The sequence below is a fragment of the Pseudomonas sp. FG86 genome (genome assembly GCF_057808775.1).
On record NZ_JBMDIS010000048.1, the window covers coordinates 1 to 51,189 of the forward strand.

41 protein-coding genes, 1 tRNA gene, 3 pseudogenes and 1 riboswitch are annotated in these 51,189 nt (G+C 60.3%); of the genes and pseudogenes, 21 read left to right on the forward strand and 24 right to left on the reverse strand.

Going from position 1 to position 51,189, the window contains the following annotated elements; genetic code table 11:
• Positions 1-162: 162 nt before the first annotated feature.
• The 5 genes from ACODSV_RS24455 to ltaE form a co-directional block, all read right to left on the reverse strand.
• Positions 163-253 (reverse strand) — tRNA-Ser (locus ACODSV_RS24455).
• Positions 254-315: 62 nt separating this feature from the next.
• Complete coding sequence (gene csrA, locus ACODSV_RS24460) at positions 316-504, reverse strand: carbon storage regulator CsrA (protein WP_003175645.1); 189 nt, start codon at positions 502-504, stop codon at positions 316-318.
• 175 nt (positions 505-679) lie between these two features.
• Entirely contained in the window at positions 680-1,921 is a 1,242-nt protein-coding gene (locus ACODSV_RS24465; protein WP_024076998.1) for an aspartate kinase, read from the reverse strand.
• Between the two features lie 97 nt (positions 1,922-2,018).
• Positions 2,019-4,637, reverse strand: a complete 2,619-nt coding sequence (gene alaS / locus ACODSV_RS24470) for an alanine--tRNA ligase (RefSeq protein WP_069076862.1) — start codon at positions 4,635-4,637, stop codon at positions 2,019-2,021.
• A gap of 146 nt (positions 4,638-4,783) precedes the next feature.
• Positions 4,784-5,788 (reverse strand): low-specificity L-threonine aldolase, encoded by a 1,005-nt coding sequence (gene ltaE, locus ACODSV_RS24475; RefSeq protein WP_150054322.1) that lies wholly within the window; start codon positions 5,786-5,788, stop codon positions 4,784-4,786.
• A gap of 190 nt (positions 5,789-5,978) precedes the next feature.
• A riboswitch (FMN riboswitch) is annotated at positions 5,979-6,148 on the forward strand.
• Between the two features lie 113 nt (positions 6,149-6,261).
• Here ltaE and ACODSV_RS24480 point away from each other — a divergent pair.
• The gene (locus ACODSV_RS24480) at positions 6,262-6,771 is read left to right on the forward strand and encodes a 6,7-dimethyl-8-ribityllumazine synthase (protein ID WP_024077001.1); all 510 of its coding nucleotides are present in this window, start codon (positions 6,262-6,264) and stop codon (positions 6,769-6,771) included.
• Positions 6,772-6,857: 86 nt separating this feature from the next.
• Here the strand turns inward: ACODSV_RS24480 and astE are convergent, their stop codons facing one another.
• The 7 genes from astE to ACODSV_RS24515 form a co-directional block, all read right to left on the reverse strand.
• Positions 6,858-7,862 carry a succinylglutamate desuccinylase gene (astE, locus tag ACODSV_RS24485; RefSeq protein ID WP_024077002.1) on the reverse strand — a complete coding sequence of 335 codons (1,005 nt, stop codon included), beginning with the start codon at positions 7,860-7,862 and terminating at the stop codon, positions 6,858-6,860.
• A gap of 11 nt (positions 7,863-7,873) precedes the next feature.
• A complete protein-coding gene (locus ACODSV_RS24490) occupies positions 7,874-8,164 on the reverse strand; it encodes a hypothetical protein (protein ID WP_024077003.1) in 291 nt (96 codons plus the stop codon).
• A 23-nt stretch (positions 8,165-8,187) separates the two neighbouring features.
• Entirely contained in the window at positions 8,188-9,534 is a 1,347-nt protein-coding gene (gene astB, locus ACODSV_RS24495) for an N-succinylarginine dihydrolase (RefSeq protein WP_024077004.1), read from the reverse strand.
• 156 nt (positions 9,535-9,690) lie between these two features.
• Entirely contained in the window at positions 9,691-11,157 is a 1,467-nt protein-coding gene (gene astD, locus ACODSV_RS24500; RefSeq protein WP_024077005.1) for a succinylglutamate-semialdehyde dehydrogenase, read from the reverse strand.
• Positions 11,157-12,182 carry an arginine N-succinyltransferase gene (astA, locus tag ACODSV_RS24505; protein ID WP_024077006.1) on the reverse strand — a complete coding sequence of 342 codons (1,026 nt, stop codon included), beginning with the start codon at positions 12,180-12,182 and terminating at the stop codon, positions 11,157-11,159. Before astA ends, astD begins: the two co-directional genes overlap by 1 nt.
• Positions 12,183-12,229: 47 nt before the next feature.
• Entirely contained in the window at positions 12,230-13,249 is a 1,020-nt protein-coding gene (gene aruF, locus ACODSV_RS24510; protein ID WP_024077007.1) for an arginine/ornithine succinyltransferase subunit alpha, read from the reverse strand.
• A gap of 214 nt (positions 13,250-13,463) precedes the next feature.
• Entirely contained in the window at positions 13,464-14,684 is a 1,221-nt protein-coding gene (locus ACODSV_RS24515) for an aspartate aminotransferase family protein (protein WP_150055114.1), read from the reverse strand.
• 309 nt (positions 14,685-14,993) lie between these two features.
• Here ACODSV_RS24515 and ACODSV_RS24520 point away from each other — a divergent pair, with 309 nt between their 5' ends.
• Positions 14,994-20,912, forward strand: coding sequence for a leucine-rich repeat domain-containing protein (locus ACODSV_RS24520; RefSeq protein WP_150055113.1), 5,919 nt, complete (start codon positions 14,994-14,996; stop codon positions 20,910-20,912).
• A gap of 11 nt (positions 20,913-20,923) precedes the next feature.
• On the opposite strand, the gene ACODSV_RS24525 is transcribed toward ACODSV_RS24520, so the two are convergent.
• The 7 genes from ACODSV_RS24525 to acs form a co-directional block, all read right to left on the reverse strand.
• Positions 20,924-21,904 carry a GlxA family transcriptional regulator gene (locus ACODSV_RS24525; RefSeq protein ID WP_024077010.1) on the reverse strand — a complete coding sequence of 327 codons (981 nt, stop codon included), beginning with the start codon at positions 21,902-21,904 and terminating at the stop codon, positions 20,924-20,926.
• A 234-nt stretch (positions 21,905-22,138) separates the two neighbouring features.
• Positions 22,139-22,903 (reverse strand): ABC transporter ATP-binding protein, encoded by a 765-nt coding sequence (locus ACODSV_RS24530; protein ID WP_003214336.1) that lies wholly within the window; start codon positions 22,901-22,903, stop codon positions 22,139-22,141.
• 27 nt (positions 22,904-22,930) lie between these two features.
• Positions 22,931-24,043, reverse strand: coding sequence for a succinylglutamate desuccinylase/aspartoacylase family protein (locus ACODSV_RS24535; protein WP_150055560.1), 1,113 nt, complete (start codon positions 24,041-24,043; stop codon positions 22,931-22,933).
• 1 nt (position 24,044) lies between these two features.
• A complete protein-coding gene (locus tag ACODSV_RS24540; protein ID WP_024077012.1) occupies positions 24,045-24,743 on the reverse strand; it encodes an ABC transporter permease in 699 nt (232 codons plus the stop codon).
• Complete coding sequence (locus tag ACODSV_RS24545) at positions 24,740-25,429, reverse strand: ABC transporter permease (RefSeq protein WP_024077013.1); 690 nt, start codon at positions 25,427-25,429, stop codon at positions 24,740-24,742. The genes ACODSV_RS24540 and ACODSV_RS24545 overlap by 4 nt, the downstream gene beginning before the upstream one ends.
• A gap of 91 nt (positions 25,430-25,520) precedes the next feature.
• Entirely contained in the window at positions 25,521-26,306 is a 786-nt protein-coding gene (locus tag ACODSV_RS24550; protein WP_024077014.1) for an ABC transporter substrate-binding protein, read from the reverse strand.
• A 650-nt stretch (positions 26,307-26,956) separates the two neighbouring features.
• Entirely contained in the window at positions 26,957-28,912 is a 1,956-nt protein-coding gene (gene acs, locus ACODSV_RS24555; protein WP_024077015.1) for an acetate--CoA ligase, read from the reverse strand.
• Positions 28,913-29,307: 395 nt separating this feature from the next.
• On the opposite strand from acs, the gene ACODSV_RS24560 reads away from it, so the two are divergent.
• The 5 genes and pseudogenes from ACODSV_RS24560 (at position 29,308) to ACODSV_RS24580 (ending at position 32,996) form a co-directional block, all read left to right on the forward strand.
• Positions 29,308-29,577 (forward strand): DUF2790 domain-containing protein, encoded by a 270-nt coding sequence (locus ACODSV_RS24560; protein ID WP_069076866.1) that lies wholly within the window; start codon positions 29,308-29,310, stop codon positions 29,575-29,577.
• Positions 29,578-30,158: 581 nt separating this feature from the next.
• Entirely contained in the window at positions 30,159-31,409 is a 1,251-nt protein-coding gene (locus tag ACODSV_RS24565; protein WP_310169388.1) for a ribonucleotide-diphosphate reductase subunit beta, read from the forward strand.
• A 74-nt stretch (positions 31,410-31,483) separates the two neighbouring features.
• On the forward strand, positions 31,484-31,993 hold the full coding sequence (locus ACODSV_RS24570) for a hypothetical protein (protein WP_150055942.1): 510 nt from the start codon (positions 31,484-31,486) through the stop codon (positions 31,991-31,993).
• A gap of 108 nt (positions 31,994-32,101) precedes the next feature.
• A pseudogene (locus ACODSV_RS24575) lies at positions 32,102-32,275 on the forward strand (HNH endonuclease); the annotation flags it as partial.
• A gap of 73 nt (positions 32,276-32,348) precedes the next feature.
• Positions 32,349-32,996: an HAD-IB family hydrolase gene (locus ACODSV_RS24580; protein ID WP_150055941.1), complete on the forward strand. Its 648-nt coding sequence runs from the start codon at positions 32,349-32,351 to the stop codon at positions 32,994-32,996.
• Positions 32,997-33,112: 116 nt separating this feature from the next.
• On the opposite strand, the gene ACODSV_RS24585 is transcribed toward ACODSV_RS24580, so the two are convergent.
• The gene (locus tag ACODSV_RS24585; protein WP_150055940.1) at positions 33,113-34,072 is read right to left on the reverse strand and encodes a LysR family transcriptional regulator; all 960 of its coding nucleotides are present in this window, start codon (positions 34,070-34,072) and stop codon (positions 33,113-33,115) included.
• A 193-nt stretch (positions 34,073-34,265) separates the two neighbouring features.
• On the opposite strand from ACODSV_RS24585, the gene argH reads away from it, so the two are divergent.
• From argH to ACODSV_RS24620, 7 genes are all read left to right on the forward strand, one after another.
• On the forward strand, positions 34,266-35,693 hold the full coding sequence (gene argH / locus ACODSV_RS24590) for an argininosuccinate lyase (protein ID WP_069076869.1): 1,428 nt from the start codon (positions 34,266-34,268) through the stop codon (positions 35,691-35,693).
• A 146-nt stretch (positions 35,694-35,839) separates the two neighbouring features.
• Positions 35,840-36,718: an amino acid ABC transporter permease gene (locus tag ACODSV_RS24595; RefSeq protein ID WP_024077022.1), complete on the forward strand. Its 879-nt coding sequence runs from the start codon at positions 35,840-35,842 to the stop codon at positions 36,716-36,718.
• Positions 36,719-36,742: 24 nt separating this feature from the next.
• Complete coding sequence (locus ACODSV_RS24600; protein ID WP_024077023.1) at positions 36,743-37,507, forward strand: amino acid ABC transporter ATP-binding protein; 765 nt, start codon at positions 36,743-36,745, stop codon at positions 37,505-37,507.
• Positions 37,508-37,532: 25 nt separating this feature from the next.
• Complete coding sequence (locus ACODSV_RS24605) at positions 37,533-38,354, forward strand: ABC transporter substrate-binding protein (protein ID WP_024077024.1); 822 nt, start codon at positions 37,533-37,535, stop codon at positions 38,352-38,354.
• A 148-nt stretch (positions 38,355-38,502) separates the two neighbouring features.
• Positions 38,503-39,693: an MFS transporter gene (locus ACODSV_RS24610; protein WP_069076871.1), complete on the forward strand. Its 1,191-nt coding sequence runs from the start codon at positions 38,503-38,505 to the stop codon at positions 39,691-39,693.
• Between the two features lie 60 nt (positions 39,694-39,753).
• Positions 39,754-40,701 carry a hypothetical protein gene (locus ACODSV_RS24615; protein WP_150055280.1) on the forward strand — a complete coding sequence of 316 codons (948 nt, stop codon included), beginning with the start codon at positions 39,754-39,756 and terminating at the stop codon, positions 40,699-40,701.
• Between the two features lie 93 nt (positions 40,702-40,794).
• Positions 40,795-41,175, forward strand: a complete 381-nt coding sequence (locus ACODSV_RS24620) for a helix-turn-helix domain-containing protein (RefSeq protein ID WP_024077027.1) — start codon at positions 40,795-40,797, stop codon at positions 41,173-41,175.
• A gap of 174 nt (positions 41,176-41,349) precedes the next feature.
• On the opposite strand, the gene ACODSV_RS24625 is transcribed toward ACODSV_RS24620, so the two are convergent.
• The 3 genes from ACODSV_RS24625 to ACODSV_RS24635 all read right to left on the reverse strand — a co-directional run bounded on the left by ACODSV_RS24625 (position 41,350) and on the right by ACODSV_RS24635 (position 44,922).
• Positions 41,350-42,798: an amidase family protein gene (locus ACODSV_RS24625; RefSeq protein WP_150055281.1), complete on the reverse strand. Its 1,449-nt coding sequence runs from the start codon at positions 42,796-42,798 to the stop codon at positions 41,350-41,352.
• A 200-nt stretch (positions 42,799-42,998) separates the two neighbouring features.
• Positions 42,999-43,541 carry a hypothetical protein gene (locus ACODSV_RS24630; RefSeq protein WP_317845828.1) on the reverse strand — a complete coding sequence of 181 codons (543 nt, stop codon included), beginning with the start codon at positions 43,539-43,541 and terminating at the stop codon, positions 42,999-43,001.
• A 322-nt stretch (positions 43,542-43,863) separates the two neighbouring features.
• Positions 43,864-44,922 carry an MBL fold metallo-hydrolase gene (locus tag ACODSV_RS24635; RefSeq protein ID WP_024077030.1) on the reverse strand — a complete coding sequence of 353 codons (1,059 nt, stop codon included), beginning with the start codon at positions 44,920-44,922 and terminating at the stop codon, positions 43,864-43,866.
• A 123-nt stretch (positions 44,923-45,045) separates the two neighbouring features.
• Here ACODSV_RS24635 and ACODSV_RS24640 point away from each other — a divergent pair, with 123 nt between their 5' ends.
• The 5 genes and pseudogenes from ACODSV_RS24640 to ACODSV_RS24660 all read left to right on the forward strand — a co-directional run bounded on the left by ACODSV_RS24640 (position 45,046) and on the right by ACODSV_RS24660 (position 49,117).
• The gene (locus tag ACODSV_RS24640; RefSeq protein ID WP_024077031.1) at positions 45,046-45,666 is read left to right on the forward strand and encodes a TetR/AcrR family transcriptional regulator; all 621 of its coding nucleotides are present in this window, start codon (positions 45,046-45,048) and stop codon (positions 45,664-45,666) included.
• Positions 45,667-45,873: 207 nt separating this feature from the next.
• Positions 45,874-46,932 carry a diguanylate cyclase gene (locus tag ACODSV_RS24645; RefSeq protein ID WP_150095262.1) on the forward strand — a complete coding sequence of 353 codons (1,059 nt, stop codon included), beginning with the start codon at positions 45,874-45,876 and terminating at the stop codon, positions 46,930-46,932.
• 352 nt (positions 46,933-47,284) lie between these two features.
• Positions 47,285-47,914 (forward strand): annotated as a pseudogene (locus ACODSV_RS24650) (PAS domain-containing protein); the annotation flags it as partial.
• Positions 47,915-48,079: 165 nt separating this feature from the next.
• Positions 48,080-48,514 (forward strand): annotated as a pseudogene (locus ACODSV_RS24655) (methyl-accepting chemotaxis protein); the annotation flags it as partial.
• An 84-nt stretch (positions 48,515-48,598) separates the two neighbouring features.
• Positions 48,599-49,117, forward strand: a complete 519-nt coding sequence (locus ACODSV_RS24660; RefSeq protein WP_024077034.1) for a DUF1003 domain-containing protein — start codon at positions 48,599-48,601, stop codon at positions 49,115-49,117.
• Here the strand turns inward: ACODSV_RS24660 and ACODSV_RS24665 are convergent.
• The gene (locus tag ACODSV_RS24665) at positions 49,114-49,998 is read right to left on the reverse strand and encodes a LysR family transcriptional regulator (protein ID WP_024077035.1); all 885 of its coding nucleotides are present in this window, start codon (positions 49,996-49,998) and stop codon (positions 49,114-49,116) included. The genes ACODSV_RS24660 and ACODSV_RS24665 overlap by 4 nt on opposite strands.
• Before the next feature lie 80 nt (positions 49,999-50,078).
• Between ACODSV_RS24665 and ACODSV_RS24670 the strand changes: the two genes are divergently transcribed.
• Positions 50,079-50,786 carry a CTP synthase C-terminal region-related (seleno)protein gene (locus tag ACODSV_RS24670; RefSeq protein WP_069076878.1) on the forward strand — a complete coding sequence of 236 codons (708 nt, stop codon included), beginning with the start codon at positions 50,079-50,081 and terminating at the stop codon, positions 50,784-50,786.
• Positions 50,783-51,106 carry an antibiotic biosynthesis monooxygenase family protein gene (locus ACODSV_RS24675; protein ID WP_102624552.1) on the forward strand — a complete coding sequence of 108 codons (324 nt, stop codon included), beginning with the start codon at positions 50,783-50,785 and terminating at the stop codon, positions 51,104-51,106. The genes ACODSV_RS24670 and ACODSV_RS24675 overlap by 4 nt, the downstream gene beginning before the upstream one ends.
• The last annotated feature ends 83 nt before the right edge of the window (positions 51,107-51,189 follow it).

A 51,189-nucleotide genomic window follows, 5' to 3' on the forward strand; every position in this document is an offset into this window, starting at 1 on the left:
CCTGTGACCGCTCGGTTCGTAGCCGAGTACTCTATCCAGCTGAGCTACGAGTGCATTTGTTGCCGCGCATTATAGGCCGTTCAATCTCTATGTAAAGCGATTTTTTCGAGTAATTTCAACAACTTACCGATAAATCCAGATTGCAACGTACTAAGCAAATAATGGCGGAGAACGGGGGATTCGAACCCCCGACACCCTTTTGAGGTGTACTCCCTTAGCAGGGGAGCGCCTTCGGCCACTCGGCCAGCTCTCCGCAACACGGGGCGTATATTAACCACGTTCATCCCCGTTTGCAAACATAAAAAACGATAAAAATTAAAGGCTTGGTTCTTCGTCCTTCTCTTTCTTGATCCGCAGGTAGATTTCCTCGCGGTGGACCGCTACCTCTTTCGGAGCGTTAACCCCGATACGCACTTGATTGCCTTTGACGCCGAGCACGGTCACGGTGATTTCGCCATCACCAATAATCAGGCTTTCTGCGCAACGACGAGTCAGAATCAACATACCTTTCTCCTCACGCATTTCAGTTCAGGAACAACAGTCTGCAAAAAAAAGGCATTCGACCTACAACCAAAAGGCCGTAGCCCTACCTGCCTAAGTATTGTCGAGCACAGGTAAAAGAACATGGGCCCGACAAAAAAATGAAAGGCGCGGTAAACCGCGCCTTCCTGGCATTGCATCACTCGCCCTGTCGGGCCGGAGCGTCCAGCTCAAAAGCGGTATGCAGTGCGCGTACAGCCAGTTCCAGGTACTTCTCTTCAATCACCACCGAGACTTTGATTTCCGAGGTGGAGATCATCTGGATGTTGATGCTTTCCTTGGCCAGGGCCTCGAACATACGGCTGGCAACGCCGGCATGGGAACGCATGCCCACACCTACGATCGACACCTTGGCGATCTTGGTATCGCCGACCACTTCACGCGCGCCGATCTCGCTCGCGGTGTTCTGCAGGATACGTTCGGCCGCATCGTACTCGTTGCGGTGTACGGTGAAGGTGAAATCGGTGGTGTTATCGTGCGAAACGTTCTGCACGATCATATCGACTTCAATGTTCGCGCCGCTGATAGGCCCGAGGATCTTGAAAGCCACGCCCGGGGTGTCTGGCACGCCACGGATCGTCAGCTTGGCTTCATCGCGATTGAAGGCGATGCCGGAAATGATCGGCTGTTCCATGGATTCCTCTTCATCAATAGTAATAAGGGTGCCCGGACCCTCTTTGAAGCTGTGCAATACGCGCAGCGGAACGTTGTACTTGCCGGCGAATTCCACCGCGCGGATCTGCAACACCTTGGAACCGAGGCTGGCCATTTCCAGCATCTCTTCGAAGGTGATCTTGTCCAGGCGCTGGGCCACGGACACCACGCGCGGATCGGTGGTGTAGACGCCATCCACATCGGTGTAGATCTGGCATTCGTCAGCCTTCAGGGCTGCGGCCAGCGCTACGCCGGTGGTATCGGAACCGCCACGCCCGAGGGTGGTGATGTTGCCCTGCTCGTCAACGCCCTGGAAACCGGCGACAACCACGACACGCCCTTCCTTCAGATCAGCACGGATCTTCTGATCGTCGATCTGCAGGATACGCGCCTTGGTGTGCGCGCTGTCGGTGAGGATGCGCACCTGGCTACCAGTGTAGGACACCGCCGGCACGCCACGCTTGTTCAGCGCCATGGCCAGCAACGCAATGGTGACCTGCTCGCCGGTGGACACGATCACATCCAGCTCACGCGGCAGTGGTTGTTGATCGCCACTGATTGCCTTGGCCAGATCGATCAGGCGATTGGTCTCGCCGCTCATGGCGGACAGCACCACCACCAGGTCATCGCCGGCATCGCGGAATTTCTTAACCTTGTCGGCAACCTGCTCGATTCTTTCGACAGAACCGACCGAGGTACCTCCAAATTTCTGTACGATCAAAGCCATTTCTAAGCCGCCTCAGCCCGTAAAGGGGCGCCCAATAAACCAATCTTCCAGCAACCGAGTGAGCCCATGACTAGACCATGGGCCCGTTACCAGCGCCTTAAATACCTGCCTCGACAAACGGCACGGTCAGGGCCAGGGCCGCGTCCAGGGCACCAGCGTCTACACCACCGCCTTGCGCCATGTCCGGACGACCACCGCCCTTCCCGCCCACTGCCGCAGCGGCTTGCTTCATCAAATCACCGGCCTTGAGTTGGCCGGTCAGGTCCTTGGTTACACCGGCAACCAGAACGACCTTATCCTCATGGACACTGCCGAGCAGGATCACTGCGCGGCCGAGCTTGTTCTTCAACTGATCGACCAAGGCCAACAACGCCTTGCCATCCTGACCGTCCAGGCGCGCTGCCAGGACTTTCACACCCTTGACGTCCAGGGCGGAAGCAGACAAATCGTCACCTGCCGCGCTGGCAGCCTTGGCTTGCAACTGCTCCAGCTGTTTCTCCAGCACGCGGTTGCGCTCGAGCACGGCGGACAGCTTGTCGATCAGATTGTCGCGGCTGCCCTTGACGAGCGTAGCCGCTTCCTTGAGTTGTTCTTCAGCCGCATTGAGATAGGCCAGGGCCGCAGCACCGGTCACCGCTTCGATACGACGTACGCCCGATGCCACACCGCCTTCGCTGATGATTTTCAGCAGGCCGATGTCGCCCGTACGGTTGGCGTGGATACCGCCACACAGTTCCACCGAGAAGCTGCCGCCCATGCTCAGTACACGCACGTTGTCGCCGTACTTCTCGCCGAACAGCGCCATGGCCCCCTTGGCCTTGGCGGTCTCGATATCGGTCTCTTCGGTTTCCACCGGGGTGTTCTTGCGCACTTCGGCGTTGACGATGTCTTCCAGGGCCTTGATTTGCTCCGGCTTGATCGCTTCGAAGTGGCTGAAGTCGAAGCGCAGGCGCTGGCTGTCGACCAACGAGCCCTTCTGTTGGACGTGCTCGCCCAATACCTGGCGCAGTGCAGCATGCAGCAAGTGAGTGGCCGAGTGGTTCAGCGACGTGGCGTGACGCACATCGGCGTCTACCTGGGCGTCCACTGGCGAACCGACGATCAGGCTGCCCGACGCCAATACACCGTGGTGCAGGAAGGCGCCGCCGGTCTTGGTGGTATCGCGCACATCAAAACGACCGGAGGACGCCTTGAGGAAACCGCAGTCGCCAATCTGGCCACCGGACTCGGCGTAGAACGGCGTCCGGTCCAGGACCACCACGCCGTCGTCACCTTCGTTCAAGACGTCGACCGACTGGCCGTCCTTGTACAGCGCAACGACCTTGGCCGCACCGCTGGTGGCCTTGTAGCCGGTAAATTCGGTGGCCACGTCAACCTTGACCAGGCTGTTGTAGTCCATGCCGAACGAGCTGGCGGAACGCGCACGCACACGCTGGGCCTCCATCTCACGCTCGAAGCCTGCCTCGTCCAGGGTCAGGTTACGCTCACGGGCGATGTCGCCGGTCAGGTCCATCGGGAAGCCGTAGGTGTCATAGAGCTTGAACACCACGTCGCCCGGCACCACGCTGCCTTGCAGGCCGGCGAGGTCTTGCTCGAGGATTTTCAGGCCCTGCTCCAGGGTCTTGGCGAACTGCTCTTCTTCAGCCTTGAGCACGCGCTCGATGTGCGCCTGGTTCTGCTTGAGTTCCGGGAATGCATCGCCCATCTCGGCAACCAGGGCCGCGACGATCTGGTAGAAGAAGCTACCGCTGGCGCCCAACTTGTTGCCGTGACGGCAAGCGCGACGAATGATACGGCGCAGCACGTAGCCACGGCCTTCGTTGGACGGCAGCACGCCGTCGGCAATCAGGAAGCCGCAGGAACGGATGTGGTCAGCTACCACTTTCAACGACGCCTGGTCTTCATTGGCACAACCAATGGCCTTCGCAGCCGCGGCCAGCAGGCTCTGGAACAGGTCGATTTCGTAGTTGGAATGAACGTGCTGCATCACCGCACTGATCCGCTCCAGGCCCATGCCGGTATCTACCGACGGCGCTGGCAACGGATGCAACACACCATCGGCGGTGCGGTTGAACTGCATGAACACGTTGTTCCAGATTTCGATGTAACGGTCACCGTCTTCTTCCGGCGAACCCGGTGGGCCACCCCAGATATCGGCGCCGTGATCGTAGAAAATCTCGGTGCAAGGACCGCACGGGCCGGTATCGCCCATGGTCCAGAAGTTGTCGGAGGCGTAAGGCGCGCCTTTGTTGTCGCCGATACGCACCATGCGCTCAGGCGGCACCCCGACTTGCTTGGTCCAGATGTCGTAAGCCTCGTCATCGCTGGCGTAGACGGTGACCCAGAGCTTTTCCTTCGGCAGTTTCAGTACGCCGGTCAGGAAGGTCCAGGCGAAGTTGATCGCATCCTGCTTGAAATAATCGCCAAAGCTGAAGTTGCCGAGCATTTCGAAAAAAGTGTGGTGACGGGCGGTGTAGCCGACGTTTTCCAGGTCGTTGTGCTTACCACCGGCGCGCACGCACTTCTGGCTGCTGACGGCACGGGTGTAGGCGCGTTTTTCCTGGCCCAGGAAGCAGTCCTTGAACTGGTTCATCCCCGCGTTGGTGAACAGCAGGGTGGGGTCGTTGCCTGGGATCAAGGAGCTGGAGGCGACACGGGTGTGACCTTGCTCTTCGAAGAAGCGAAGGAAGGCTTCACGGATTTCTGCGCTTTTCATTAGGTTCTTCCACGGAGTCTGCGGCCAAAGGCCAGTGCGCAACATCATCAGACGGAGCGACGGCAAAGGGCCGCATTATATCGGCCCTTTGCCGGTGGTACAGCGTGTTTATGTGATAGAAACAGTCAATTAGACGGTCTGCACGCTCATTTGCGCGAAAACTCGACGAATGTTTGCACGACCTGCTCGATTTGCGCCCGGCTGACATCCAGATGCGTGACCATGCGCAGACGCGGCGCGGCGCTCAATTTGACCCCGCGTTCAGCGGCAAAGGCTTTCAAGGCTTCGGCCTGCTCACCGATCTGTACGTAGACCATATTGGTCTGCACCGGCTCCACGGTATAACCGGCCTTGCGCAACTCCTCCCCCAGCCATTGCGCATTGGCGTGATCGTCGGCCAGGCGCTGCACCTGGTGGTCCAGCGCATACAGCCCCGCCGCCGCCAGGGAGCCGGCCTGGCGCATGCCACCGCCGACCATCTTGCGCAGGCGCCGCGCCTTGGCGATCAGCGCCGTGGAACCACACAACACCGAGCCAATCGGCGCGCCGAGGCCCTTGGACAGGCACACCGACACCGAATCGAAGTGCCGCGTGATCTCCCGCGCATCCACCTCCAGCTTGACCGCTGCGTTGTAGAGGCGCGCGCCGTCCAGGTGCAGGGCCAGGCCATGTTCACGGGTAAAGGCCCGGGCTTTCGCCAGGTATTCCAGTGGCAGCACCTTGCCCTGCATCGTGTTTTCCAGGGCCAGCAGGCGGGTGCGGGCGAAGTGGAAATCGTCGGGCTTGATCGCGGCCAGCACCTGGTCCAGGTCCAGGGAGCCGTCCGCCTGGACTTCCAGCGGTTGCGGCTGGATCGAACCCAGCACCGCCGCGCCGCCGCCTTCGTATTTATAGGTGTGGGCCTGCTGGCCGACGATGTATTCCTCGCCGCGCTCACAGTGCGCCATCAACGCCAGCAGGTTGCTCATGGTGCCGGTCGGGACGAACAACGCCGCAGGGAACCCCAGGCGCTTGGCCAGTTCGGCCTCCAGGCGGTTGACGCTGGGGTCTTCACCGTAGACATCATCGCCACTGACGGCGCTGGCCATCACGTCGAGCATGCCGGGGGTGGGTTGGGTCACGGTGTCGCTGCGCAGGTCAATCACGGTCATGAAACAGGCCTCTGGCGGATTGGATAAGTCCCTTTGTGAGTGATTACTGCGGGCAAAGCCACGGAATATCAAGCCCCACTCGCATTCAATCGAATACCAACCAAACAAACCGATATAGGTTATCGATACAGCGATCGTGCAGTTTTTGAAAAACCATGTTAAAAACTCTCCGCCGCCAGGGTTCTGGTGGCAACGTTCTCAGGGCGGGGTGCAATTCCCCACCGGCGGTAATTGCGCGCAATGTGCATAGCCCGCGAGCGCTTGGCGCTTCGAACTGCTCACGCAGGACGGCGACAAGGTCAGCAGACCCGGTGTGATCCCGGGGCCGACGGTCATAGTCCGGATGAAGAGAGAACGGGATTGGCACCTAAGGGCCGCACGCTGACCGCATGCCTGCATGACTCAGCGGTTCGTACCCTTAAATCCCATTCGATTCATAACGCCCTGTTTTTTTCTTAAACAGGAGTCAGAACATGCAACCCACTGCAATCGACAGCAAAAGCAAAAACCACCACGGCGAGCGCGTCGCGTTTATCCAGGCCTGCTGGCACAAGGATATTGTCGACCAATCCCGTAAAGGCTTCCTCGCCGAAATGATCGCCCTGGGCTACCAGGAATCGGACATCGACTTCTTCGAAGTCGGCGGCGCCTTTGAAATGCCCCTGCACGCCAAACTGCTGGCCAAGACCGGCCGTTACGCCGGTATCGTCGCCGCCGCGCTGGTGGTGGATGGCGGCATCTACCGTCACGAATTCGTCGCCCAGTCGGTGGTCAGTGGCCTGATGCAGGTACAGCTGGAAACCGAAGTGCCAGTGTTCTCGGTGTCCCTGACCCCGCATCACTTCCATGCCGGCAGTGAGCACCACACGTTCTTCTACGAGCACTTCGTACACAAAGGCCAGGAAGCTGCGCGCACTTGCGCCGACACCCTGCACAAGGTGCGTGCGATCCGTCGCAGTGAGCCGCGGGCCCTAGCGGTCTAAGCAACACTGCAAAACAAAATGTGGGAGGGGCGGTGCGACGATTCGACTTGCCCCTCCCACATTTGGATCCGGATACGCCTTGAGACCTATGCCAGGCCCACGTCCGTGGTCGGCACGATCAATATCCCTGCCCGCAAGCCATTCTTCACCTTCGGGTTGGGGAAGATGATGCGTGCACCCTCCTCCTCGATCACCCAGCGGGTCTTGGCGACGTCTTCGGCCAGCAGATAACCCTTTTCCAGTTCCGAAAAGTTTTCCACGTCCGCCGGCAGGTGCAGCAGGAACGCATCGCTGTGCTTGATGACTTCCCGCGACACGGCGAACAGTTTCAAGCCGTCCAGGCTGTCAGTCTCAGGCTCGCTGCCTTCGATGATCTGCGTGAGGCGCAGCTCCAGGCGGGAAACATTGACGCCCTGGTTCTGCCCGAACGGCCGCGCCTTGCCCAGCTCCAGGGTGAAGGCTTCGGCACCGAGTTGTTCGTAGGTAAAGGCAGTGAAGGTGATCGAGGTCTTGTTCTGCAACAGCACCGCCTGCATGCCGGCAGCGCTCAAGCGGGCCAGTTCGCGCCGCGAGTGCTGGCGCCCGTCCTTCCATGGGTAAAGGGCGAACTGCTCGATCTTCGAGCCGCGAATCGCAGTGTGCAGGTCGTAATGCAGGCGCGAACGGCCAGGCACGCTGAAAAAGCTGCGGGCCAGTTGCTCCAGCTCGGCGGCACGCATGGCCTCGGGGCCGATGTTTTGTTCATGACGGCCGTTGAACAGCCGGTTGACGTCCAGTTCGAGGTAACGTTCACCGCGGCGCATGGCCTCAGGGTTGCCGAACAGGAACAGAATACGGGTGCGGGGCTTGATCTGCCCACGGGCAATGCCATGCAACAGGCGGTCGAGCAATTCGATCGGCGCGGTTTCGTTGCCATGGATACCGGACGACAGCAGCAGGTCGCCGCCGTTGTCACGGGCTTGCGGCGGGCGTACTTCGAGTGCGCCCTCGCTGAGCCAGCGCATCTGCACGCCGTCGACAGTCAGTTGAATTTTTTGCGCCGGTTCGCGACCGGCGAGGGTCAGTTCAAGCAGTTTGCCGAGGGCGAGCATACGCAGCTTCCTTAGTGGTTGCAGCCTGGGCCGTGGACGTGATCGTCATCATCACCTTCAACGTCGGCCGGTTCCATTTCCAGTTGCAGGCTCATCAGGTTGGTAGCCAGTGGGCGCATCAGCAGGTTGGCGTATTCGGAGTCGCCTTCTTCCACATCCACACCGATCAGCAGCTGGCCACGGCCGTCGTGCTGGATCCAGATTTCCTTACCCTGCCAGACCACGGCGACGCGGGTGCAGGAGGTTTCCAGCTGGGTGCCGTCGGTGTCTTCAAGGATCAGTTGCAGGGTGTCGGTGCTCATAAATAACTCTCAGCCGTACGGCGTTAATTGATCTGGAAAGGATAAACCGAGCCCAGTTTAAGGATTTGCGTCAGTTCATCCAGTGCCGTCCGGCACTCAAGCAGCAATTGCGGGTCAGCCAGGTCGGTTTCGCGCAGGCTGTCGCGGTAGTGCTTGTCGACCCATTGGGTCAGTGTGTCGTACAACGGCGCGGTCATGATAACCCCTGGGTTCACCGCTGCCAGCTCGGTTTCGTTCAACGCCACGCGCAAACGCAGGCACGCCGGCCCACCGCCATTCTGCATGCTTTGCTTGAGGTCGAAGACCTTGACTTCGCGAATCAACCCACCGGACGCCGTCAGGCCTTGCAAGTAGTGCCATACGCGCTCGTTGGCGCGGCATTCTTCGGGCACGATCAGCAACATCGAGCCATCGGCGCGGCTCAGCAGTTGGCTGTTGAACAGGTAGGAACGCACGGCGTCCTCGACACTGACCTGGGCGCGCGGCACGCAGATGGACTGGAAATTGCCGCCCAACCGGCCCAACTTGCCCTGCAACTCGGCAAGCATCTGCTCGGTATTGAGGAACGCATCCTCGTGGTAGAACAGCACTTCGCCGTTGCCCACCGCGATCACATCGTTGTGGAACACGCCGGCATCGATCACGGCCGGGTTCTGCTGGGCGTAGACCACGCCTTCATCTTTCAAACCGTGCAGCCGCGCAACGGCTTGCGACGCTTCCAGGGTTTGACGCGCCGGGTATTTCTGCGGGGCGGGGTAACGGCTGTCGAACGCGCTGCGGCCGTACACGAAAAACTCCACACCGGCCTGGCCATAGTCGCGGCAAAAACGCGTGTGGTTGGCTGCGCCTTCGTCACCGAACTGCGCCACCGCCGGCAGGGCCGCGTGGTGGGCAAAGTGTTTCTGGTCAGCAAACATCGCCCCCAGCACGCGGCTGGTCGTGGGGTGTTCGATGCTGCGGTGGTATTTGCAATTGAGGTTGGCGGCGGTGAAATGCACGCGGCCATCCGCGGTGTCGGCGCTAGGGCTGACGGTGGCGGCATTGGCCACCCACATGCTCGATGCCGAACAACTGGCCACCAGCAGCGGCATGGCGTGCTTGGCCGCCTGCTCGATCACTTGGGCGTCGCTGCCGCTGAAGCCGAGGTTGCGCAAGGCGGCCACGTCCGGGCGCTCCTGAGGCGCGAGCACCCCTTGCACGAAGCCCATGTCCATCAGCGCTTTCATCTTCTGCAAGCCCTGCAACGCGGCTTCCTTGGGGTTGGAAGACTGCTGGCTGTTGCTCTGGGACGCGACGTTGCCGTAGGACAAACCGCCGTAGTTATGGGTCGGCCCCACTAGACCGTCAAAATTGACTTCATAGGATTTCATCGGCGAGGCTCCACGAACATCTGTTTTTATAGGCTTCAAAAGTCTTCAACACACCACAAATCCAGTGTGGGAGGAGGCTTGCCTCCGATAGCTGACTGTCAGTTGATAAATCAGATGACAGACACACCGCCATCGGGGGCAAGCTCCCTCCCACAGTCAGATCAGTGTGATGCCGGGGGTTAGCGTGGCAGGCACCACCAGGCTCGGGGTCTCCAGCGACGCCACCGGGTACGCGCAATAATCCGCCGCATAATAGGCACTGGCGCGATGGTTGCCCGACGCCCCTACCCCACCAAATGGCGCGGTACTGGCGGCGCCGGTCAGCTGTTTGTTCCAGTTGACGATCCCGGCACGGCTTTCCAGCCAGAATTGCTGGTAACGCGCTTCGGAATCGGACAACAAGCCAGCGGCCAGGCCGTACTGGGTGTTGTTGGCTTCGGCAATCGCCGCGGCGAAATCAGCGTAGCGGATCACCTGCAACAGTGGGCCGAACAGCTCTTCATCTTCGCGCTCGGTCACCCCGGTGACGTCGATGATGCCCGGCGTCAACAAGGCGGCCTGCTCCTGGGGCTGGGTCATTTCCAGCAGGGCCACGGCACCATTGGCCAACATCAGTTCCTGGGCTTGCATCAAGGCTTTGGCCGCCGCCAGGGAAATCACCGAACCCATGAACGGCGCGGGTTGCTGGTCGAAGGCACCGACGCTGATCGATGCGCTGACCGCCACCAGGCGCGCCAGCAACGCATCGCCCCAGGCGCCTTCGGGCACCAGCAGGCGACGGGCACAGGTGCAGCGCTGGCCGGCGGAGATAAACGCCGACTGGATAATGGTGTAGACCGCCGCATCCACATCGGCCACTTCGTCCACCACCAAGGGGTTATTGCCGCCCATTTCCAGGGCCAGGATCTTGTCCGGACGCCCGGAGAACTGCTGGTGCAGATGGTTGCCGGTGCGGCTGGAGCCGGTGAAGAACAACCCATCGATGCCTGGGTTGGCCGCCAACGCAATGCCAGTTTCCCGCGCGCCTTGCAGCAGGTTGAGTACGCCCGCCGGCAAACCGGCGTCGATCCAGCATTGCACGGTCAGCTCGGCGACTTTGGGGGTCAGCTCGCTCGGTTTGAACAATACGGTGTTACCCGCCAGCAGAGCTGGGACGATATGCCCGTTGGGCAAGTGACCCGGGAAGTTGTAAGGGCCGAACACCGCGACCACGCCGTGGGGCTTGTGGCGCAATACGGCGGTGGCGTCGCCCAGCGGGCCGCTCTTCTCGCCGGTACGCTCGCGGTAGCTTTGTACCGAGATGGCGATCTTGTTGGCCATGCTGGTGACTTCGGTGGCCGACTCCCACAGCGGCTTGCCGGTTTCTTCGCCGATGCAGCGGGCGATTTCATCGGCGCGGCTTTTCAGGGTATTGGCGAAGGCCTCAAGCACACTGATGCGTTCCTCCAGCGGGCGCCGGGCCCAGCCCGGAAACGCCTGGCGCGCCGCCTGCACGGCGGACTCAACCTGTTCGACGCTGGCGCCATTGCCGGCCCACAGCACTTGCTGGGTCACCGGGTTGCGCGATTCGAACAGCTCACCCTGGCCTGCCAGCCAGCTACCTGCGATATACAGCGAATTCATTACTTCGACTCCCGAGCAGCGGACAACGGTACGGCACGCACTTGATCACCCACTACCAGTTGCAGGCGCTTGGCGGTCAACGGATCCACCACCAGGGTGCCCGCCGCCAGGCGCGCCGGTGCGGCGGTGATGCGGCAGTCTTCGCGCTTGCGGTTATGGATCAGGAACGGCGTGGCGTCGTCACCTGGCGTGCCAATGGCCAACACCAGGGACTGGCTGTCGCGCACCGCACGAATCTTGCTGGTTTCACACTCCACGGCCGGGCCGGCGTCGAAGATGTCGACATAGCCCTGGTAGCTGAAGCCTTCGCTCTTGAGCATGCTCAGGGCCGGCTCGGTGTCCGGGTGGACCTTGCCGATCACGTTGCGCGCGTCTTCGGAAAGGAAGCAGCTGTACAGCGGGAACTTGGGCATCAGCTCGGCGATAAAAGCCTTGTTGCCCACGCCAGTGAGGTAGTCGGCCTGGCTGAATTCCATCTTGAAGAAATGCCGGCCCAGGCTTTCCCAGAACGGCGAACGCCCGGCGTCGTTGGACACCCCGCGCATCTCGGCAATGATCTTGTTGCCAAACAGCTGCGGGAATTCAGCGATAAACAGCAGGCGCGCCTTGGCCAGCATGCGGCCATTGAGGCCAGTGCGGTAATCGGCATGCAGGAACAACGAGCACAGTTCGGAATTGCCGGTGAGGTCGTTGGCCAGGAACAGCGTCGGGATCTCACGGTAGATATTCAGTTCCTGGGAGGCGCTGACGGTCAGGCCTACACGGAAGTTGTACCAGGGCTCACGCAGGCCGACGGCGCCAGCGATGGCGGAAATCCCCACTACGCGGCCTTCGTCGTTTTCCAGCACGAACAGGTAGTCGGCATCGCCGCGCCCGGCTTCGCCACGAAAGGTTTTTTCCGCCCAGCCGACCCGGTGGGTCAGGCGCTCTTCGTTGGCCGGCAAGGTGGTCAGGCCGGTGCCGGTGCTGCGCGCCAGATCAATCAGGGCCGGTAAATCGCTGCTGCGTACGGGACGAACGATCATGCTATCTCCTCAAACGGGCCGCTTTGCAGCCACCCGCGAAACTCTATTTATACCGCTACCAGGCGCACACTCGCGCCGTCGCCGACACCCAGGGCTTCGGCCGCGGCCAAGTCCAGGGTCACCGGTTTGCCGGGGGCGTAATCCAGTTCCAGCATCACCGCGCGGTAGTCCTGCAACTGGCCGTTGCTCACCAGGTACTGGCGGCCGACGCCCTTGACCATTTCACCGATCTTCACCGGCACCACACGGCTCTGGGCGATCGAGCGAATCCCCGAGACCCGTGCGTGCAACGTCGGGCCACCGTCGAAGATGTCGATGTAATGGTCGGTCTCGAAGCCTTCGCGCATCAGGATGTCGAAGGTGATCTGCGCCCGCGGGTGCACCTGGCCCATGGCTTCCTGGGCTTCGTCCGGCAGCAGCGGTACATAGATCGGGTAATGCGGCATCAGCTCGGCGAGGAAGGTTCGGCTTTTCAGCCCGCACAGGCGCTCGGCGGCGGCATAGTTGAGGTCGAAGAAATTGCGCCCGATCGCATCCCAGAACGGCGAGTCACCGTTCTCATCGCTGTAGCCGACAATCTCGGTCACCACCGAGTCGGCAAAGCGCTCGGGGTGGCTGGCAACGAACAACAGGCGGCCACGGGAATTGAGTTCCGACCACGGCGAACCGACCAGCTCGGGCACCACGTAGAAGCTGGTGAGCAGGCTGTTGCCGGTGAGGTCGTGACACTGGGAAAGCACGTGGATCTTGTTGTGAATCTTCAGCTCACGGGAGGCGTGCACGAAGGTTTCGTTGCGAAAGCTGTAGAACGGCTCCGAGTAGCCGGCCGAAGCGACGATGGCCGAGCAGCCCGCCAGCTTGCCGGTCTCGGTGTCTTCCAACACAAAGAAATAGCTCTCTTCACCGTTGAAACTGACCTCGGCCGCGAAGGACGCTTCGCTGGCCGCGATCTTGTCACTCAGGCGTTCGACATCATCCGGCAAGGAAGTGACACCAATCGGGCTGTCCGCAGCCAGACGCTGTACCTCGCCCAGATCAGCCATTTGCGCGGGGCGCATCACCAGCATGGTGTCACTCCTTAACTCGAAAACTCATAGGGAAAAAATACCGGACAGGTCAGGAACACCACCTATCCTCTTGTGGGGCAAATTTCAATGTGGGAGGGGGGCTTGCCCCCGATAGCCGTCTTCCAGTTGTTGCATCAGTGACTGATACACCGCTATCGGGGGCAAGCCCCCTCCCACATTTTTGACCCGGTCCAGCCAGCAAAATGTGTCGCTATCAGGCTTGGGTCAGGGTTTTTACCGCACGTTCGAAGCGATCCAGGCCTTCGTTGATGTCCGCCTCGTCCACCACCAGGCTCGGCGCGAAACGCACCACGTCGGGGCCGGCTTGCAGGATCATCAGGTTTTCTTTCTCGGCCGCGTTGAACACGTCCTTGGCCTTGCCTTTCCAGGCGTCGCTCAACACGCAGCCCAGCAGCAGGCCGAGGCCGCGCACTTCGGTGAAGATGCCGTACTGCTTGCCGATCTGTTCCAGGCGCGCCTTGAACAGGTCGTGCTTGGCGTTGACGCCAGCCAGCACTTCAGGCGTGTTGATCACATCGATCACCGCCCCCGCCACCGCACACGCCAGCGGGTTGCCGCCGTAGGTGGTGCCGTGGGTGCCGACCACCAGGTGCTTGGCCAAGGCTTGCGTGGTGAGCATCGCGGCAATCGGGAAACCGCCGCCCAGGCTCTTGGCACTGGTGAGGATGTCCGGCACCACACCGTAGTGCTGGTAGGCGAACAGGTGGCCGCTGCGGCCCATGCCGGTCTGCACTTCGTCGAACACCAGCAGCGCGTCGTGGGCGTCGCACAGTTCGCGGGCGCCTTGCAGGTAGGCCAGCTCGGCCGGCAGCACGCCGCCCTCGCCTTGCACCGGTTCCAGCACCACGGCGCAGGTCTTGTCCGACACGGCGGCTTTCAGCGCGGCCAGGTCATTGAACGGCACATGGGTGATGCCGGTGATCTTCGGCCCGAAGCCGTCGGAATACTTCGACTGGCCACCAACGTTCACGGTGAACAGGGTACGGCCGTGGAAGCTGTTCAGCGCGGCGATGATCTCGTACTTCTCGCTGCCGAAACGGTCGAACGCGACACGACGGGCCAGCTTGAACGCGGCCTCGTTGGCTTCGGCGCCGGAGTTGCAGAAGAACACGCGCTCGGCAAAGGTGGCGTCGATCAGCTTGTGCGCCAGGCGCAGGGCCGGCTCATTGGTGAACACGTTGGAGACGTGCCACAGCTTGTTGGCCTGTTCGGTCAAGGCACCGACCAGCGCCGGGTGGGCGTGGCCCAATACGTTGACCGCGATGCCGCCGGCAAAGTCGATCAGCTCGCGACCCGCCTGGTCCCACACGCGGGAACCTTTGCCACGCACGGGGATGAAGGCAGCAGGTGCATAGTTGGGCACCATCACCTGGTCGAAATCGGCACGTTGCACCGGGGCTTGCTCAACGGACATCGGAGTCTCCTGAAGAGGAACGCCTGCCTGGAACTGGCGGGCGATGCAGGGATTGTAAGGACAGTTTTCAGTGCGGCCTTGTCGCCAAGCGACAACTTCTTATAGCGCCAACCCGCGATTTTCGCGGGTTTACGCCAATGCGACAAATAGCATCGCAATGGCGCAGTTTAAACGCTGGCGCGTCACAACGGCAGATGGTCAAGCCGGATAGCTGCAACGTAACGGGCGGCCGGTTATCTATCTACCCCCGATGGGCCCACCGAAATTGGTCTGCTCTCACGCCTGTTCATCACACCAAGGCGTCCCCCCATGACCCAACCGACCTCATCCCTTCAACTCCCGGACCTGGCGGTTTATCGCGACCCGCACATGGACATCCTCACGCAGGCCGTTCCCGACTGGCTGCCCAACCTCTCCCCAGCCAGACGCAACGCACTGAGCAACGTCCAGCCGGACCTCCCCGCGTGGTACAAAACCGCCCCCCCTGAAGCCCATGACACCCTCAAAACCCTGGTGAGCGCTGCCTGGAAGGCGAAGACCGCGGTCGATCAGGCCATGGGCAACCTGAAGTCGCCGCAAGACTTCGCCGCCCCATTGCTCCAAGCGCGCCTCAAGCAACGCTTTGGCGTTGAGCCAGATGTCAGCGCCACCTACTTGCGCCTGTACATTCCCCAAACCATCCCCTGGTTCCCCGTTCGCTCGGGGGCGGCAAGAACCTGGACCGTTTCACTGGTAGACGCCGCCCTGCACAACTTTGAAGCGGGCGAAGTATTCGAAGCGTCATCCGGTTTCATCACCCAGCCCACCCGTACCGGTCAATTCGACAGCCTGCCTTCTCTCGACGCGCACATCGCGGTCGATCAGTTCACTGCCCTGTGCCGGGAACTGGACATCGGCGCCCAGTACCAGCGCTACCTTGAACAATTCTTTGATTTCAAAAACCCGGTGGCCGCAACCCGCCTGCGATTGAAGCTCAAGCAAAGCCAGGTGGCGGACTTGAGCGTCGCGTTGCAGATGGCCCGGATGAAAGGCGATCTGCCTGACGATCAGTCCTTCATACGCTTGCAACGCCTGCTCAACACCGACGACAGCCACAGCACCTGCTACCCGCTGCTGTGCTACAGCCTGAGCATCATGTCGACCACGCTGACCGGCATCGTGCTGTTTGCCGAAAACATTGGCAGTCGTCACCCGGTAGGTGTGATTGCCTATATCCCGGACGACCCCTACGCACCGCTCAAACAGTACCCCACACTCGCCGACTTCATGAGCGCATTGGGCAACCACCTGCGCAACGCCGAGTACCAACAGTTCTTCAGCCGCTTCGTCAATCACGAAGAGCGCGGCCCCTTCTTCGCCGACCTCAACCGCCGGCTCTCCAAGGTCACCTGGCACCCGCACACCCACGGCGACCCGCTGCCGTCCTGGCGTGAGACCCCCATCGACCATCCACACCTGGCGTTCCGCGCCAGCGGCATCAGCGGGGACCTGTTCAGCCACCTGTTCCAGGCAACGCTCAGCAAGGTGTTCAACGATGCCCGCGCCATGGCCGTGTCCACGGCAAGCGTCGATCAGAAAGTACGCTGGGAGCGCTGGGCCATCGTGCAAAAAGTCGCGTCGGCGATCCTGCAAATCGCAGCGTTCATCGTCGCCCCATTCGTCCCTCCCGTGGGCCTGCTGATGCTCGGCTACAGCGCCTATCAAATGCTCGACGACGCCTTTGAATGGATCATCGACTGGGCGGTGGGCGACGTGACCGAGGCATTCGGGCACTTGTTATCGTTCGTGGAGCAAGGCGTGGAACTGGGCTTGTTCATCGCCGGCGCGCCCATGGCCGCCGGCGCCCTACGCGCCTTGCTGCCCTCCGAAGCGGTGAAGTTTTTCAACCGCCTCAAGCCCGTCATGCTGCCCAATGGCAAGGCACGGCTCTGGAAACCGGACCTCGCGCCCTACGCCCACGATATCCAACTGCCCAGCCACGCTTACCCCGGCCCAGAAGGGCTGCATCCCCATAACGGTAAAGATATCCTGCTGCTGTCGGACAAACCCTTCGTGGTACTGACGGATCCGAAGACCCAACAGCCCTACCTGAAACATCCCACCCGAACCAACGCCTACCGCCCGCCCCTGCTGACCAACGGCAAAGGCGCCTGGCTGAGCGAGCTGGATACCCCCTTGAGTTGGGACAGCGCCACGCTCATGAAACGCCAGGGGCCGAAAACGGCCGGGCTCAACGATGAACAACTGGCCATGGCTCGCCATATCAGCGCCATCGACGACGGCGCCTTGCGCAAGATGTACGTCAACCAGCACCGACCGCCCCCGCTGCTGACCGATACCCTTGAACGCTTCCAGATCGACCGGGCGCTGCAGGACTTCATCGACCAAATGAACAGCGATGACCCAGCGATTTACAAACGGGCCGATGCGCAAACCCAACTGCACCTGCTTGCCAACCTGGGCCTTTGGCCAAAAGCCAAGACGTTGCGCTTCCTCGATACCCAGGGCAAAACGCTCTGGGAACTGCCCGGTGAAAAAAACGCCAGCGTGGTGCAAGTACATGAAGCCCAATTGAAAAACGGCGACCTGCTGAAAACCTTGCTGGAAGCGCTGGACGAACCGCAACGCAAAACCTTGCTGGGGGAAGCGTTCGGTGATCCGGTCACCTCCATGTCCAATCGGGCGCTCAAACTCAGGAAAAAACTGGGCGCACTGGCCCAATCGCATCGCCGCGAGCTGTTCGAGACCCGCTACCTGCTGCTCGATAAACCGGGCGACCCTCGCCAGCAAACATTGATCGACAACACGCCAGGCCTGCCACTCAGCGCAGCCGACGCCCTGCTGGAGAGCGCCAGCAGCACAGAACTCAAAGACGTCGACCAAGGTACCGTCCCGGCGCGCTTGACCCAGCTGGCTCAAGCGCTGCGCGACGAGGCACAGGTCAACCATGCCTATGAGGGCCTGTATCTGGATTCGACGGACGACCTGGGCACCCATCGACTGGCCTTGCACTCCCTGGAGCGACTGCCTGGCTGGTCAAAAAAAATACGCCTCGAGATACACGACCAAACCGGCATCCTCATGGATGCCATCGGCCCACCGAAGGCACGGATCAAGCGCACCCTGGTACGTTCCCCCGAAGGGCGATACACCCCCCAAGACAGCCGCGGCCCACTGTCTGGCGAAACAGACCTGTACAACGCACTCCTCCAGGCCCTCCCGGATGCCAGGCGCGACGCCCTGGGCCTGCACATCGGCCAAGGCCCGGCACTCAAGCAGGCATTGCGCAAGCATGCCTTGGAACGCCAACCCTTGCGCAGGCTGCTCGGCGCCCAGCCGGCCCACCCGCCCGCCGATAGCCGCACCCACCTGCGCTTGCTGGGCATGGATGCCTACCCACCAGCGCCTGCGGGTCCGGCCGCACAACCCGACCTGCGGGGCATGGCACGGGAACTGTTTCCCGCCCACACCGACGAACAAATCGCCGATCTGATCGAGGACCTCAACAGACGTCCGGGCGGGGCCATGCCGATCTTGACCGCGCTACGCCTGGAATACCTGCAACTCGATCTCGACCTGGCCGCCTGGGTAGCCGACACCCCCAGGTACTCCGCAGACGCTGAGGTGAATATCAGCCACCAGGCACACAACGATGCGCGGCAAAATCGCCGCCTTTTCCGACAGGCGCTGCTACGTGGCTGGCGCCGGGAAACCGAGGTTGACGCATACTTCGCCCCTCCTGCCCGTAACGGCCAGATGCTCAAACTTCCCTACCCCCTTTCCGGGGAGCTGCCGGCCTTGCGGGCAAACTTCGAACACATCTCCTACCTGGAACTCAAGGGCGATCAAACGGCCCTGAACGTCGATAGGTTTTTGCGCAGTTTCCCCAGGCTGCGTTACCTCAGCATCAGCAACGCTCAGTTGGGCGATCTACCGTTGGCCATCAACACCTCGCCCACCCTCAATACCTTGATTCTCAGCGAATGCAACATCACCCTGACGCCCGCGAGCCTGGCCAGGCTGACCGCCATGAACGCGCTTCGGACCCTGGACTTGTTCAATAATCCGCTGGAGCGGGTTCCCAGTGTCGAGAACATGGTTGACCTGCAGTTTCTGGACTTGTCCAGCACGGGCATATCCGCGATGCCTGCCGGCTTGCTCAGCCGACCGGCGCTAGAACTGGCGGTGCTCTCCAGCAACCAAATCACTCAAGTGCCGCCCGCGCTGTTTGAGCTGCCGGCCGATACCACCAAAACGTTCGACCTCTCCGACAACCCGCTGTCACGAGCGACCCTGGAGCAGGCCAAGACCTACTACCAACGCACGGGCATCTATTGGGGGATCGACGCTTCAGACGTGGATATCCGCCAAGTCAAATCGCTGTTCCCTGACTTCAGCGTGGATGAAGTCAACCGCTTTATCTTTGGCCTGCCCGGGAATCTGGAAATGGGCCAGATCGAATTGGCACGATTGGAAACTGAATACGCGGGCCTGTCCGACGGGCTCGACACATGGGTCAGGCAAACCACGCTGCCCGAGGAGCAAACCCGGCGACAAGCGTTCAAACAGACACTCCAAGCCTGCTGGCGTCGGGAGGGCGAATTGGATGAGCAGAGCCTGCAGGTCATCCCCACTTACGCCCTGGAAAACTCGCAACCCTTCGAGGGAGAATTCCCCCCTCTCAACAGCACGTTCAACCATGTATCGTCGTTGCGCCTGCAAGGGTCGGGGGCGCCGTTTCCGTTGCAGTCGCCACTGTTTTTCAAAGGGTTTCCTTCGCTCAACCATCTGGCTATCGAGCACTACGGGCTCAGTGATATCCCCGATGCGGTGTTCGATCTCCCCCAACTCTCGTCATTGCGCCTGCCCCACTGCCGCCTCACGCTGTCAGCCGAGAGCGCCGCATCACTCGCCACACTGGCCAACCTGGAGGAGCTGGACCTCAGTCACAACCCACTGGCTCGGTTCCCGGACTTTGCCCTGTCTCCCAGGCTTACCCGCCTCAACCTTCAAAAGACGGACCTGCCGCAAATCCCCTCAGGCCTGCTGACCTCCGTCGAACGCAAGCGCATCGACTTGAGCGACAACCTGATCACCCAGGTTCCCGAGGTAGCGTTCACCTTACCCGCAAACGTAACGGCGGCATTCGACCTCTCGCGCAACCCGCTGTCCAGGTCGACGCTGATGCAGATCAAACGCTATTGCCAGCGCACCGGCGAACATTTCCAGGCCGACGCGCCCACGCCAATGCGCGACAGGATCAAAGTGCTGTACCCCACCTTTGCCGAAGGTGAAGCCAATCGCTTTTTCTTTGAGCTGCCAGGCGGCCTGGACGAAGCCGCGCCAGCGCTTGAACGTCTTGAGGCCGAATATGAAAAACTGCGCGCCGATCTCCAGCAATGGGCGCTGGACACTCCCCAGCGACACCCGATTCTGGATGTGCCCCTGGATGAGCAAACACGAGCACAGGATCAACTCAATCGCATGGCCTTCAAGACATTACTTGAAGACGCCTGGCGCCGCGAAACCGAACTGGATGACAACAACGGCAGCCTTGAGGTCACCCACAGGCTGGGGTTCGACGCCCCGATCCTGGGCGAGCTGCCAGAACTGAGCGCACGCTTTGACCACATATCGTCCTTCGAGCTCGATGGAGAGGGCACGACGACCCGGGTCGATGGCCTCCTCAAGTGCTTTCCCAAACTCAAAAGCCTGACCCTCTGCAAGCTCAGCCTGGGCACGATTCCACCCACGGTGTTTACACTGACCGGGTTGAATACCCTGAGCCTGACCGAGTGCGCTATCGGATTAACCCCCATCAGCGTCGACGCGCTGTCAGGGGTCACGAACCTGGTGTATCTGGACTTGAGCGAGAACATCCTGGGCATCCCCCCCGATGTCAGTCACCTGACCCAACTGGAGTCGCTGTACTTGCAAGACACCGAGATCAGCGAACTACCACGAGGACTGTCCGCCTTGCCCGAGCTGCGCACCCTGGACTTGAGCGACAACCTGATCGAAGTGCTGCCCGCCGACTTTCTGGAACTGGCCTCGCCACTCGACCATACATCCGATTTGAGCGGCAACCCCTGGTCGGCGCAAAGCCTCAGCTACCTCAGGCAGTATTACCTGCAAACCGGCAACGACTTGGCAGTTGCACAGGCCCGCCTGGACACGCAGGGCAACCCGCTGGTCAGGCCCGCTTCGCCGGATAGCATGGAGGAATGAGGCGCGCCTGATCAGCCGCGCTCGGACGGTACCGACGACAACTCGAAAGGGCTGCTGCTGCGCCGTTGGTTGCGGTCTTCGCGAGGGGTGGCGCCGAAGAAGTTGCGGTAGGCGCTGGAGAAATGCGGCCCCGAGGAGAAGCCGCAGGACAGGCCGATCTGGATGATCGACTTGCTGGTTTGCATCAACATCTGGCGGGCCTTGTTCAGGCGCAGTTCCAGGTAGTACTGGCTGGGGACGCGGTTGAGGTATTGCTTGAAGATCCGCTCCAGTTGTCGTCGCGACACGCACACATGCTGGGCGATTTCATCAGTGGTCAACGGCTCTTCGATATTGGCTTCCATCAGCAACACCGCCTGGGTCAGCTTCGGATGGCTGGAACCCAGGCGGTTTTGCAACGGGATACGCTGGCGCTCGCCACCTTCGCGAATGCGCTCCACCACCAGTTCTTCGGAGACCGCACCGGCCAGCTCGGCGCCGTGGTCGCGGGCCAGTACCGCCAGCAGCAGGTCAAGCACCGACATGCCACCGCAGGCGGTCAGGCGATCACGGTCCCAGTCGAACAGATGGCTGGTGGCGATGACCTTGGGGAAGCGCTCGGCGAAATCGTCCTGCCAGCGCCAGTGCACGGCGGCACGGTAGCCGTCGAGCAGGCCCAGTTGCGCCAACGGGTAAACGCCGGCCGACAAGCCACCGATCACGCAACCGGCGCGAACGAGCTGCTTGAGCGCGGTGCTCAGTTGCGAAGCGATCACGGTCGGCGGTTCGTCCGCCAGCAGGAACAGCTTCTGGAAGCCTTCGAGCTTGCCGGCCCACGGCTCGCCTGGCAATTGCCAGGCGCCCTGGGTTGGCGGCTCGGCCAGCAGAAACGAGAGTTCGTAGACCACCTCCGGATGCACCCGTTGAGCAACGCGCAAAGCCTCCTCAGCCAGCGCAAGCGTGAGTGCTTTTGTGCTGGGCCAAATCAGGAAACCAATTTTGTGGGCGGTCATGGAGTGCTATCCGAAGCCTGTAACAGTAATAAAGACAAAGGCCAATGCTAGCCCGTAAACCAACACAAAGCTCAAAAACGATAAAGACCCACTATGGAGATCTAATGTGGGAGGGGGCTTGCCCCCGATGGCGGTGTATCAGATAAACATGCACTAGCTGATACACCGCTATCGGGGGCAAGTCGAATCGTCGCACCGCCCCTCCCACATAAAAGCAACTTCAGCGGTAAGGGACTATTTCAAGCTGCCGGACAAGAACTGCTGCAACCGCTCGGACTGCGGGTTGACCAGTACTTCCCGCGGGTTGCCGCGCTCTTCCACGATGCCTTTGTGCAAGAACACCAATTGGTTCGACACTTCACGGGCAAAGCCCATTTCGTGGGTGACCACCACCATGGTGCGGCCTTCCTGGGCCAGGTCCTGCATCACCTTGAGCACTTCGCCCACCAGTTCCGGGTCCAGCGCCGAGGTAGGTTCGTCGAACAGCATCACCTCCGGCTCCATCGCCAGGGCACGGGCAATCGCCACGCGCTGCTGCTCACCGCCAGACATATGGCCAGGGAACGCATCCTTACGATGGCCCACGCCCACCTTGGCCAGGTAATGCTCGGCCTTTTCGCGGGCGTCTTTTTTCGACATGCCCAGCACATGCACCGGGGCTTCCATCACATTTTCAAGCGCTGTCATGTGCGACCACAGGTTGAAATGCTGGAACACCATCGACAGGCGCGAACGCATGCGTTGCAGTTGCTTGGGGTCGGCGGCCTTCATGGCGCCGTCCTTGTTGGCCACCAGTTTCAGCTCTTCGTTATTGAGCAGGATCTTGCCGGCGTGGGGTTGCTCCAGCAGGTTGATGCAGCGCAAAAAGGTACTTTTGCCCGAACCACTGGAACCGATGATGCTGATCACATCACCGGCCGCGGCGGCCAGGGACACGCCTTTGAGCACTTCATGACTGCCATAGCGTTTATGCAGGTCTTGGACTTCAAGTTTGTACATGCGGTCGGTTCTCACAAAAACAGGTGGTCAGTCGTTGAGCAAGCGCCCGTGACGCAGCGCTTCGCGCCCCGCCACCTTGGCCAGCCAGAAACCCGCTTGGGCATAACGTAGCCGTTCAACGGCAAACAACACCCCCGAGGTGCCCGCGCAGATCGTGCTCACGCGGTCTTCCAGGGGATCAATCACTTCAAAAATCGGCTCGCCCTTCTCGATCCAGTCCCCGGCTTTACGCAGGTAACTGATCACCCCGGCGTGGGGCGCGAACAGCAATTCGGTGCCTTCGAAGGGCACGCCTTCGCACGGTTCGTGTTGCGGCGCCGGCCATTCGCCCTGGATCAGGCCTTGTTCGGCGAGAAACGCGAGGATGCCTTCGGCGTGGAAGATCGCTTCGTCACGCCCCGTGTCCGCCTGGCCGCCCAACTCCAGGGTGGTCGCCAGGCAGGCCAGCGGGATCTGCGCGTCGGGGAAGGCGCGAGACAAGCGCAACCACGGCAACGAGCAGGCTTCATCAAACGAGCTGCCACCGGAATCTTCCGCGAGCAAACCGACTTTCACATTCAAGTGCGCCGACAACGAACGCCACTGCGGCCAGTGCTGGGGCAGCGCGTACATGTGCAGCGCGGCTTCGGCGTCGCAGTGCAGGTCGAGGACGATGTCGGCGGTGCAGGCGTGGCCGAGCAGGATGCGCTGCATGCCTTGCAACTGGCTGCTCGGCTCAGGCAAGGCGTTGAGCGCATCGGTCATCGCCTGGCGAATCATGCGCACATTGGCGTGAGGATCATCCCCCAGCCTACCTGTGAGCAACTCCGCCACCGGCTCGCTCAACTCAACGAAATCGCGGTTGAAATTCTTGCCGCTGCCCACCTCGAAACGGCCCTGGTGGCTGCCTTGCAACAGTTGGCCCAAGCCCATCGGGTTGGCCACCGGCACCAGCTCGATCACGCCGTTCAGGGCGCCTTGCCGTTCCAGTTCGGTGAGGCGTTTTTTCAGCTCCCAGGCCGCACGCATGCCGGGCAACTCATCGGCGTGCAGGCTGGCCTGGATATAGGCCTTGCGCTCGCCGCTGCCGAAACGGAATACGCTCAGTTGGCGCTCGCAGCCCAGGTGACCCCAGGGCAACAGGTGATCGATGCGTTCCATATCAGTGCTTCCGTGGAGCCAGGTAGCTCAGCCAGCGGCGCTCGGCCAACTTGAACAGGCGCACCAGGATAAAGGTCAGGCACAGGTAGAACGCGCCAGCGGTGATATAGGCTTCGAACGGCAGGTAGTACTGCGCGTTCACCGTGCGTGCGGCACCGGTGATGTCGATCAGGGTGACGATGGATGCCAGGCTGGTGGTCTGCAGCATCATGATCACTTCGTTGCTGTACTGCGGCAGTGCGCGGCGCAGGGCCGATGGCAACAGGATGCGGCGGTACAGCTTGTAGCGCGACATGCCCATGGCCTTGGCCGCTTCAATCTCGCCATTCGGGGTGGCCTTGAGGCTACCGGCAATGATTTCGGCCGTGTAGGCACTGGTGTTGATTGCAAAGGCCAGGCACGCGCAGAAGGTGGCGCTGGACAGCAGCGGCCACAGGAAGCTCTCGCGTACGGCTTCGAATTGGGCCAGCCCGTAGTAGATCAAGAACAGCTGCACCAGCATCGGCGTGCCGCGGATCACGTAGGTATAGAGCCAGGCAATGCCATTGACAATCGGCTGCTTGGACACACGCATCAAGCCCAGGGGCAAGGCGGCGAGCAGGCCGAAGAACAGCGACAAAGCCAGCAACTTCAGGGTGGTCACCAGGCCGCCGAGGTACAGCGGCATGGCCTCCCAGATGACGTTGTAGTCGAAGATCATAGATCAGCCGCCCTTACGCCTACCGAGTAGCGCTTCTCAAGATGACGCAAGGCCAGCAACGACACGCTGGTGATCACCAGGTACATCGCCGCCACTGCGAGGAAGAAGGTAAAAGGCTCGCGGGTGGCATCTGCCGCCTGCTTGGCCTTGAACATCATGTCTTGCAGGCCCACCACCGAAATCAGCGCGGTGGCCTTGGTGAGTACCAGCCAGTTGTTGGTAAACCCGGGGATGGCCAGCCGGATCATCTGCGGCACCATCACCCGGAAAAACACCTGGAAGCTGCTCATGCCATACGCAAGGCCGGCTTCGGCCTGGCCCTTGGGGATGGCCATGAAGGCGCCACGGAAGGTTTCCGAGAGGTAGGCGCCAAAGATGAAACCCAGGGTGCCGATACCGGCGGCCAAGGGGTTCAAGTCGATATAGTCGTCATAGCCGAGCAACGGCGCGACGCGGTTAAGCAAGTCCTGGCCGCCGTAGAAAATCAGCAGGATCAGCACCAGGTCGGGGATCCCGCGGATCACCGTGGAGTACAAGTCACCCAGCCAGGCCAACCAGCGCACCGGCGACAGGCGTAACGCGACCCCGATCAGACCCAGAACAATGGCCAAGGCCATGGACGACAAGGCGAGCTGAAGCGTCAACCATGCGCCATCGAGGATGACGGCCCCGTAGCCTTTCAACATGATTCAGGTCCTCGAAAAGGGGGATGAAAAAATGGCGCAAACCGCAGGAATTCTGTTGCTTGCGCCATTTCGGACAGACAGCTGCGATGAATTACTTGGCGTCAGCGCCGTAAATATCGAAGTCGAAGTACTTGTCCTGGATTTGCTTGTACTTGCCATTGGCGCGGATCGCGGCAATAGCGGCGTTGATGCGCTCCAGGTTTTCCTTGTCACCCTTGCGTACGGCAATACCTACGCCGTCGCCGAAGTATTTGACGTCGGTGAAGGCTGGGCCCACGAACGCGTAGCCTTTGCCGGCGTCAGTCTTCAGGAAGCCGTCCTGCAGCAGGGTTGCGTCGGCCACGGTACCGTCGAGGCGACCGGCAGCCACGTCCAGGTAGATTTCGTTCTGGGTGCCGTAAGGAACGATGGTGGCGCCTTTAGGCTCCAGGACTTCCTTGGCGAAACGGTCATGGATCGAACCGCGCTGTACACCGATCTTCTTGCCTTTGAGTTCAACCAGGCTGTCGCTGACCGCAGTGCCTTCCTTCAACACCAGGCGCGCTGGGGTCAGGTAGTAGCGGTTGGTGAAGTCCACGGACTTCTTGCGGTCTTCGGTGATGGACATGGACGACAGGATCGCGTCGATCTTGCGCACTTTGAGCGCCGGGATCAGGCCGTCGAACTCCTGCTCGACCCAGGTGCACTTGACCTTCATCTCTTCGCACAGGGCGTTGCCGATGTCGTAGTCAAAACCGACGATGCTGCCATCCGGCGCCTTCGAGGCAAACGGAGGGTAAGCCGCTTCGATACCAATTTTCAGAGGCTTGCCTTCAGCGAAAGCCTGCATGGACAGCACGGACAGCGCCAGGGCGCCCAACAGCACGAGTTTCTTCATCTTGGGACTCCATCGGTATAGGGCAAAACAGCAGTATGAGCCATGGCCCACGATGCGACTGAGTGAAACCGAATAGCGGTGCTGCGTCCTACGCGGGCTACACCTGCGACGACGAGCGAGTGATCGGCATTCTAACGACAGGCCGGAAGCCGATATTTCCTCAATGCGACAACAATTTACAGAAGCACCGAGAAAGCGGTTCCAGCACATTGACAGCCTCTGAATTTTATGCAGAGGCAAAAGACATTAAACCTATTGATACTGCAAATTGCGGGCCTATTATTCGCAAACCCTTCTGGCACGGCAAGTCTGGCGTTTAATCTTATTTCTGGGGGTGTCTAAAACGCGGTTTTTCAGGGCATGAGCGTAGCCCTTTGCCTCATGTTCGAGCATAGGGTTACACATTTAGAGGTGACAGTAACATTCAGAAACGTCCTACCAGGGAAACCGATATTTATTTGACTGGTGGAGATCCAAATGTGGGAGGGGGCTTGCTCCCGATAGCGGTAGTCAGTCACTTATTTGTGAGCTGACCCGGCGCTATCGGGGGCAAGCCCCCTCCCACATGGGATCCTCAGTGGTTTTGAGAGACCACAAAAAAAGCCCCACTCGGCATGCACCGAATGGGGCTCTTTCCCACCTACCCCGCGTTACGCGGCGTTCATGGTCTTGTGCGTCTCGATCAAATGCGCCACCACACTCGGATCAGCCAAGGTGGAAATATCCCCCAGCCCGTCGTACTCGGCCGTGGCGATCTTGCGCAGGATACGCCGCATGATCTTGCCCGAGCGCGTCTTCGGCAAGCCCGGTGCCCACTGGATCACATCCGGCGAAGCGATCGGGCCGATTTCCTTGCGGACCCAGTTCTTCAGCTCCAGACGCAGCGCTTCGTTCGGCTCTTCGCCGTTTTTCAGCGTGACGTAGACATAGATGCCCTGGCCCTTGATGTCGTGCGGCACACCCACCACCGCCGCTTCCGCGACTTTCGGGTGGGCAACCATGGCACTTTCGATCTCGGCGGTGCCCATGCGGTGGCCAGACACGTTCAACACGTCATCCACACGGCCGGTGATCCACCAGTAACCATCTTCATCGCGACGGGCACCGTCACCCGTGAAGTACATGCCACGGAAGGTCTTGAAGTACGTGTCGACGAAACGGTCATGGTCGCCGTACAGGGTACGGGCCTGGCCTGGCCACGAGTCGAGAATCACCAGGTTGCCTTCGGCAGGACCTTCGATGATGTTGCCCAGGTTGTCCACCAAGGCCGGTACCACGCCGAAGAACGGCCGTGCCGCCGAACCCGGCTTGAGCGCATGGGCGCCTGGCAGCGGGCTCATCAGGGTGGCGCCGGTTTCGGTCTGCCACCAGGTATCGACGATCGGGCAACGGGATTGACCCACGTTCTTGTAGTACCAGTCCCACGCTTCCGGGTTAATCGGCTCACCCACCGAACCGAGCAGGCGCAGGCTGCTGCCATCGGCGCCTTCGCAGGCGGCGGTGCCGGAGGCCATCATTGCGCGGATCGCGGTCGGTGCGGTGTAGAGGATATTGACCTTGTGCTTGTCGACGATCTTCGCCACCCGGGTGATATCCGGGTAGTTCGGCACGCCTTCGAACAGCAGCGTGGTCGCGCCATTGGCCAACGGGCCGTAGACGATATAGGTGTGGCCAGTGACCCAGCCGACGTCGGCGGTGCACCAGAAGATTTCGCCCGGACGGTAATCGAACACGCGCTCGTGGGTCAGGGCCGCGTACAACAGGTAGCCGCCAGTGGTGTGCTGCACGCCTTTAGGCTTGCCAGTGGAGCCGGAGGTATAAAGGATGAACAGCGCTTCTTCGGCCCCCATCTCTTTTGGCGCGCACACGGTGCCCGCAACTTTCATCAGGTCTTCGTACCAGATGTCGCGATGCTGGTTCCACTTGATGCTGCCATTGGTGCGCTTGCACACAATGACTTTCTGGATGCTGCTGGTTTCCGGGTTGGTCAGCGCGTCGTCGACGTTGGCCTTCAGCGGAATTTTCTTACCGGCGCGGATGCCTTCGTCAGCAGTGATCACCACCTTCGACTTACAGTCGATGATGCGACCGGCCAGGGCCTCCGGCGAGAAGCCACCAAACACCACCGAGTGGATCGCCCCGATGCGGGCACAGGCCAGCATGGCGACCACCGCTTCAGGGATCATTGGCATATAGATAGTCACCACGTCGCCGCGGTGCACATCCTGGCCACGCAGGGCGTTGGCGAACTTGCAGACTTCTTCATGCAGCTCGCGATAGGTGATGGTGCGGCTCTCGGCAGGGTCATCGCCCTCCCAGATGATCGCTGCCTGGTCGCCACGCTCGGCGAGGTGACGGTCCAGGCAGTTGTAGGAAACGTTCAGGGTGCCATCAGCGAACCACTTGATGTCGACATGGTGATCGTCAAAAGAGGTCTGCTTCACCGCGGTGAAAGGCTTGACCCAGTCAAGGCGCTTGGCTTGCTCACGCCAGAAACCATCGGGGTTGACCACCGACTGCTGGTACATGGCCTTGTAGGTCGCCTCGTCGGTCAGCGTGTTGGCGACTGTTTCGGGGCGAACGGGGTACAGGGAAGCCGCACTCATCTTTCTTACCTCGGTGACATAGTTGTTGTTGTATGGCCCAGTTGTAGCCGGGGTGGGCCTATAGAACCATTCGACGATGGTAGTAACAAGACCCTACAAATTGCCCTGCTATCCCTCTACGGGCCTCTGGCCCGCGGCCTGCGTGGCTTGGCCGCCTGATGAAAAAACCTTTACCACGGGATTGTTACAAAAACCGCCAATAGTGTTTATCAAAAGCACGGGTATATGAATATAACCTGCGGGCCTAAAATCAACTCCGCCAACAAGGCACTGTGATTAACAACGTAACAGCCCCCACGAAGGCACGTTAATCCGAACTTACCAACCCTAAGTTACACACGTGGCCTCACAAAGGCCCCGTGACCCCTTTCGCCCTGAAGAAGGTAAATAGAGAAATGAAAGCTTTATTAGTTATGGCCCTCAGCAGCTTGTGCGCCACCGCGGCCCTGGCCGATGAGGCCCCGACTGAGCTGGCCGGCCAGAAAGCCCCGATTGTCGAGGACTACACCTACAGCACCAAGCTGGACGTGGCCAAAGTATTGTCCATGAGCACTATTCCAGAAGTTTGCGAAGTGGTACCGGTAAAAATGGAATATGAAGATTCCCAAGGTCAGCGCCACATTCTTAATTACAAGGTTATGGGCAATGGTTGCTCTAACGGATAAACACTTCGTTAGTTCAATTTGAACTTGATCTTGTTTGCCGCAAGAAATCGTTCTTGCGGCCAAGAACCGGCCTTTGACCCCCCGCAGCCCAAATGTGGGAGGGGGCTTGCCCCCGATAGCGTCAGCCGACGCACCTCTATTACGCTATTACCCCCTACGCCCCGCCCCCTGCATCCGCCCCGCAAAAAGCCACTCATCGCCCCTCAAAAAAAACCAACCCCAGCAAAGCCTTGCAAACACACGCTTTGGCCGAAAACCACGCCATTGCGGCCCTCCTCCGAGACCATCCGCCGCAACACAAAGTCGAATTTTTCCCTATAATGCGCGGGTAAATCGGGCCTGCAATATCCCTTTACACTGGGATGAAGAGCCAGACCTGAGCCTGCGCTGGAGCATGCACCTGTCGCTCCGCCTCTCAAGCCTCACGCAGAGCACCCGTGACCCTATTCCGTTTAATGCCTGCGCCAGCGGTTGCAACAAACGATTCCTTAAGATCCACCGCGGCCCGAGGGCCGTGTGAACACCCAACCATCCGGTTTCACACGGGCACCTTTGAGCCCTCACGCAGGAGACGACACGTCATGCTGAGCTGGGACGAATTCGACAAAGAAGAAGACGGCGAAGTAGCCACCAAAGGCGCCAACGCCGGCCACGCCACCGAAGCCAACATGGACCGCCTCGACGGTGCCGGCGCCGCTGCCGCCATCGAAGCCCGCGCCGTCACCGCCAGTGACTCCGCCGCCATCGTGCGCGCCAAGGCGGCCCTGGACAAACTCGACATCGCCGAAGGCCTCGCCGAACTCGAAGGCGCCTCCGCCCGCGTCGCCGTTGACGAAAAACGCATGATCAACTGCCGCGCCGACCTCAACCAACTCGTGCCCTTCAAGTACGACTGGGCCTGGCAGAAGTACCTCGACGGCTGCGCCAACCACTGGATGCCGCAAGAGGTCAACATGACCGCCGACATCGCCCTGTGGAAAAACCCCGAAGGCCTGACCGACGACGAGCGCCGCATCGTCATGCGCAACCTCGGCTTCTTCTCCACTGCCGACTCCCTGGTTGCCAACAACCTGGTCCTGGCCGTGTACCGCCTGATCACCAACCCGGAGTGCCGCCAGTACATCCTGCGCCAGGCCTTCGAAGAAGCGATCCACACCCACGCTTACCAGTACTGCATCGAATCGTTGGCCATGGATGAAGGCGAGATCTTCAACATGTACCACGAGATCCCATCGGTGGCGAAAAAAGCCGCCTGGGGCCTGAAGTACACCCGTTCGATCTCCGATCCGAAGTTCGAAACCGGCACCGTCGACACCGACAAGGAACTGCTGCGCAACCTGGTCGCCTACTACTGCGTGCTGGAAGGCATCTTCTTCTACTGCGGCTTCACCCAGATCCTGTCCATGGGCCGCCGCAACAAGATGACCGGCGTCGCCGAGCAGTTCCAATACATCCTGCGCGACGAGTCGATGCACCTGAACTTCGGTATCGACGTGATCAACCAGATCAAAATCGAAAACCCACACCTGTGGGATGCCGAAATGAAGGAAGAAGCGACCCAGATGATCCTGCAAGGGACGCAGCTGGAGATCGAATATGCGCGCGATACCATGCCGCGCGGTGTGCTGGGTATGAACGCGGCGATGATGGAGGATTACCTCAAGTTCATCGCTAACCGTCGCCTGTCGCAGATTGGCTTGAAGGAAGAGTATCCAGGCACGACTAACCCGTTCCCGTGGATGAGCGAGATCATGGACTTGAAGAAAGAGAAGAACTTCTTTGAGACTCGGGTGATTGAGTATCAGACGGGTGGGGCGTTGAGTTGGGATTGATTTTTAAACGTACAGAAGAGCTGCCCATGGGCAGCTCTTTTTTTTCCAAAAAACTTCGTGATTAGGTACTGCAAATGGAAATGCTCTACATAACCTTGATCAGCATAGCCGGACTCGCCATTGGCGCTTGGGGAGTTCTTGGTGGCATTCTTTATAGAAAGCCGTTTCTTCTCTACTTCATCGGTTTTTTTCTTGCCCTAATAGGTGGTTACATTGCCTACGGATTGGAACTAGGTTCTCAAAACTCGTTACTGGTCAGTCTTTTCACGCACCTGAAGCTGGCCTCTGCCTTTGTTAGTTACACCATTGCAGCTGCAGGCGGCAGCCTGATCGCAAGTGGTATCGTTTTAAAGGCTCAGCACCTCGCCAAAAGGGACAACCTGAGGGCTAAACAGGCAGTGAACCTAATTCTTGAAAACATAAAAATCATCCAGTCGAACGCCCAAGAATTAATTGAGAATCCAGCACATTTGTCCGTCGAAGAACAACAGGAACGACTTAAAAGCCTTCGCCTCCGCTTTTGTCGGCAACAGCTCGCCTTAAACCAAGCGGTTGAGCGGCTGGAACAGTTGGGTGACCTGTAAACCAGGCGACGCTCAAAACAGTTGCAACAACCTCTGATTGAAGCACCACCAATTGCGGGCCTTGATTCCCGTGCCAAAGCACTCGACTGGCCCGTTAGGTTGCTTGCTTGGCCATTTCTTGAAGTACATCACGTCAAGCACCTCGCCCAGAACGGTTCGGATCGCATCACCAATGCTGTAGCCTTGTGCCCCAATTGCCATCAGCGTTGTCACCGGTCGACTGACCGGGAGGCTTTCACCGAGGGGCTTTACGCCAAGGTCGGAAGATTGGCACGGGAGTAAACTCCTGCTGTCACACCTGATGCACACTCAAAAAAATACTAGATAGGACCGAGGCCAACCCGTGAACCCAGACATGCTCGAAGCCGGCCCCGCCGACGCCAAAGTACTTTCCGTCTTTGACTTCGACGGCACCCTGACCCACCACGACAGTTTCGTGCCCTTCCTCAAGTTTGCCTTTGGCCCTGACGAGTTCTATGGCCGGATGGTCAAGCTGGCGGTGCCTGGGCTGCGTTTTTTGGTGCGGCAGATCAGCCGGGATGAGTTGAAGGCGCAGTTGATCCGCACCTTTATGACCGGGGTGGAGAAGGCGTGGGTGCAGCAGAAGGCAGAGGAGTATTGCCAGCGCAATTGGGCGCGGTTGATGCGCCCGGCGGGGGTGTTGTCAGTGGAGCATGAGTTGGGCTCCGGGGCGGAGGTCACGTTGTGTTCAGCGTCGCCGGCGTTGGTGTTGCAGCCGTTTGCGAATCGGCTGGGGATCAAGTTGATCGGGACTGAGCTTGAGGTGGTCGACGGGGTGTTGACCGGCAAGCTCACCGGAAATAATTGCCGCTGTGAGAATAAGGTGCTGCGGCTCGAGGCGGTGTATGGGGACCTGGGGGAGTATCGGCTGCGGGCCTGGGGCGATACACGCGGGGATCGGGAGCTGCTGGCGGCGGCGCAGGATGCGCATTTTCGGCATTTTCATGCGAAGAAGAAAAAGCGGGCTCGGTTGCAGCGATGATGCGGGTAATGGGGATCGGCTGGAACACCGAGTCGATGCCATCGGTGCCTCGCTAAAGCTCGAGACCTCCCACATTTGATTTCTGTGATCCGGTAGATCGGCGTTTGTCGTGAACGTTATGTCGTGGCTTTGAGGTCTACGCCCAGGGCGGTGGCAAAGGCTTTTACCAGCGGACTTCTTGGCGCGTTGTGGCGCAGGATCAGGTTGAAGACGGTGCTCAGGTGCACGTGTTCCGGGCACAGTGCGCGTAGGCGCCCTTCCCTTACCAATGGCGCGGCGTAGTGTTCCGGCAGGAAGCCGAGGAAACGACCGGTGAGGATCAGGATAGCGACGGCTTCGACTTGCGAGGCCGAGGCGGACTGGCTGTCGTAATTGACGAAAGTGGCCTTGTCGCGATGGATCGCATACCGATGGTTGACCACTTCATATTGGCGCAGCACCTCGGGCGTAATGTCGTTCGCGGTGAAGAGCGTATGTCCTACGGCACAGTAGGCGTGGGCCTTTTCTTCGTAGAGCGGGAAGTAGTCGAACTCTTCACGGCGCTGGTACACGGGGACGATGCCGACGATCAAGCGCCCTTCCACCACACCGCGTTCAACTTCGTCCAATTGCGAGGCATGCAGGCGTAATCTTATTTTTGGTGATTGGCTATGTAAGTTGCCAAGCGCGGCAATCAGCGGTGAATTAACGTCGGAGACAGTGTTATCAATAACGCCCACACTAAGGTCGCCGATGAGTTCATTTTGCGCCGAACTAAGCTTGTCTCTGAAACTGTCTACCGAGGTAAATAACTCGATGGACGCTTGATACACCAACTTGCCTTCTTCGGTCAGCCCGAAGCCTTCTCGGCCCCGTGTGCACAGGCGCATGCCGATGCGGATTTCCAAGTCGGAGATCTGTTTGCTGATGGCCGCCAGGCCCACGTTCAGCTCGTTTTGCGCAGCGCTGAAGCCGCCAGCTTCGACTACGGCCATAAATACCCGCAGCAGTTTGAAGTCCAACCCACTGAGTTGCAGGGGCGGTCTTGTGCCGGGTTTTGGCGGTAGGTTTCCAGAAGTGGAAAGTGGAGTTTCCATAATACGCGTTGACCTCAAGTGCCATATTCAACAGGCTTCAACCCAATCCTTGAACATAGCCAGGCGGCGATAATGAACATAAACATCCGCCCTTGGCAACCTTGAATACGGCGCGTCAGACGCCGGTTCAGTTTAGTTGAAAACCTTTTTTTACTGCCTCCGACTCTTCTAAAAACAAGCGTGAGGAATACCCATGTCCCAGCCCACCGACCGCCTTTGGGGCGCTCGTTTCAAGACCGGTCCGTCTGCTGCGTTGGCCGCATTGTCCCGTTGCCCTGAGCGCTATTTTCGCCTGACGCCCTACGACCTGGCCGGCTCCCGTGCCCATGCCCGTGAGTTGCAGCGCGCCGGTCTGCTGGATGAATCGGAGACCTTGCGCACCCTCGAGGCCCTGGACCGCATCGGTGAAGACTTCGCCGCCGGCCGCCTGCATCCCACCCTGGATGACGAGGACGTACACACCTTTATCGAACGCGTCTTGACCGAACGCCTGGGCGCATTGGGCGGCAAGCTGCGCGCCGGGCGTTCGCGTAATGATCAAACCGCCAACGATCTGCGCCTTTTCCTACGCGACCATGCGCGCACCATCACCACCGAGGTGTTGGGTCTGCAGCAGGCGTTGGTGGAACAGGCTGAGCAGCATGTCGAGAGCATCTGCCCTGGCTTTACCCATTTGCAGCAGGCGCAACCCATCGTGTTCGCCCATCACTTGCTGGCCCACGCGCAGTCGATGTTGCGCGATGTCCAGCGCCTGGTGGATTGGGATGCGCGTACGGCGTTGTCACCGTTGGGTGCGGCGGCGATGGCCGGCTCGGCGATTGCGCGACAGCCGGAACATTCAGCCAAGGAAATGGGCTACACCGGGCCGTGCGAAAACTCGATCGATGCCGTCGCCAGCCGTGACCATGTGGCGGAGTTCCTGTTTGTGGCGGGCATGCTCGGAGTGAATATTTCGCGGCTGTCGGAGGAGTTTTGCCTGTGGTCGTCGCGCCAGTTTCGTTGGGTGGTATTGGACGATGCCTACGCCACCGGCAGTTCGATCATGCCGCAGAAAAAGAACCCGGACATTGCTGAATTAGCGCGAGGCAAGGCTGGGCGGTTGATCGGCAACCTGACCGGGCTGATGTCGACGCTCAAATCCTTGCCGCTGTCGTACAACCGCGATTTGAGCGAGGACAAACACAGCGTGTTGGACAGTGTGGACACCTTGTTGCTGGTACTGCCGGCGATGGCCGGGATGGTCGCGACCATGAAGGTCCAGGTGGAGGAGCTGCGGCGCCAGGCGCCGATGGGCTTTACCTTGGCGACGGAAGTGGCGGATTGGTTGGCCACCCGTGGCGTGCCGTTCAAGGAGGCCCATGAGATTACCGGCGCCTTGGTGCAGGCCTGCGAGAAGCATGAGATTGAGTTGTGGGAAGCCTCGCCGGCAATGCTGGCGGAGGTGGATGCGCGGTTGACGCCAGAGGTGCGCGATTGCCTGACCCTGGAAGCGGCGATTGCGGCACGCAGTGGATGGGGTGGGACGGCGCCAGAGCGGGTGCGGGAGCAGATTGGGCGGTTGAAAACGGCATTGGCTGCTCAGCAGCAATGGGCCGACACCTACACCGGTTTCAGAATTTGAACACCTTCACCTTGTAGGAGCGAGCTCGCTCGCGAAGAACCTAGGAACACCGCGGGGCATCAGGTTTCCCGCGTTATCGTTGACGATCTTCGCGAGCAAGCTGGCTCCTACAGTGGAAGGCTGTGTACAGCATTTGGAGTAGAACCATGAACCAAACCCCGGCCGAGCGCTTGGAAGCTGAGCGTAAGTTGTCCGAGAACCAGTTCGATATCACGCAGTACGAGCACGTGCCACGTCGCTATTACGGGCGGATGTTTTTTGCCACCTTGATCGTGATCGTGTTGGCCGCGCTGTTGCGCGCGTTTGCCAATGGCCAAATCGAATGGTCCTACATCGGTCAGTTCCTCACGTCTGAGGCCATCATTTGGGGCCTGGTGAATACCATCGTCATGTCGATCCTGGCGATGGCGCTGGGCGTGGTGATCGGGGTGATCACGGCGATCATGCGCATGTCGGCCAACCCGATCCTGCGTTACGTGGCCATCACCTACACCTGGCTGTTCCGCGGTACACCGCTGATTTTGCAGTTGCTGCTGTGGTTCAACCTGGCGTTGATCTTCCCGGTGATCGCGATCCCCGGCCTGTTCAGCATCGACACCGTCGACCTGATGACGCCATTCGTGGCCGCCCTGCTCGGCTTGAGCATCAACCAGGGCGCCTACACCGCCGAGGTGGTGCGCGCCGGCCTGCTGTCGGTGGATACCGGCCAGTACGAAGCGGCCAAGTCTATCGGCATGCCGAGCCTGCAGGCGCTGCGCAGGATCATTCTGCCGCAGGCCATGCGGGTGATCATTCCACCGGTAGGCAACGAGTTCATCAGCATGGTGAAAATGACCAGCCTGGCCAGTGTGATCCAGTACTCGGAGCTGCTGCACAACGCGCAAAACATCTACTACGCCAACGCCCGGGTCATGGAGCTGCTGATCGTCGCCGGCATCTGGTACCTGGCGGTGGTGACTGTTCTTTCATTTGGTCAAAGCCGCCTCGAGCGTCGTTTTGCCCGCGGCGCCGGCAAGCGTTCGTAAGTCTGGGTTGAGGAGATTTGCCCCATGAGAAGCATCGTCAAGGCCGTCAACCTGAACAAGTATTACGACCAGTATCACGCGTTGCGCGACATCAATATCGAGGTCGAGCAAGGCGAAGTCATGTGCATCATCGGCCCGTCGGGCTCGGGTAAAAGCACCCTGCTGCGCTGCGTCAACCAGCTGGAAAAAATCGACAAGGGCGGCCTGTGGGTCGACGGCGAACTGGTGGGTTACCGCGTGGTCGGCAACAAGCTGCATGAGATGAATGAAGTGCAGATCGCGCGCCAACGCCTGGCCACCGGCATGGTGTTCCAGCGCTTCAATTTGTTCCCGCACATGACCGTGTTGCAGAACATCGTCGAAGGCCCGTGCCAGGTGCTCAAGCGCTCGCCCAAGGAAGCCACGGAGGACGCCCTGGAGTTGCTCGCCCGCGTTGGCCTGGCGGACAAGCGCAATGCCTACCCGGTGGAATTGTCCGGTGGGCAACAGCAGCGTGTGGCGATTGCCCGCGCGTTGGCGATGCGCCCCAAGTTGATGTTGTTTGACGAACCCACCTCAGCCCTCGACCCGGAGCTGGTAGGAGAAGTGCTGTCGGTGATGCGCGATTTGGCCACCACCGGCATGACCATGATCGTGGTCACCCATGAGTTGGGCTTCGCCCGCGAAGTGTCCAACCGCATGGTGTTTATGGATGCAGGCCAGATTGTGGAAGCCGGCAGCCCTGAAGAAATTCTAATAAGCCCACAAAACCCGCGTACCCAAAGCTTTATTTCTGCCGTTCGCACTTAACTAAAAAACTAACGAGAACGCCCCCATGAAAAAATTGTTCATCCCAACGTTGCTCGCAGGCCTGATGGCCTCCACCGGTGTATTGGCGGCATTGCCGGCGGCAATCAAGGACAAGGGTGAGATCAGCGCGGCCATCGTGCCGAACTACCCGCCGATGGATTTCAAGGACCCGGCCACCAATAAGCTCACCGGCTTCGACTTCGACCTGGGCAACGCCCTGGCCGAGCGCCTGGGTGTGAAGATCAAGTGGCAGGAAACCGGCTTCGAGCAAATGCTCAGCGGCTTGACCACCAAGCGCGTGGACATCGTGCTGTCGGGCATGAGCGACACCGCCGAGCGCCAGAAATCCGTGACCTTCATCGACTACTTCACCAGCGGCCCGCAGCTGTACACCCTGGCCAAGCGTGAAGAGATCAAGGAACTGACCGACCTGTGCGGTAAAAAAGTCGGCACCAGCCGCCGCACCACCTGGCCGTCGGAAATTGCCGCGTGGAGCAAGGAAAACTGCGAAGCCGCGGGTAAACCCGCCATCGTGGTGATCGGCACTGAAGGCTCGGCGGATGCGCGGGCACAGTTGCAGCAGAACCGCCTGGACGCGGCGATGCAGGGCAGCGAGACGATTCCTTATTTGATGTCGTTGGACAAGGGCAAGTACAAGCCGGTGGGCCTGGCGATTTCCAAGCAGTTCACCGGGCTGGGGATCGAGAAGAGCAACACCGGGCTGGTCACGGCGATCAGTGAGGCGTTGCAGGGCATGATCGATGACGGGACCTACGGCAAGATCCTGAAGAAGTGGGATCTGGAACAGGGTGCGGTCGAGAAGATCAGCATCAACGCCGGCCAGTAACCCGTCCCCACTGTAGGAGCGAGCTTGCTCGCGAAAAACCCGAGAGCACCGCGGGCAATCAGAAAGCCCGCGCTATCGTTGACGATCTTCGCGAGCAAGCTCGCTCCTACAGAACACCAAGGCACCTGACAAGGACATCCGCCCCACCGTGGCCACCTACTCCCTGGTAATCCGCCGCCTGATGATTTGCTCGGTGACCATCGTGGTCAGCCGCGCCATGACCAGCCCACTGCTGGCGCTGCTGCTGAGCACGCGCCTGGGCCTCAACCAGCAGGACATCGGCCTGCTGATGGGCATCGCGGTGTTTATCGCCACACTGCTGGGCCTGTATGGCGGCTACATCATCGACCGCCTGGAAAAGCGCAAGCTGCTGATCCTGGCCATGCTCTCCAGCGCCATCGGCTTTCTGTTACTGACGTTTGCCAGCAACCTCTACCTCACCACCCTGACCCTGGTCATCACCGAAGCAGCGTCAGCGCTGTTCCTGATCGGCTCCAAAGCCATCATCAGCGAGAACCTGCCGGTGGGCGATCGCGCCAAGGTGTTTTCTCTGCGCTATACCCTGACCAATGTCGGCTACGCCACCGGCCCGATGGTCGGCGTGGTGATTGCCGGCCACATGCAACTGGCGCCCTTCCTGATCGCCAGCGCGATTGCCTTTGGCAGCGTGTTCCTGATGATCGGTATCCCGCCGACGCAACGGGATGACAGCCACAGACCCTTGAGTTTTCTCAGTACCCTGCGCACCTTGCGCAGCGACCGCACGTTGATTCTGTTCACCAGCGGCAGCCTGCTGAGCACCATTGTCCACGGGCGCTATACGCTGTATCTGTCGCAGTTTCTGCTGGTGGCCTACAAGCCGGCCGAGGCGCTGAAGATTCTGTCGGCGGTGCTGGCGTGTAACGCCATGACCGTCATCGCGATGCAGTACCAGATCGGGCGGTTTCTCAAGCGTGAGCAATTGCGCTACTGGATCGTGCTGGGCACTTTGCTGTTCATGCTTGGGTTGATCGGCTTCAGCCTGGCCGACAGCTTGCTCACCTGGTGCCTGGCGATGTTTGTGTTCACCCTCGGCGAGATGATCATCTACCCGTCCGAGTTCCTGTTTATCGACACCATCGCCCCGGATGCCCTGCGCGGCAGTTACTACGGGGCACAGAACCTGGCCGCGTTTGGCGGGGCGATGAGCCCGGTGATTTGCGGGTATTTGCTGATCAACGCGGCGCCCACCAGCATGTTTTATGCCCTGGGCGCACTCACTGCCCTCGGCGGCACCCTGTGCTTCCTGAGCGGACGCCGCGTGGCGGCTAGCCCCCCTTCGGCCAGCCCGCACATTTGATCGCTGCCACGGCTGATATTTGCGTAATATCCGGTTATCCCTCTCACGGACCCGAGCCTCATGAAATTCGACACGGCCTACAGCGTGAGTCTCGACGACAAGCTATCGATCTACGACGTACGAGAGCTGAACTTCGACGAAACCGCCGCGTACGACTCCGACAAGGACCGTTTCCTCTGCCCCAACGACGCCTGCCGCGCAGCCTTTGAAACGGGCAACGTGCTGGGCACGTACAACGCCAAGAACGTCAACTACCAGCGCACCCCGCATTTCAAGAACACGCCCAGCACCGAGCATATCGAGGGTTGCCGCTATGCCAGCAGCCACAAGCCGGCGGCAGGCGAAAGCGACGACGCGCGCGAGGACAACTTCCCATCGGAATTTGTCCTGACCCGGCGTACCTACGCGCGCATCACTCCGGTCGTCGACGCCGAGGGGCAAGCCCCGCAAGCACCCGCGCAAACACTTTCAGGCCGCTCCCCCGCAGCCGTCAGCGCCAGCGACAGCACCCCGGATAAAACCAGCGTGTTCGCCCACCCGGTGGAATGCTATGTGTCGAATATCGATCACAAGGATAAGCTCAAGGCGATGCCGCTGAAGATCGGCGAGCACAGCGCGACCTACTGGGCGTTTTTCAAGAAAATCGAGTACCTGCAGGACAACCACGGCCTGATCTACTGGGGCAAGATCAAAGCGATCAAAGACTACACCAGCAGTTTTCGCATCGACTTTGAAAAGAAGGTCTGGCTCGACAAGAAGCCCTATTCGGTCAACGTCTACCTGAGCAAGAAACTCATCGAGAACTACCGCAAGCGCAAGGCGTTCCTGGAGCAGATCAAGGCCGCGGCCAGCAGCGAACGGCCGCTGTATTGCTTCTTCTACGGGGTGACGCCGGCGCTCAAGCAAGTGCCGAGCAAGAAAAACCCGGAACAGACGTTCGGGGTATTCAGCGCCAATATCGAGAACCTGGACCACCTGATTATTCGGGAAGTGCCGATGCTGGAATAGCAGGTGGTTAAGAATCCAGTTGATGAGCGGTCGAAACAACTGTACAAAAACACAGTATAGTTTGCCTTCCCCGTCGAACCCTGGAGACAACCCATGTCCTCTCTGGCAATGAGCTCTTTCGTAGAACAGCAGATCGTCCTGCATCAATTCACCGCCAAGCACAGCGTCCAGGCCCGCGTGATGCTGGGTTGGAGCCGCGAAGACCTGTCCCGTCAGGCCGGCGTGTCGGTGGCGGCGATTCAACAATTCGAGAACAACGGCGACGTGGACGATGAAACCCGCCTGACCCTGGCGTTTCGCCTGGAGGCGGAGGGGCTGGTGTTTTTCCCTGGGTTTGCGCCGGGATGGGGGATGAGGGCGCGCAGGTTTGAAACCGCACCCGCCGAGCCGGCCTCTAAAGGCATTATGTCGCGGCTGATGGGCTCAACTGCGGCAGCAATCGAGCCACCAACGCCTCAACCGAATGGTGCGTAGAGTCCAGGCGGGTCACCCATGGAGTCGCCCCAGTTACACAGCGATTTAGCGGCCGGCGGTTTGCTCTTGCAGCAGGCCGATACGCTCATCCCGTGGCCGGGAGACCGTGAATGCTGAATACACCGGGCCTGCAATTGCAGCGCCCAATGCATCCTGTATCACGCGGGGTCAGGTTCAGTGGTTGGCGGTCATCTCAACCCCGTCATCGGTCATCAGCGGTGCGGGAGAGAAAGGCGTACCGGGGATGAAAGCCGGCTCCCTGATCGCCTGCGACACGTGCTCATAGCCATGGGCAACGGACAGTAAGGTGGCCTCGCTGTTGCCCGAACCATAGAAATACAGCGCCGTAGGCATGCCTTCATCATCCATGCCGCTAGGGACTGAAATGCCTGGGTAGCCCGCGGCAGCAGTGAAGTAATAGTTATGGGACAGGAAATTCGACACGATGGCGTCGAGCTTGTGTGCCTTCAACGGGTTATCAATCGTTTGCTGGAAAATCGGAGTAATGGCCTCCCACAGGCTGTCGAGCTCCTCCTGCGGCACCTCCAGGGTGTTGATGAGTTCCAGAAGGTTCTGGTCCGGCTCTCCCGGCAGCCCTTTGCGTTTATTGAATGCGATCAGCTCCGATAGTGATTTGACCGGCAGGCCTTGCCTTCCCGCCAAATAGTCCTCGAGCTGTTTTTTAACGTCGGTAAACAACGCTTCGTTGTAGTCCCGGTAGTTGTCATCAGATATGCCTTCGTCCATTGGCCCCACTGGCACCAGGGTAGCGCCCTCGGACTTGAGCCGTTCAATCGCGTCCTCGAAGTGTTTTCTATCCGCGCGCTTCGCGGGGTCCTTGGCCTCCTCCGGCGTCAGCTCAGGCAATGGTGTGTAGCCAATGCGCTTGCCTTTCAAGGCATCTGGCGTGAGGCCCTCGGTGTACACGGTGGTCTCAGTCATGGCGTTGAGTGCCTCCGCCGCGTCACGCACATTACGTGTAAAAGTGCCCACCGAATCCAGGCGCGTACTGGTCATGACGCCCTCCGTGCTGACCAGGCCGGCAGTGGTTTTCATGCCGAAAACACCGTTATAGGCGGCCGGAGCAATAACCGAACCATTGGTCTCAAGCCCCAATGCCAGCGGAACATGCCCTTGGGCCACCGCCACCGCCGAGCCAGAACTCGACCCTGCCACCGGGCCACCAAGCCGATGAGGGTTGAGCGTCTGTCCACCTCGGGAGCTCCACCCATCTGCCGGCGCTTCGGAGCGGAAGTTGGACAATTCGCTCATGTTGGTTTTACCCACAATGACCATGCCTGCTTTCAGCAGCTGGTCCACGACCTTGGCATTTTTAGTCGCCGGCGCGCCCACCAGGGCTTTTGAGCCAGCACTCGTCTGCATATTGCCTTGGGTTTCAAACACATCTTTGAGTGCCACGGGGACGCCATGCAGATAACTGCGCACCTGGCCGTTGGCACGCTCCTGATCGAGCGCCTTCGCCTCATTCCTGGCGTTGCGGTTGATTTCTAAAAACGCGTTTCCCCCCTGGAGCCCCTGGTCAATATTGGCGATCTGCTTCAACGAATCCTTCACCAACGACTCTGAAGTGACCCCTGAGTGCTTGGCCATATCCGCTGACATTTCATGGGCGCTCTTGTATCCCTGCCCAGGCTGTGTAAATGCCCGGTAAAGGTCGGCAGCCCATCCCCCGGACGAAGAAGGTATGAACATAAATTCCCCTCGATTGGACGGAACGTGCGAGCTATCGATTGATAACCCGGTACCAGTCTAAAAAGGGCGGTGCTTTCCTCCCCCAGGGTAAATCTTGCAGTCTCGTCCGATTACTCCACCCAAGGTGTGGGCTGTAAGGTGGCCGGTTCCTGTAACAGCAGGCGGTAGCTCTGTGCCAACGCCCTCACGTGATCACGCATCCAGTGGGCGCTATAAAACCAAAGCCTGTTGCCTTCTTCCAGCGGCTCGAAAAGCCCCGGGTAGCCACTTCTGCACGCGGCATGAAACGCGGCACTTCGCCCCTCGGACACCAGGGCATCAAGGCGATTCTCCGTCACGTGTCGATCGATTTCGTTGTGCATGCTGAATTGAAGGCTGTCGTCCACCTGCTCCGCGTCCAGCGCCACCAGTTGCGCCCCCGCCTGGCGCAACTTATCCAAGGCACGAGTGAAGGAGGCGCTGTGTTCAGCGAGTTCGTATTCATCACCCCGTACATAGCGCCCGGCATACCCTATGCGCCACCCGGTCAATGCCGGTGCCGGGGTAAAAGCACTGTTGTTCAGTACCAGGGGGACTTCCACCATCACCGGCCCCGATGGGTCGACGCCACTTAACGCACTGAGCGATAACGCCGGGTCGCGTACGGTTTTCATCAGCGGGCCCGGCACGTCAAACCGGGGAGTGGGGACGCCGGTTCCCGCAGGCTCAGGTGTGTGAGCAGCGGCACCGAACGTGATGCCGCCCGCGCTGCCGCTCGGTGCATCAGTGGGAGGAACGGAGGGCGGGCAGGTCGCGCCCGAGGGTAACGCTTGCCCCGTTGGGCATGGCACGCATGGGCGCCAGTACTTCCTACACTTGTCTTCCATCAGAACCTGCCCCGAGAAATGAAATTCCCAGGGATCATCGCACCGTCGTCCGGCGCTTGTCGCAACCTCGAAACACCCTGAAAATTCCTTTTTCCAAGTGCGCCGACGTTCAGCCCACGGCGTGTTCCTCAACCGCTTGCGTCTCGACATCCAGCCACCACGCATGACCGCGTTCAGGCATGCTCAAACTGAACGCCTGGCCCATCGGCGGCGTGGTAATCGACACATTGCGCTCCCATGCCAGCGCCATGATGCGGTCGAAGGGTTCGTGCCAGGCATGGAACGCCAGGTCGAAGGTGCCGTTGTGAATCGGCAATAACCAACGGCCCTTGAGGTCAATGTGCGCCTGCAAGGTTTGCTCAGGTTGCATGTGCACATGGGGCCAGTCGACGTTGTAAGCACCGGTTTCCATCAGGGTCAGGTCGAACGGGCCGTAATGTTCGCCGATGCGTTTGAAGCCGTCGAAATAGCCGGTGTCGCCACTGAAAAAGATCCGACGCGCGCCGTCGATCATCACCCAAGAGCACCACAGCGTCTGGTTACTATCAAACAGGCCCCGCCCGGAAAAATGCTGTGCAGGCGTGGCGACCAAATGAATGCCGCCGACCTCCGTGCCCTCCCACCAATCGAGCTGCCGCACTTTACGCGCGTCCACGCCCCATTTGACGAGGATATCGCCCACGCCCAGCGGCGCCAGGAAGGCAGCGGTCTTGTCGGCCAACTGGATGACAGCCTTACGGTCCAGGTGGTCGTAATGGTTGTGGGAAAGAATGACCGCTTCCAAATCAGGCAATTCTTCAAGAGTGATAGGGGGCTGATGGAAACGCTTGGGACCAGCCCAACTGAAGGGTGACGCGCGCTCGGCGAACACCGGGTCGGTCAGCCAGAACTTGCCGCGCATTTTCAGCAGTACCGTGGAATGCCCCAGGCGAAATACGCTGTGGTCGGGGGCGGCGGACAGTTGCTCGCGGGTCAGCGGTTGCACCGGGATCTGCCCTACTGGCCGCGTGGTGCGCGGCTTGTGAAAGAGCATCTTCCAGAAAATACCCAAGGTTTTGGCAAAGCCGGCGTGCTGCACGGGGGCGCCGTTGCTGAAGCTTCCCGGAGCCTGTTCGGCAGGCTTGCGGGCGACGGGCGCGGGGTCGAGACGGGTTGAGATCGTGGCCATTCCAGAGTGACTCCTACAGACCGCTCATAAGTTACACTGCTCAGTGTAGTTTCAAGATTGCAACAAAACCCGGAGCAAGTAAACTACCGAGTGTAATTTTCCCCCTAGAGCCGATCACTGCCCATGACTGCCCCCCAGCGCCTCACCGACCGCAAACGCGAAGCCATCGTGGCCGCCGCCATCGCCGAGTTTCGGGTCAACGGGTTCGAGGTCACCAGCATGGACAAGATCGCCGCCACCGCCGGCGTCTCCAAACGCACCGTATACAACCATTTCCCCAGCAAGGAAGAGTTGTTCGCCGAAATTCTCCACCAACTCTGGGCCAGCAGCGTCGCCCAGCTCGACGTCAGCTACGCCAGCGACCGTCCGTTGCGCGAACAATTGCGCGAGTTGCTCGAAGCCAAGATGAAGATGATGTCGGACGCCAATTTTCTCGACCTGGCCCGGGTTGCCATCGCCGCCACCATCCATTCACCGGAACGCGCCCAGGACATGGTCAACCGCCTGAGCAAACGCGAAGAAGGCTTTACCCAGTGGGTGCGCGCCGCCCAGCAAGACGGCCGACTCAGTTGCAGCGACCCGGCCTTCGCCGCCCACCAGATCCAGAGCCTGCTCAAGGCGTTCGCGTTCTGGCCACAGATCACGCTGGGCCAACCCACCCTTGATGCAGCCAGCCAGGCCAGGGTCATCGAGTCGGCCATCGATCTTTTCCTGGCCGGTTACGAAATCACTGCACAGCGCTGAAGCACTGGCCCCCTGCTCACTGTTGCATAAGCGACATCCCTGGTCGTTTTTCGACGACTCCTGCACGATCTCTCCACAAATGGCTTGGAAGGACACTGATTATTCCCACAGGAATAACTGACAATATTCACCGGACTTATCCGATCAACGGTTAATCGGGCAAACGTGCGTAGCCGTGTCAGTGAAAAACAGCTGAACCAGGAATTTATGGAAAACAGACGAGGCAAGGGGCTTTCATTTGCCAAGCGAATCTACAAGCCAAGGATCATCGGCCTGGGCATCGGTTGCATCAGCGTCATCGGCGCGCTGTATCCACTCACGATGCAGGGCTGGGTATGGGCGTTCCTGCTGTTCAATGGGTTTGCCTGGGCCCATGTGGCATATCAGCTGTCGACCCGCTCCCAATTCCCCTACCAGGCCGAACAGCGCAACCTGCTGTATGACTCCCTATCGGGCGGCTTCTGGGCCGCGGCCACACAGTTCACGCCACTGACAGCCGTGACCATCCTGTCGATGATGACCATGAACAACGTCGCGGCCGGAGGCCTACGCCTGTTCCTGCGCGGCCTGCTGGCACAAGTGGCGGGGGCGTGTGTGGCCTGGGCGCTGTTCGGCATCCGGTTCAACCCCGATGTCAGCCTGCTGCAGGTCTACACCTGCCTGCCGATGCTGACCCTCTATCCCATGGCCATCGGCATGGTCTGTTATCAACTGGCGATCAAACTGGCGGAACACAAACGTGCCCTCAGTGCCTTGAGCCGCACCGACAGCCTGACCGGCCTGCTCAACCACGGTTCATGGAAAGACCTGCTGCACCTCAAGTTCCATAAGTGCCAGTTGCAGCAAAGCCACGCCACCATCGCCCTGATCGATATCGATCACTTCAAGCAGATCAACGACACCCACGGGCATATCATCGGCGACGCCGTGTTGCGGCAATTGGGCCTGGAGCTGCGGCGCCACCTGCGCGAAAACGACCTGGCCGGCCGTTACGGTGGCGATGAGTTCTGTGTGATTCTTCCACAGATGTCGTTGAACGAAGCCGCGAAGGTCATGGAGCACATGCGCGAAACCTTCAGCCGTTATCAGAACCCGCTGATCCCCGAATTGCGCGTCAGCCTGAGCATCGGCCTGGCGGACTTCCAGCCGCTCTTCACCGATGCCGCCATGTGGCTGAATGCGGCGGACCGAGCGCTGTACACAGCCAAAGATACCGGGCGCAATCGCGTCAATGTCAGCAATTACTTGATCGCCCATTCCGCCTGAAGACCTGATGCGGCAGCCCGTCTGACTGCTGCGACACTCCCGAATAGATAGCACAATGCCTCCACCCGTCCGCTAACCCAAAAAAGGTCCTGCCCTGGGTCGAACTTCTGGTCAGGCTGATCACTCTGAACCGGTTGTTCCACCCCGCTGTCGGCACAAGGAAGCTGACAATGAGCACGTCAACCGTGAGGCGAAGCGCCCTACGGAGGCAGGCGCATATTCATGGATACCCCAAGACGCTTGCTTACCCGAGCACCCGAACATGCTATTCAACGCGCATAAAAAAACCATCGACCTCCTGCAACATACCGTCGCGCAACAGGCCAGCCTGCTGAACGCCATCGAGCGCTCCATGGCAGTGATCGAATTCGACCTGCAAGGCACCGTGTTGCGAGCCAACGAGAACTTCCTCAAGACCTTGGGCTATCGCGCCGAGCAGATCGAGGGCCAACCCCACCGCCTGTTCTGCACCCCGGCATACGTCCGCAGCGCTGAGTACAACCAGTTGTGGTCGGACTTGCGCAACGGTCGATTCCAATCCGGCACCTTTGAACGGGTGGGCAACGCCGGCCAGTCGGTGTGGTTGGAAGCCAGCTACAACCCGGTACGCGACGACGCCGGCAAAGTGATCAAGGTGGTGAAGTACGCGATGGATGTCACCCCGCGCCTGCAGGCCGAGAGCGAAGCGGATGCCAAACTGGGCGCTATCGACCGCTCCATGGCAGTGATCGAGTTCAACCTCGACGGCACTATCATCACCGCCAACGACAATTTCCTGCGCCGCATGGGTTACAGCCTGGCGCAGATCCAGGGCAAGCATCACCGCCTGTTCTGCAAACCGGAGTTGGTCAACAGTTTGGCCTACAGTGAATTCTGGCAGCGCCTGAACCAGGGCCAGTTGTTCAGCGGCCAGTTTGAGCGCGTCGATAAAAATGGCCAGACCGTCTGGCTGGAAGCCAACTACAACCCGGTACACGACGCCAGTGGGCGCCTGTGCAAAGTGGTGAAGTTCGCCTCCGACGTCACCGCCATGGTGCAACAGCACGCCGCCGACGCCGCCAGTGCAGCCCAGGCGTACCACATCTCCCTGAACACCCGGGACATCGCGGAAAAAGGCGCCGAAGTGATCCAGCAATCCGCCACTGGCATGCGTGAGATTGCCGCCGACATTGACGGCTCGTCGCAACTGATCGCCAAACTGGGCCAGCGTTCGCAGCAGATCACCGCCATCGTCAACACCATCCGAGGCATCGCTGACCAGACCAACCTGCTGGCGCTCAATGCGGCAATCGAGGCGGCGCGGGCGGGTGAACAAGGCCGTGGCTTCGCGGTGGTGGCCGACGAAGTACGGCAATTGGCGGCGCGCACCAGCGGCTCGACGACCGAGATCTCCAGCATGATCGCGATGATCCAGGACGAGACCCGCCAGGCTATCGACAGCATGGACGGCACACGTGACCGCGCCGCCCAGGCTGTGGAGTTGGCCAACCGCGCCGGCACGGTGATCCTGCAAATTCGCGAAGGCACCAGTGAGGCGGTACAGGCAGTGAGCGCTTTTGCCAACGAACGCAGCGCCCACTGAATCGGCTCTGGGTTATTCATACGTCAGACAGGTCGCCAGGACTATAGTGAACGCCCGTCTTACCGTTGATGACCCGAGCCCACCATGACGCCAGATAAGCCTGAAACCACCCCCGTCGACCATCGACGTTTCCACCGGCGCCACGATCACCTGGCGCCGACCTTCGGCAACGACACCTTTGCGCTGAAGGCCGAAGCCTTCGCGCGCTTCTTTGGCACGCCGACCTTCCTCGGCGCGCAAACCGCGATCGTGATCTTGTGGGTGGCGCTCAACGTCAGCGGCATCACGCACTTTGACGTATACCCGTTCATCCTGCTCAACCTGGCGTTCAGCCTGCAATCGGCCTATGCCGCGCCGCTCATCCTGCTGGCCCAGACACGCCAGGCCGCCCGCGATAAAGCCCAGTCGGACGCCGACGCGCAGCACCGGGAAGCGCTGGCCGTGGCCAACGCCGAGCGCCAGGCCGAGGCCGCGCGGACCACCAAGCAACTGCTGGAACTGCTGGAGCAGAACACCCGCCTGACGGAAATGACCAAGCAACTGACCGAGCGTATCGAGACTCTGACCTGCGAAATGCATGAGCACTTTGTGCGGAAAACCTAGCGCCCCGGCAACCGCAGGTGCTTACCCAGCTCATCAAACAGCGTCACCACCGAACGCAACGCCCGGCAATCGGGACGCGTGAGCAGCCATAGCGCCGTGTCGTGCCCTGCCAGCACAGGGCCCAGCGGTTGCAGGTCGCCACCCAGCAGAAAGTCCGGCAACGCCGCCACGCCCAACCCCGCCCGCACCAGCTCGGTGACCGACAACATGCTGTTACAGCGATAACTGGGGCGCACGCCTGGCAAGTGCGCGCGGCGCCAGGCGACGGTGGGGTGATCGGGCAAAAAGTCATCCGGTGCGATCCAGGCCAGGTCGGCCAGGTCACGTCCTGCATGTCGTCGTGCAAAATCGGCGCTGGCACACACCCGATACGTCACGCTGCCAAGGCAGCGTCCTACCAGGTGTTCGGGCGGGGTCTTGGTCAAGCGCAGGGCGATGTCGGCATCGCGGCGGCTGAGGTTGGCGAAATCGTTCGAGGTGCTCAGTTCCAGGGTCAGTGCCGGGTAGTCCGGCATGAACTGCGCCAGTGCCGGCAGCAACAGGCCTTGCAGCACTGAGTCGGTGCAGGTCAGGCGCACCGTGCCGCTGATCACCTCGCCGCCCTGTTCCACGCCAATCCGCGCCGCTTCCAAGGCCTGTTCGGCGCGCTCGGCCTGCTGCGCCAGGTGGCTGGCGAGGCTGGTGGGCAAGTAGCCGGCACGGCTTTTCTCGAACAAGGTCTGGCCCAGCGCGGCCTCCAGGCGCCGTACTGCGCGGAACACCGTCGACACATCAACCCGCAGCAACGCCGCCGCGCGCGCCAGCGTGGCGCCGCGCACCAAGGCAAGGATCAGCGACAGGTCGTTGTAGTCGAGTCGATAGTGCGTGGCTGCATTGAGCATATGGGGAAATGCCAATATTGATTGCGTGAGCGCCAATCTATAGTGCACCTCAGGACACCACAAGCCATGGGATGCACCCGATGAAAACCACCGCCCTGCACCTCGCCCTGATCGGCGATTACAACCCCGACGTTATCGCCCACCAGGCGATTCCCCTCGCCTTGCAACAAGCCGCCGACACATTGGGCCTGAAGGTTCACGTGCAATGGCTGGAGACGGACACCCTTGGTCCCCATCAACCGTTGCAGGGTTTCGATGGTTTCTGGTGCGTGCCTGCCAGCCCCTACCGCGACACCGACGGTGCGCTACGGGCGATCCGGTTTGCCCGCGAGCAACGTCGGCCGTTCCTCGGTACCTGCGGCGGTTTTCAACACGCAGTGCTGGAATACGCCCGCAACGTGCTGGGCTGGGCCGACGCCGAACACGGTGAACTGGCGCCGAAGGCCAGGCGCGCAGTGATCACGCCACTGAGTTGCGCTCTGGTAGAGGCCTCTGACACGGTGCGCCTGGCGCCCTACACGCGCATCGCCCAAGCCTACGACAGCCTCGATATCGAGGAAGGCTATCGCTGCCGCTACGGCATCAACCCCGAGTTCGCCGACGCGCTGCTGGAAGGCAACTTGATTGCCAGCGGGCATGATTCGGCGGGCGACCTGCGCGCGGTCGAGTTGCTGGATCATCCGTTCTTCGTCGCCACCCTGTTCCAGCCGGAACGCGCGGCGCTCAAGGGCATCACGCCGCCCTTGGCGATTGCGCTGCTGAAGGCTTGCCAGGAGGTCTCGGCATGATCGCCAACACCCCCGCCCCACCTTATTACGCCGTGATTTTCAGCTCACTGCGCACCGATGGTGATCACGGTTACGGCGAAGCCGCCGCCCGCATGCTGGAACTGGCGCGCGAGCAACCGGGTTTTCTCGGGGTGGAATCGGCCCGGGAGGATGGCCTGGGGATCACCGTGTCGTACTGGCGCAGCGAGGCCGACATCCTCGCCTGGAAGCAGCAGGCCGAGCACCGGGCAGTGCGTGAACAAGGACGCGCCACTTGGTACTCGGCGTTTCAGACAAGGGTGTGCAAGGTGGAACGGGCCTACGCATTCCAGGGCCAGTAACCTTCGTATCGCCTGGTTCTCTGTGGGGGCGGGCTTGTTGTGGCGAGCGGGCTTGCCCCGCGTTGGGCTGCACAGCAGCCCCA

What these genes read in the sequence shown, in the direction of transcription:
- csrA (WP_003175645.1), bottom strand. Translation starts at nt 504, where the DNA reads ATGTTGATTCTGACTCGTCGTTGCGCAGAAAGCCTGATTATTGGTGAT.
- ACODSV_RS24465 (WP_024076998.1), bottom strand. Translation starts at nt 1,921, where the DNA reads ATGGCTTTGATCGTACAGAAATTTGGAGGTACCTCGGTCGGTTCTGTC.
- alaS (WP_069076862.1), bottom strand. Translation starts at nt 4,637, where the DNA reads ATGAAAAGCGCAGAAATCCGTGAAGCCTTCCTTCGCTTCTTCGAAGAG.
- ltaE (WP_150054322.1), bottom strand. Translation starts at nt 5,788, where the DNA reads ATGACCGTGATTGACCTGCGCAGCGACACCGTGACCCAACCCACCCCC.
- ACODSV_RS24480 (WP_024077001.1), top strand. Translation starts at nt 6,262, where the DNA reads ATGCAACCCACTGCAATCGACAGCAAAAGCAAAAACCACCACGGCGAG.
- astE (WP_024077002.1), bottom strand. Translation starts at nt 7,862, where the DNA reads ATGCTCGCCCTCGGCAAACTGCTTGAACTGACCCTCGCCGGTCGCGAA.
- ACODSV_RS24490 (WP_024077003.1), bottom strand. Translation starts at nt 8,164, where the DNA reads ATGAGCACCGACACCCTGCAACTGATCCTTGAAGACACCGACGGCACC.
- astB (WP_024077004.1), bottom strand. Translation starts at nt 9,534, where the DNA reads ATGAAATCCTATGAAGTCAATTTTGACGGTCTAGTGGGGCCGACCCAT.
- astD (WP_024077005.1), bottom strand. Translation starts at nt 11,157, where the DNA reads ATGAATTCGCTGTATATCGCAGGTAGCTGGCTGGCAGGCCAGGGTGAG.
- astA (WP_024077006.1), bottom strand. Translation starts at nt 12,182, where the DNA reads ATGATCGTTCGTCCCGTACGCAGCAGCGATTTACCGGCCCTGATTGAT.
- aruF (WP_024077007.1), bottom strand. Translation starts at nt 13,249, where the DNA reads ATGCTGGTGATGCGCCCCGCGCAAATGGCTGATCTGGGCGAGGTACAG.
- ACODSV_RS24515 (WP_150055114.1), bottom strand. Translation starts at nt 14,684, where the DNA reads ATGTCCGTTGAGCAAGCCCCGGTGCAACGTGCCGATTTCGACCAGGTG.
- ACODSV_RS24520 (WP_150055113.1), top strand. Translation starts at nt 14,994, where the DNA reads ATGACCCAACCGACCTCATCCCTTCAACTCCCGGACCTGGCGGTTTAT.
- ACODSV_RS24525 (WP_024077010.1), bottom strand. Translation starts at nt 21,904, where the DNA reads ATGACCGCCCACAAAATTGGTTTCCTGATTTGGCCCAGCACAAAAGCA.
- ACODSV_RS24530 (WP_003214336.1), bottom strand. Translation starts at nt 22,903, where the DNA reads ATGTACAAACTTGAAGTCCAAGACCTGCATAAACGCTATGGCAGTCAT.
- ACODSV_RS24535 (WP_150055560.1), bottom strand. Translation starts at nt 24,043, where the DNA reads ATGGAACGCATCGATCACCTGTTGCCCTGGGGTCACCTGGGCTGCGAG.
- ACODSV_RS24540 (WP_024077012.1), bottom strand. Translation starts at nt 24,743, where the DNA reads ATGATCTTCGACTACAACGTCATCTGGGAGGCCATGCCGCTGTACCTC.
- ACODSV_RS24545 (WP_024077013.1), bottom strand. Translation starts at nt 25,429, where the DNA reads ATGTTGAAAGGCTACGGGGCCGTCATCCTCGATGGCGCATGGTTGACG.
- ACODSV_RS24550 (WP_024077014.1), bottom strand. Translation starts at nt 26,306, where the DNA reads ATGAAGAAACTCGTGCTGTTGGGCGCCCTGGCGCTGTCCGTGCTGTCC.
- acs (WP_024077015.1), bottom strand. Translation starts at nt 28,912, where the DNA reads ATGAGTGCGGCTTCCCTGTACCCCGTTCGCCCCGAAACAGTCGCCAAC.
- ACODSV_RS24560 (WP_069076866.1), top strand. Translation starts at nt 29,308, where the DNA reads ATGAAAGCTTTATTAGTTATGGCCCTCAGCAGCTTGTGCGCCACCGCG.
- ACODSV_RS24565 (WP_310169388.1), top strand. Translation starts at nt 30,159, where the DNA reads ATGCTGAGCTGGGACGAATTCGACAAAGAAGAAGACGGCGAAGTAGCC.
- ACODSV_RS24570 (WP_150055942.1), top strand. Translation starts at nt 31,484, where the DNA reads ATGGAAATGCTCTACATAACCTTGATCAGCATAGCCGGACTCGCCATT.
- ACODSV_RS24580 (WP_150055941.1), top strand. Translation starts at nt 32,349, where the DNA reads ATGCTCGAAGCCGGCCCCGCCGACGCCAAAGTACTTTCCGTCTTTGAC.
- ACODSV_RS24585 (WP_150055940.1), bottom strand. Translation starts at nt 34,072, where the DNA reads ATGGAAACTCCACTTTCCACTTCTGGAAACCTACCGCCAAAACCCGGC.
- argH (WP_069076869.1), top strand. Translation starts at nt 34,266, where the DNA reads ATGTCCCAGCCCACCGACCGCCTTTGGGGCGCTCGTTTCAAGACCGGT.
- ACODSV_RS24595 (WP_024077022.1), top strand. Translation starts at nt 35,840, where the DNA reads ATGAACCAAACCCCGGCCGAGCGCTTGGAAGCTGAGCGTAAGTTGTCC.
- ACODSV_RS24600 (WP_024077023.1), top strand. Translation starts at nt 36,743, where the DNA reads ATGAGAAGCATCGTCAAGGCCGTCAACCTGAACAAGTATTACGACCAG.
- ACODSV_RS24605 (WP_024077024.1), top strand. Translation starts at nt 37,533, where the DNA reads ATGAAAAAATTGTTCATCCCAACGTTGCTCGCAGGCCTGATGGCCTCC.
- ACODSV_RS24615 (WP_150055280.1), top strand. Translation starts at nt 39,754, where the DNA reads ATGAAATTCGACACGGCCTACAGCGTGAGTCTCGACGACAAGCTATCG.
- ACODSV_RS24620 (WP_024077027.1), top strand. Translation starts at nt 40,795, where the DNA reads ATGTCCTCTCTGGCAATGAGCTCTTTCGTAGAACAGCAGATCGTCCTG.
- ACODSV_RS24625 (WP_150055281.1), bottom strand. Translation starts at nt 42,798, where the DNA reads ATGTCAGCGGATATGGCCAAGCACTCAGGGGTCACTTCAGAGTCGTTG.
- ACODSV_RS24630 (WP_317845828.1), bottom strand. Translation starts at nt 43,541, where the DNA reads ATGAAAACCGTACGCGACCCGGCGTTATCGCTCAGTGCGTTAAGTGGC.
- ACODSV_RS24635 (WP_024077030.1), bottom strand. Translation starts at nt 44,922, where the DNA reads ATGGCCACGATCTCAACCCGTCTCGACCCCGCGCCCGTCGCCCGCAAG.
- ACODSV_RS24640 (WP_024077031.1), top strand. Translation starts at nt 45,046, where the DNA reads ATGACTGCCCCCCAGCGCCTCACCGACCGCAAACGCGAAGCCATCGTG.
- ACODSV_RS24645 (WP_150095262.1), top strand. Translation starts at nt 45,874, where the DNA reads ATGGAAAACAGACGAGGCAAGGGGCTTTCATTTGCCAAGCGAATCTAC.
- ACODSV_RS24660 (WP_024077034.1), top strand. Translation starts at nt 48,599, where the DNA reads ATGACGCCAGATAAGCCTGAAACCACCCCCGTCGACCATCGACGTTTC.
- ACODSV_RS24665 (WP_024077035.1), bottom strand. Translation starts at nt 49,998, where the DNA reads ATGCTCAATGCAGCCACGCACTATCGACTCGACTACAACGACCTGTCG.
- ACODSV_RS24670 (WP_069076878.1), top strand. Translation starts at nt 50,079, where the DNA reads ATGAAAACCACCGCCCTGCACCTCGCCCTGATCGGCGATTACAACCCC.
- ACODSV_RS24675 (WP_102624552.1), top strand. Translation starts at nt 50,783, where the DNA reads ATGATCGCCAACACCCCCGCCCCACCTTATTACGCCGTGATTTTCAGC.